This is a genomic window from Thermoleptolyngbya sichuanensis A183 (assembly GCF_013177315.1).
Lineage (GTDB): Bacteria > Cyanobacteriota > Cyanobacteriia > Elainellales > Elainellaceae > Thermoleptolyngbya > Thermoleptolyngbya sichuanensis.
The window spans coordinates 115,344-170,274 of sequence record NZ_CP053661.1 but is presented as its reverse complement, the minus strand read 5'-3'; the positions used below and the strand labels follow the sequence as shown (position 1 = coordinate 170,274).

The window sequence follows — 54,931 nt, the reverse complement described above, 5'->3', positions numbered from 1 at the left end:
TTGCGACGGCGATCGGGCGGCTATAAAGCCCCCAATTTTGACTATCGCGGGGCGCAGGTCTTGCTCAACTACCGCACCGTGCGCCCGCTGTACGACAGTCCATTTAGGCAGGTGAAAATCAGCGATGTGCTGAGTGAGCGCGTGCAGCCGGATCTGTTTCAGGATCGCGTGGTTATCGTTGGATACATTCCGCATGATCCGCAGCAATCGACCGATATCTGGAGAACGCCCATCGCTTCCACAATGGACGGGGTACTGGTGCAGGCTCAGATGACCAGCCAGTTGCTTAGTGCCGCTTTCAACGAGCGGCCGCTGCTGTGGACGTTGCCCCACGGGCTAGAAATGCTGTGGATTGGAGGGTGGGCGGCGCTGGGCGGGCTGCTGGTGCTGCTGTTCAAAGCGCCCTGGCGGTTATTAGGGGCGATCGCCCTGGGGCTGCTGCTGTTGGGGGCGATCGCTCAGGGAATTCTAATTCTCTGGGGCGGCTGGATACCGCTGGTTCCGGCCGTTTTGACCTTTGGCCTCAGCGCCATCCTGGTCACGATCTACCGCTACCGTCTAGTGCAACTGACGCTCCTGTTTTTCGTCAATCTCATCCTGATCATGACTCGCGGTCAGCGGTTCAAATAAAGGGCTGCAAAGTCCAGTCTTCCCAAGACTCCAAACCCAGTGTCAGGAAACTCCAGCCCGCTCTTTTCGTCTTGCTGCGTAAAAGAGCAGAGATTTCCTGAAGTGAATATTGTGGGAAGAATCAGGAGCCTCTAGCGAGGTTGCACATCCCCCAAACCCCTGTATTTGCGTGCCTCCCCACTAGCCCCCTTGAGTTGAGGTCACCGACATGAATGCATCTAAGTTTTGGTTAAAGTCTGCGGCGATTGCTGCTGCGGTTCTGGTTTTGTCCGCTGCTCCGGCCGTGGCGCAGCGCTATGAATCGGCTGGCGACGCACCTGGTGCAGACCGGGCAATCGGGGGCGGTGGTCATCGCTATCGGGCCCCGCTGCCGCCCGAAGCAGGCGCACCCGCTGGGCGACCCTTTGGCGGAGCCAGCCGAGGTGGCGGCGACCTGCCCCTATGCCAGTCCCTAGCGGCCCTGGTTCCGTCCACTCGTGAGGTTGGGCGCAACGGCAGAGAGTACACCAGCGTCTGGGCCCTCACTGCCGCCGCCCATCCCACCTTCTGGTTCTACGTTCCCTACGCCCTGACCAGCGATGAGCCAGCGGAATTTGTGCTGTTTGACGATCAGCGCCGCATTATTTACCGAAAACAAGACATTGTTCTGAGCAATCAACCCGGCATTATCGGAATTTCCCTCCCCGAAACTGCGCCAGCCCTGGAAATCGGGCGCATGTATCGGTGGAACTTCCAGACTCGCTGCGGCGGCGAGGTTGTATTCGTAGAAGGCTGGATTCAGCGGACTGCGCTGGATGCCGAACTCACCAGCGAAATCGACCGCGCCTCGCCGCTCGACCGGGCAGCCCTGTACGCAGAGAACGGCATCTGGTACGACGCGCTGACCCTTTTGGGCAACTTGCGCCGCGAAGATCCCGACAATCTCGACGTGCTAAACGCCTGGATGGAACTGCTGGAGGTGCTGGAACTGGGCGAATCCGAAGAGGAAATCGTCCTCACGCCGATTGCTCCAGCGGAATAGGCGTCAGGGGTCGGTGCAGCGCTGCTCTCCGTCCCCTCCACCGTGCTTGAGTCAACCCAGGGGTAACGCTAGAATGTTTACATTCCTTTACACATGGGTCTCATGCAAACTGCGATCGCCCCTGCGGTGGGAGCCTACTGGAACTGGCGCGGCTATTCCATTTACTACGTCCGCGCAGGAGAACGACGGGGCGATTCCCACAGGGATGGCCTGGCGAATCGCCCGCCCTTGCTGCTGGTGCATGGCTTTGGCGCGTCTACAGACCACTGGCGCAAGAATGTGGCTGGGCTAAGCGCCGACTTTGAAGTGTGGGCGATCGATCTGCTGGGCTTTGGGCGATCGCAAAAGCCGGATATCGTCTACAGCGGCGACCTCTGGCGCGACCAGTTGCACGACTTTATTATCGAGGTAATTCGGCGACCTGTAGTGCTGGCGGGCAACTCGCTGGGCGGCTATGCGTCGCTGTGTGTGGCGGCGCAGCGGTCACAATCCGCCGCCGGGCTGGTGCTGTTGAACTGCGCTGGAGCCTTTACCGAAACAGCGCAAACGACCCAGCCCAACCTGGTACAGCAGTGGTTGGGAGACATCGTGCGATCGCTCTTGTTGCAGCCGCTCCCCAGTTTTCTGCTGTTTCAATACGTCCGGCAAAAATCCGTCATTCGCAAAACCCTGGAAAAGGTCTATCTCGACCGCAGCGCCGTCACCGACCAGTTGGTTGAGGACATCTATCGCCCCTCTTGCGATCCGGGCGCACCCGCCGTATTCGCCGCTGTGTTCAAGTCTCCTCGTGGCGAAAAAAATGACGTGCTGCTAAGCCAAATGCAGTGTCCATTGCTGATGCTATGGGGTGAGGGCGATCCGTGGATGAATGCCCGCAGCCGGGGGGCCCGCTTCCGCCAACATTATCCCAACCTGACAGAGCATTACCTGAATGCGGGGCATTGTCCCCATGACGAAGTGCCGGAACAGGTAAACGCGCTGATCAAAGATTGGGTCTTGGGAATCGGAGAGGATGCGATGATGGGATGAAGGGTGAAGTTGTCTTGACAGGTCGCTCCATCGTCTAGGCACTGCATCCTGGTTTGTGATTCGGTTTCCGTGGTTAACTTCTGATGTCTTCTTCTCGCCCTTCCCTTGAGTCTGAATTGCAACGGCTTCGTCAGCTTCGATTAGCGATTTTGCGGATTCACAAAGCCCTACTGGAATCGGAGCGCGGCATTTATGAGGAATTTCACGGCCCGATTCGCTCAAATACGGAGTTTTTTAAGCTGGTAATCGAGGACGACGGCTGGTTTAGCTGGCTGCGCCCCATTTCGCAATTTGTGGTGCAAATTGATGATGTGGTGCTATCTAAAAAGCCCGTCTCGATGGAGCAAGTGGATGAACTGTTTAACCGGGCACGGGTGCTAATGCAGCCTTCAGAATTTGGCACAGAGCTAGAAAAGGGCTATTTTCGGGCGATTCAGCGAGATCCGGAGATCGCGCTGATGCACGCCGAGGTCTCTCGTTTGATGGCCGCGCCCGACGCTTAGCCCCATCGTTCCGAATCACAAATCCAAAGTTTTGTAAATCACTCCGGAATCTTGCGTATTTTGAGTGAGGTCGCCAGATAAAGAAAGCGTCGGCTATTGGCTTGCCAAAGCAATGCGACTATACTACAACTGTAATATTGGTAATTTTGTCGCCGCTTTTTTCTCTTCTCATAGCACACGCTTCTGCATACCAGCCCCAGTTTCTACCCCTCTGGTTCCTGAGTCCTCTCACTTTATCGTCTTCCTGCTTCGCAGCGCTTTCCAGCTTTCTCGCAGCCCTTTTGCCCGCCTTTGCTACTCCAGTATTTGCAACCCTAGTATTTGCGACTCCAGTATTTGCAACCCCCATGTTAAGCCTCGCTCTGTCCATCCTTTACAGCACGCGGATTGACCCGTTCCAAGACGGACGGGCGCAATTTGTCGGGCTGTTTCTGCTTGAAGGATGGCAGCATTTTGGCGCGGCGCTGCTGGTGGGCTGCGATTTGGGGCGGCGCAAGGGCGATGGAACGGGCTTTGGGGTTCAAGGGATTGATCTCTCCTCTTGTTTCGATCGTTCGGATTGCTTGCTCGTTCGCCCTGGCGCGAAACCCAATCCCGATTTCGATGCAGCCGTTTGCGCCATCGGAATGCGATCGCCCTTGCCCACTGCGCTTCACACCGGATTTCAGTTCGGATCTTTTAATGCTGCCCTGGCTATCTTGGGCCGAATTGCAACACAACTCAATCTGAGCGGGAGGTGCAGGGTCATCCTGTCATCCACCTAAAGGCAAAGCGACTTGGTTTCCCTAGTCCCCCGCTCCTGACTGCCAGAAGCGGGGTTTCTTTTTTGCCACTTTTTTGCCACTTTTTTGCCACTTGCCGCGAACTCGAACCTTCCGCACGCTAACCGCATCTCTTTGAAGGAACAGCGTTTGTCATGCTAAAGCTTACCTATACCGATGCCGAGGTTTATATAGAGGTTCTGTCTACGCCCATCGAAACGGCGATCGCCCAACGGGTGACGCTGGCCCTGCGCTGCGGCGAAACGCTGCACGTCACGCCAAACTCCGCTAGTTTTCTGCTGGCGGCTCACTTGCCCCAGTTGGCGCAACTCCAACAGCTGCTGAAGCAACACTCTGGGGCGATCGCCCTGGCTATGGCCGATGCAGACTGGGTTGAAATTACACTCTACGGAAGCTGGCTGTCGTCCAGTCCCTATGCTCACGAAGGCGTTTTTCTGATTGCATTGCCTGCTGCAATCGAGCGCCTAATTTATCAACTCTGGCAGGCAAGCGTCTGTGTCCAGGGTGTGAGGGGCTGAGAGGACGGGAACGAGAAGGGTTAGGATGCCTCCGGGCAGAGTCGGGTTTCACGCAAACCTGGCCCTGCCCAAAACGTCCTGCCCAGTTTGCAATGCAGATCAATTTCCTAATTTTGCCTCAATCGCTACCCTTCAGGCGGCAACACGTCCGTCTGCCCTAACCGTTAAACCCGTCCAGACAGTCATCCTGTCTCAATCGCTACTCTTCAGGCGGCAACTCAGGCCGGTCTTGAAGCGTGTCAATCAGGGCTGATTTTGAAGCCTTGAGCTGTTTCCAAAGAGCCTTGATCTGGTCATAGGCTTCGTCGGGTGAAATTTTGCCGCCCGTCTCCAGGCTGCAAATGATCCCAATACGCTGGGCAAACTCTTGAAGATTGGCATTGAACGCTAGTTTTTGAGGGGAGAAGTCTCCCCGATAGCGCCCGATCGGGTAAAAAAATTGATCTCTTTCGTTCTCAGATGACTCTGACAAGATGACCAGTACCTCTCAATGGTGGGGATGCACCTAGAGCCAAACTACCGAAACCAGCATAACAACTGCATGACTCCTACTGCATAATTACTGTATCGCTTGATGAATGTTTCTTAGAACACCCTCTAGGAGGATTTTGGGAAAACGTGAGAGTAGATGTCCTAGCAGATGTAGGCAAGGATAAACTGTCAAGTAAATCTTGAACTGGAGCTTTAGTAGGGCGATCGCCCCTGGATTCTGAATCTCAGCACTTGACTGCTCGACACAAAGCACCGTGAAGCCTGTTGTTCTTCCATAGACCAGGGACTAAATATCAAAGTCAACGCTATTGGCCTGAAAAATGACCTGCTGAATTCCGTAGGAAGGCTGAGTCAACAGGGTTTCTCGAATGGCTTCAAACAAGCAATACTGATTGGCGCTGCTGAGGCTTTGAAAGGCTCGCCCGCCACGAGGATTGTTGACTGCGAAGTTGATTTCGGCTTCTTTTGCCGCTTCGTTTACGTTGACTTCGTAGCCCGTGATACCAACATCTTGCCCTTCATAGGACTCGACAATTTGGGTGACAGCACCCGCTACGGGTTCATCGGCTGTCACCAGCACCGATTGCGGCACGAGTTCTTGGGTGTTGGGATCGGGCAAGTAGATGATTGCAGGCATATAGTCCTGCGTGATGGAGGTGTTGATCTCTTCAATATCGTCAGCATCAGTAGCGCTTGGGGCTAGCTCTGGATTGGCGATCGCCCGATTAGCAGCGCCTATCACCAGCGTCAGCACGCTGGCGGCAACCAGAGAGAACCGTACAGGTGACCACAAATCCCGGAAGCTTGTTTTGTTTTGTGGACTCCATCGACAAATAGCATTCATCGCCTTTCCCCCTTCTGAAATATATGGAGTTTCTAAGAACAGATATAAGAACAGATAGGTTTACGAGAATCCCAAAGAAACCTTGTAAAAACAAGTAATTCTTAAACAATTGACCAGAAGTGTTGAATCTTGATGGTAAAACTTTACAAAAAGCACTCTCAAGAGGCGGATTATTGAGAATGGAAGCAATAAGTAGGTCATTACAGGCAGAATTATAGATCTTTTGTACTGGATTCAGCTATGAACTTGCCCTGCTAACATTGCGTTCAACACTTCTGACAATTGACCAATATTTAATGCTCTTAATACTCTAAAGTTTAACGCCAAAAGTTGTCAGAATTTTTAAGCTTTAGTTTTTTTATTGAGTCTGTATTGAACGAAACACAAAGCCTGTGATCTGACTCACAAAGGATTAGGAGTAACCAATGCGCCTCGGCATTCTCTCAGTTTTTAAAGAGAATTCAGTCATAATTTGTGAAATATTCTGACAATCCCTTGCACACCGTATCGTAATACTTTAGACACCTTAAACTTCTGAAAAAAAGTGGAACTTTTGCGGGAGGAGCCATCTTTCGATCAATATCCGCGAGTCGGAGTGGTGATTCCAATCCTGAACGGAGCAGCAGATTTACCTGAGCTATTGTCCTGTCTGTCTCAGCAAACCTACCCACGAGAACGCATTCAATATGTCTTGATCGACAACAGGAGTGGCGATCGCACGCCCGATTTACTCCAAACTGCCGCCATGCAGTTCCAATCGCTCGGCCTGACGCTGCGCCCGCTCACTGTTTCAGACATTCAAAGTGCCTACGCCGCCCGCAATGCGGGTATTGTGGCAGCGCTGTCGGGCGACACCCCCTGCGAGATCATTGCCTTCACCGATGTTGATTGTCGTCCGAACCCAGACTGGCTGCGGAATTTGGTGCAGCCCTTTGCGGAGCCGCAGGTCGGGCTGGTGGCGGGAGAAGTGCTGCCTCTGAAACCTGCCACTTGGCTGGAGCGGTACGCTGCCCGCCGAGAGTTTCTGTCGCAGCGACACACGCTGGCTCACAGATTTCTGCCCTACGGACAGACGGCCAACCTGGCCGTGCGGCGATCGCCCCTCGAAGCCGTTGGGCTGTTTCGCCCCTATCTAACCAGCGGCGGCGATGCAGACTTGTGCTGGCGAATTTTGCAGACAGGGCAGTGGGAACTTCGCCTGGCAGAAGGGGCGATCGCCCGCCATCGGCATCGCGCTACGCTGCCTGCGCTCTGGAAACAGTGGCAGCGCTACGGCCGTTCCGATGCCCACCTGCATGAGCTACATGGCTCAGCCCTGATGCGATCGCTGACCTGGCAAGACGCGGCAACTCGTCTGGCTCGGTGGCTCCTCAAAGAACTTCCAATCGTCGCGCCCCATGCCATAAGAAGACAGGAGCCGTGGGATCGATTGCTCGATACCCTGCTAGATTTGTTTTGCGCGGCGGCCCGGAGTTGGGGACAGCGACGCAGTCCGTTCCCGGAAGCGGCACGGGCGATCGCCTGGTTGCCGGATGGCACGCGGGTCAATTCACCGCACCAGTAGCAGATGTATTCTTCTGAAGGAAGAGACAAGGGAGCAAGCGATCGCCCTAAAATCTAAATCATCTACTCAAGATGAGATGTCTTTGAGATGAGATGTCTTTGAGATGAGATGTCTTTGATGTCTTTGAGATGAGATGTCTTTGATGATGAGATGTCTTTGAGATGAAGTTTCGACGTTTTCTTTATCCATCAAAACTAATATGGCAAATGTTCAAGTGACCGTTTCCGTCGCAGACGATCACCTCGATCGCCTCCTGGAAGTTGCCGAAGACCTGCAAGAACACGGCATGAAGATTGATCAGGTGATGGATCAGGTGGGAATCGTCACGGGTTCCTGCCCCTCTGGCGACCTGCCTGCGCTTCGTCGGGTGCCCGGGGTTGAGCATGTAGAATCTGCCCAGACGTTTCATCTGTCGCCGCCCCACTCTAAAATTCAGTAAAATTCAGTCGCAAGTTCAGTCGCGTCTCGTTGCTCAGCCTTGGTGCCGAAGCATCGTCCTCCGCCGCCACAGAGGGGGCGATCGCACAGTGCTGAATAAAAAACCTGAACGAACGTTGAGCAACTGGACAACAAGCTGATCCAGTTTGGATCACGCTGCTGAACTGAAAATAGGGAACCGGGAGGCTAAAGAGCCTACTGGCGAACCTCCTAGCGCAGAACCCCCAATGACGCTTCCTGAGACATCTGCAGACTTGATGTAGACGTGCTGTGGACGTGCTGTGGACTTGATTGGGAAGTAGACAGTAGACCGCGCCTGCTGGTTTCCAACGCTGGTCTGCTCATCCACGGTTTCCCAGCGCATCCGGGCAATTTGGTTGTATTAGAAAAATATTTGGATGATCCTGTTTTTTCTGTCTGCCCGCGTTTTTGATAAAGAGACTGTGAGGAATTGATTGCAACCGTGGAGACGTTGAATGGGGTTTGTCCTGCGTGTTTTTGCGGCGATCGCTCCATTTTTTTCGACTATTCTTGATGTTTCATCCTCATTTTTAACCTGGTAGTTGATAAAGAAATTGCTAGCACGAGCCTAGTGCAAGTCTCATTTCTGTCAATGTTTGTTGAAATTAAAGTTAGGGAACTCTAGGTGTATTGAAGACTTTTGCATCCTTAAAAGAGACGGCTAACCAGAGGATATGTTAAGGAAGAGGGTCGCGATGCCTAGCCCAGATCAGGATTTGTTCTCCCAGAATGGAGAGCCAGCGCACAGTGTCGAAAAGAGTATTGAAGAGCAGCGCCTTAAGACCCTGAACGACCTTGGGTTAATGGATGCTGAGAGTGTGCCGATTTTTGAAGAAGCGACTCAAACGGCCGCCCATCTTTTGGATGCTCGAATTTGTGTGCTTGGGCTGATGGATCAGCAGCGCCAGTGGTTCAAATCTGCGGTTGGGCTATCGCGGATTGGGCTGATGAACGAACTGGCGACAACCCGCCAACTTCCTCGCGCCGATGCGCTATGTCGTCATGTCGTTGAGAGCCGCCAGGTTCTTGTGCTGAACGATGCTTCGGCCCATCCCGATTTTGCGGACAGCCTGCTCGTGCGGCATTACGGCATTCGCGCCTACCTCAGCGCTCCCCTGATCGCGTCCAATGGTCAGTGCGTCGGCACGCTAGCTGTCTTGAGCTTGCAGCCGCGTGATTTTTCGACTCGCGAGGTGGAGCTGCTGGAGCTAGTCGCCCGGTGGAGTATGAGCGAATACGAGCGCAACCACCTGCTGCGGCGATCGCCCCAGCCCATGATGAAAGCCCCCAGAGGGGCGATCGCCGCGTCGCCCACCACCTCGATCAAGGCAGATCTGATCGCCCAAATGGCTCAGGAACTCCGCACCCCCCTCACGTCAATCCTGGGCATGGCCAGCGTCCTCAACCGTGAAATCTATGGCCCGCTGACAGAAAAGCAGAAAGAGTATCTGGCAATTGTCCACAACAGCGGTCAAACTTTGCTCTCGCTAATCAATGAAATTCTAGAACTGGGCGCACTCAACGACACAAACTGCGTCCTAAACCTGGCACCAATCGACATAGAAATGCTGTGTCAACAGGCGTTTAGCACCCTCCAACAGGTCGCGCAACGGCGAGAACAGCGAATTCGGCTGACGGTCGAACCGGGCAACCGCATTTGGATGCTCGACAAAGAAAAAATGCGTCAGATACTCTATCACCTGGTGTTCAGCGTGATTCAATCTGCCAGCACTGAGAGCATTATTCGGGTTCACATTTCTCGTAAGCAGTCTGCTCTGACCATCACTGTGTGGACTTCGCATCCCTGGCTTGGTGAAGGACTCCCGGCCGCCGACCTCTATACAGGGCAAATGCTGGCCCCAGCCGAGTTGTCTCAAGCCCATGCGTCGTCCTACGGCTGGTCCGCAGGCGACTCCCAAAAGTCTGCGCTCTCTCAAAGCGACACTGCTGATGGCTTGCCCCCGCAGAACATGCTCCGCCAGAGCCTAGGGCTGATGCTCAGCCGCCAGCTTGCAGAACTACACGGGGGCACGATCAACATCCAGGGCTCGGCTGAAACGGGCTATCGATATGTGGTTAGCGTTCCGCAGTCTGCTGAGCTAGGCGAACTGGAGTAGCCAGCGGGCCGGACATCTCTACAAGCTGGGCAGTGGCCAGAATCAGGGGCGATCGCCCCAACTCTCTAGCCCCTTTCTGGAGCAGAGACGCAGATCCATGCACCTGTAGGTCTCTGTTTCAGGGTTGATAATTCTGGCCATTTGGTTATGATTTTATGTAACAGCTTACGATTCCACTTCTGTTGTTCCGGCTCTGTGACCGAGTAGACAGGCGCAGTCTGAGTTTTGGGCTTCTGAACTGAGGCTGTCAGATTTGCACTCTTAGAGTTCACTGCCCTTGTCAACTTCCGCTTGGATGAGTCATAGTAAATATACGTTGTAACTGACGTAACAAACAGTCTGGAATTCTCTCGAGCAAGACTACGATCTAGGTCTGCATCAAGGAGCAGTCTGAGTCAATGGATTATATCGATAAGGTTTTGGAAAAGCTTAAAGAGTGGGCACGCAAGCTAGTGGAAGCGCTGCTGGGTCCAGACGTTCAGCCAGAGCCAGAACCTATTCCCATTCCAGTCGATGACCGCAGCCGTCGCCGCTAAGTTGCTTTCGAGCAGTGTGTTTCGACCCTGAAGATCTGTTGACGTTGGCAATGGTCTTTGGGTCGAGTACAAGCAATGTGAGTAGATAGGTTTGTACTAGACATCTGTTTAGCCTGATGCTTCTAGCAGTCGTGCTGTTTAGGTTCGATTGCCCTAGAAAGCCCTGTGCGTAATTGCGTTTGATTTGTAGTTCTAGCAATTTTTTGTGTCCAATCTGAGCATCCTGGTCTTGCATGGCCCAAATCTGAACCTGCTGGGACACAGAGAGCCGGGGATTTACGGACGGGAGACTCTCGATAGCATTAATCAGTCATTGCAGGATGCAGCAGTTCAGCTTGGTGTTCGGCTAGAGTCGTTTCAGTCTAACCATGAAGGCGCTTTGATCGATGCGATTCATGGGGCGATAGGTGTTCAGGATGGATTGCTGATTAATCCCGGAGCGTATACCCACACCAGCATTGCCATTCGAGACGCGATCGCCGCTGTAGCGCTGCCCACGGTCGAGGTTCATCTAAGCAACGTCTATCGGCGAGAGTCCTTTCGGCATCATTCCTACATTGCACCCGTTGCAGTTGGACAGATCAGCGGGTTTGGCGCGTTTAGCTATGTTCTTGGACTTCGCGCCCTGGTTCACCATCTAACCCACGTTCTTCTGGAGTAGCCTATTTTGAGTAGCGTATCTGTAGTAGTATTCACCCTGATATTTGCGACTTCAGGATAGGTTCCGAGAGTTTTCTATAATTTTGAGCCAGTTTCGCAGTTTTATTCGCGCTATTTGCAGTAATTCACCGTTTGCAGCAATCTGGCTTTCGGCTGCATTTGGGTAAGCCAGATTTGGCTTATGGCTCCGATTCCAGCGGCGCAAGCAGTTCATCTCTCCAGACTTCGATCTGAAGGCGCAGTCGAGCGGCTCCACCGGGCGTGGCCGTATTGGGCAGCAATAGCCGCTCACTTGCTCGCTGATAGTCTGCCAGGGCAGCGTTCCAGTCGCCCCAGAGGTGATGTGTGCGGCCCCGTTCGGCGTAGATGTGGGCTTCCAGACGACCCAGCCGCAGCGCAAAGTCAAAGCATTCTAGAGCGCGATCGTGCATTTCTAGCTCACGCAGCGTAATGCCCTGATTGAGCCAGGCGCGGACGTTAGTTGGGTTCAGATCAAGGGCTGCGTCGTAGTCCAGGATGGCTTCTAGAAACTTGCCCTGAGCGGCGTAGTAGTTGGCACGATTGTTATACACGCTGTCGAGGGTGGAATCTAGCGCGAGCGCTTGATTGTAGTCGGCGATCGCCCGCTCCATGTCCCCGCTTTGAAAGTAAACCAGGCCGCGATTGTTATAGTCACGGGCGCTGCTGGGGTTTTGCTCCAGAATAATGGTGAACAGGGCGATCGCCTCTTGATGATCGCCGCGCTGGGCAGCCTGGAGGGCTTCTTGGCGGAGCGCTGTTTCCAACTCGGTGTGGCTGAGGGGAGCCGCAGCACGAGGGGCGATCGCCGTGTCTACTCGTCGCGCTCTGGGCTGCCAGCGCTTCTGCACTCTAAGGGTTGGCCGGGCAGTCGTGCTAAGACTCTTGCGCGACCGATCTGCATTGTTCGCTTTTTCTTGCCGACCTGTAGAAGAGCGCATGTTCATGACATCCTCGTGGTGTATTTCAGTCAGTGCCAGGGTGTGATGTACCGTTAGAACTGCGTTATCCGCCTTTTCACCTGCTAATGTCTCTCAAAGCTCAAAGTAGTGTCAGGTTGAAAGTACGGAAAATTCTCTTTCACCTGAAATAGCAGCGCACCCCTGATAGCTGACGATACGGAATCCATAAAAGTTCCGCTGCATCAGACATTCAGCAGTTGTCCGTCTACGAGGAAACTACACAGAACCTCCGTATAATTCCTGAAACTTTCTGCAAGGATTCGTGAACTTTTGGTGACATAGGCGTTACATCCTAATTGATTCTCGACAGGATTTACGCAGTTGGACGATTTCTCGCGGGCGCAGCCCGCGATAAATCGTCCAAAACCCAAAGAGCTTATCGCAAGTGCGTAAGTCCTGCTCGATTTTGGATTTTGGATTTTGGATTGCTAGTCAGGCGTTGGTGGGGCTGCCAGAAATGTCATTCGTAGCGTCATCTAGAGAAGTGATGTCAGACGCTATCAGACCAGAAAACCGTCGGTTCAGCAGATCTGCAACCTGTCGATTTTTCCACTCCTTTTCTTACTGATAAAACAAACCCATAAAAAGACTTCCTGAAGATTCTTGCGTTGCAAATCTCCAGGAAGCTGACTGTCAAACCCGTGGAACTAGACGCTAAAACCTAACGAGGCGGATTCAGGAAACGGCTGGCAAATTTCAGTGTTTCGCCGAGGTCGGTCGATTTTTCGTCGCCACCGAGGAAAGCAGCCAGCAGGGGGTTGCCGCCACGGGTGCCAGGTTTGGGTGCGCCCAGGTTCAGCATCCCCATCGCAGCCGTAATCAGCCCTGGCAGCATTCCCTGGACAATGGTGGGGCTAATGCCAGTTGTAGAGGAAATAGTCTGGATGGCCTGTTGCTGTAGTCCGGCAGGAATCAGGGATTGTAGCGCTGCACCGCTAGCGGAACTACCCGCGAGTTGACCGATCATGCTTTCCAAGCCTCCCATCCCTGCGGTGGTTTGCTGCTGCTTCAGCGCAGTACGAGCTAGGTTGCCCACCACAGAGAAGGCACTCTGGGTCGTCGCAGGATTGAGACCCTGGTTCCCTGCAAGTTGAGAGACAGTATTGACAATGGAACCCAGCGAACTAACGCTGGCTTGCTGGTTGGGGTTGTTGATCGCGCTTAAAACGTCAAAGATAAGACTCATCTTTTTGCCTCGGTGTAAAACAAATTCAGCGGGTTGCTGAATGGGGTGCTGAATAGCAGAATGCATCAAACTATTCTGCTGATGCATGTAAACTCTGTTCATATCGAGCGCTTGGCTGCGCCGATTGATTCAGGTAAATTTTGCCACGAGGGATCGGGATTTTGGGTGTTGTGCAACACTTCGATTACCATAAAACAGGCTCTACAGCTTTTATTCAGACTGTAGAGCCTAATTCGATTGCAAGAGCCGACCTGTTCGAGGAGGAGTTTGCCTGCCGAAAGACGCGCGGCGACATCGAGCAACAATGTACGTCCTCAGAGAACTTTTACGCAAAGGGAGTATCGTTTGGCATACAGGATAGCCAGGTCGCTACAGCCCAACGAGTTTGGCGCTGAGCGTCCAGAGGCGATCGCCCAGGGCATCGTTTGTGGCCTTTTCCGACAGCTCTTGAACAAAGGACTCGCGCCCCTGCTTTTGACGGTTGCCCCAGCTCCAGTGAACTCCGGACTGCTTGAACGCCGGATCAGCTACGACCTGCGCCACGCGCTCGCCCGCCAGTTCTTGCGAGACATAGCCGCCTGTGATGTTCTTTTGGAACCAGGGGAAGACTTTTTGGAAAATTGGGTAGCTATTGCGGAACAGCGGCGTGTCGGCGACGCAGCCAGGGTAGAGCGAACTGAAGGTAATGCCCGTGGTGTCGTGATAGCGGCGATGCAACTCGCGCACGGTGATCATGTTGCAGAGCTTGCTGTCTTTGTAGGCTTTGCCGGCCTTGAACTTTTTGCCGTCAATCATGGAAACCGGCGCTTTGAAGCCGGCCTCTAGCCCTTCCAGGTTGCCTAGGTCGGCGGGCGCGGGAATGGGGATCTTGCCACCCAGTTCCTTGGAGTTGGCAGTGACGGTTCCCAAAATGACCAAGCGCTTGTCCGCGGCGGGGGAATCCTTGAGGTCGCCTAATAGCAGATTGCACAGCAGGAAGTGCCCAAAATGGTTGGTAGCAACGCTGAGTTCATACCCCTCTGGGCTACGGAGCGGCTCCTTGAGCAGGGGCATATAAACAGCGGCGTTGCAGACTAGCGCATCGAGCGATCGCCCGGTGGCGTGAAAGTCATCCACAAACTTGCGAACGCTGTCGAGCGATCCCAGATCGATGTGCAGTAGCGTGTAGTGATCTTTGGGAATGCCGACGGACTGTGCAGCGGCTTCGGCTTTGGCTAGATCTCGACAGGCCATGACCACATGCCATCCACGCTGGGCCAGGGCTTTGGTAGCGTATAGCCCCACTCCCGAAGAGGCTCCGGTTATGATTACGGTCGGTTGCTGAGAGTTTTGCATTTTATTAACAACTTACGGTGCGCTGTGATGTGTCTCCATGATTCATGATGATTGCACACCGTTGAGCCACGAAATGTTGAGTTATTACGCGAAATGTTGAGTTATTCAAAGCCTAAACAGAAGGCGAGAACTGGGGGCGATCGCCCCGCGCTCCCTGCCCTATTCTCCAAACCGATACCCCTTCCCATACACCGTATGAATCAGCGTGCTTTCGCCCTTGCCTTCGATCTTGCGGCGGAGCAGGCGAATTTGCGCCGCTAGTACATTGCTGCTGATTTTCTCGGCATCGCCCCACACCTGCTCATGGATTTGGGCATGGGTCAGCAGTTGATTGGGATGCCGCATGAGGTAGTCCAGCAGTTGGCTTTCTTTTTCCGATAGCTCGATGGTGCGTCCCCGACGATAGGCTACCTGATTGTCCAAATCTAGCTCCAGATCCCCAACGGCGAGGCGAGCGGCAGATCGGACTGGCACGCTGGGTTCCAGGCTAGGGGGCCGCCGCAGCAGCGCCCGCACCCGCGCCAGCAACTCTCGTAGCTCAAACGGCTTGACTAGATAGTCGTCTGCGCCTGCATCCAGCCCAGCAACGCGGTCATCGATCGTGTCTTTGGCCGTGAGAAATAAGACGGGCGTGGTGTCGCCCTTGGCGCGGAGCGACTGACAGATTTCTAGCCCGCTCTGGTGGGGCAGCATCCAGTCCAAAATCAGCAGGTCGTAGCTGCCCTGCGTTGCCAGGGTTCCCCCCTCTGCCCCATCGTGCGCCACATCGACCGCGTAGCCTTCGCGCTTGAGGACGTGGGTCAGCGGCTCGGTGAGTTCGATTTCGTCGTCTACTAAGAGAATTTGCATGGAAGTATTTTATGCCAGGGACTAGGGGCTAGCGGAAGCGATCGCGCTCTAGGTCAAAAATCGCCTTCTCCCAGCACCAGGCAGTTGGACGGTCAGGATAGCGCTGCTGGACAGATTCCACCAGGCGATGGGCAGCGGCGCGATCGCCATTCAGCAGTCGCACCAGTCGCTTTTCTAGAACAGGCTTGACACCCCCGGCGGGTTTTCCATGCAACGAGCGGGGCCGCCTCCCCGTCGCCAGCCAGCGCACCAGTTGGGCGATCGCCCATCCCGCCAGCCCAAACAACGCCAGGTAAATAATTGGTTCCAGCATTTCTCAAGTTGCGATATTAAAGCTATGACAGAGACAGCGCCAGATTTGCTGCCGATCGGTCGTGGCACGCCCTCACACCATGCTTACAGAACGTTACATCCAGGTTAACAATTCTGCTGAACTGGCTTCCCTGGCGACTCAGGGCGGTTTTCCGCTATTGGAGGCGCGGATGTTTGAGCTACATCAGCTGGATGCCCACTGGGTTTTGCTGCGGGGCGAGGCGATTGCGGGCTATTGCTCGCTGTGGTGGCGATCGGTGCCAGAGTATCCGGGCGAACGGCTGGGCTTAATTGGGCATTACGCCGTAGCGGATGGGCTTGCCGCAGCAAGCTTGCTGGGACACGCCGCAGGGGAACTGGCGGCCCAGGGCTGCACCTTGGCGATCGCCCCCATCGACGGCAACACCTGGCGGCGCTATCGGCTGCTGAGCGATCGCGGCACGGAGCCGCCGTTTTTCCTAGAGCCAGACAATCCTGATGAATGGTGCGGGCAGTTTGAGGCGGCGGGCTTTGGGGCGATCGCACACTATTCCTCAGCGCTGGCGACGGACTTAACCCAGGTCGATCCGCGACTGACAGCCGTACAGCAGCGGTTGGACGCGGCAGGCGTGAAGATTCGTCCGCTGGCACTCGACCAGTTTGACGCAGAGCTAGAGCGAATTCATGCCCTATCGCTGGTGGCGTTTCAGCGCAACTTTCTCTACAGCCCGATTTCCCAAGCAGAATTTCTGACGCAGTATCGCCAAGTGCGTCCCTACGTGCAGCCAGAACTGGTGCTGCTGGCAGAGCAGGAGTCGCAACTGGTGGGTTTTTTGTTTGCCGTGCCCGATTTGCTCCAGGCGCAGCGCGGCAAAACGGTGGATACGGTGATTATCAAAACCGTAGCAGTGCTACCCGGTCGCCGTTATGCAGGATTGGGCAACGTGCTGGTGGCGCGAGTGCAGGCGATCGCCCATGATCTCGGCTATCGTCGTGCCATTCACGCCCTCATGCATGACGACAACAATTCTCGCAACCTGAGCAGCCGTTATGCCCATTCCATCCGGCGTTACACGCTCTATGCCCGCAAGCTCTAAAGTTGGCTTACGAATTCATTTACGTTCAATTCAAATATCACCTTCTCCCTCGAACAGCGTCTTAAGCGGCATCGCGTCCACATTCTGTTCTTCTTTTAGGTAGCGGGACAATACATCTGTCTGCCCATGAGTCACGTAAACAGTTTTTGCCTTAGTTTGACGCACTGTATTCACAAGTCCATTCCAATCAGCATGATCTGAAAGGACGAATCCACGTTCATAGCCGCGTCTGCGTCGTGCGCCGCGCACCGCCATCCAGCCAGACGCAAAGGCAGTCTGCGGATGCTGAAACCGCTTCATCCAGCTTGAGCGATGGCCCGACGGCGGCGACAGCACCAAGTCACCCTGAAACTTGTAGCTGCGGGGCATCTCGGAGGTGGGAATCGTTTGCACCATTGGAATTCCGAGGCTGCGATAAATCTCCGTCAGTGCGTGAATGGCACCGTGTACATAGACAGGGCGATCGCAGAAATTTCGCAGTTCACTCAGAATTCGCTGTGCTTTGCCAAAGGCATAGCAAAACAGAAGCGAGGGACGTTCCAAGTCGCTTTGCCACCAGTCGTAAACTTGCCTGCACACCTCTGCTCCGCTTTGCCAGTTGTAAATTGGCAACCCAAAGGTTGCTTCGGTAATAAAGCGATCGCACTCCACCACCTCAAACGGCGCACAGGTCGGGTCTGCATCACGCTTATAGTCGCCCGAAACGACCCACACTTCACCCTGATGCTCCACGCGGATCTGCGCTGAACCCAGCACATGCCCCGCCGCATGAAATGACACCCAAGTTTCCCCCAGTTTTAGCGGCTCACCGTAGGCCACGCCCTGAAGCTGAATGCTCTCGCCCAGCCGCTTTTTCAACACGCCTGCGGACACATCGGTTGCAATGTATCGGGCTGACCCCGATCGCGCATGATCGGAATGGGCGTGGGTAATCAGTGCTGTGTCTACTGGTCGCCACGGGTCGATAAAAAAGTCGCCCGCTTCGCAATAGAGTCCTTCAGGGCGAACGGTAATCAGCGTCATAAGCAGGGAGGCTCGGCAGGGATGAAAACAGAAACGAAAAAGAGGCGCACAACTGCACGCCTCTACACCGTAGCGAACGGGAAAAGTTTGTTGAACCCAGACTTGAGCCGAGATATGAAACCCTAGATGTGAATGCCGCACTCGGTTTTGCCCGTACCGCGCCAGCGACCAGCCCGCTCGTCTTCGCCTTCGCCGACGGGGGTGGTGATTGGCTCGTCGCCAATGCTGGGATACCCCTGATCGTGCAGCGGGTTGTAAATCATGCTGTGTTCCGCGACGTAGGCCCAGCTATCTTTGCGTGTCCACGACGCTAGGGGGTTGATCTTGAGGCGGCCCTGCTTATCCAGCTCAAACACGGGCATATCGGCGCGGGTGCTGGCCTGGTCGCGGCGGCGGCCGGTGATCCAGGCGACGGTGTTGAGTTCGCTCAGTCCGCGCTGGAGTGGCTCGATTTTGGTCAGGTCGTGAAACCTGAGGATGTCGCTATCCCACAGCGCCTTGCCGTACTTTGCGGCAAAGGCTTCGCGGGTGTCTACGTCCTGAATTTTGTAGACCTGGAGGTTGAGGGCGTACAAATCTTTGGCTTTGGCAACCAGTTCCAGCGTTTGAGGAAAGTGGTGAAGCGTGTCCAAAAACAGCACAGGAACGGGCTGAGCAGGCTTGATTTGCTTGTAGAGAATATCTGTTAGCACCAGGTCATCTACGTTAAAAGCGCTGGTTTGCACGAGGCCGGTGGGGATGTTTTCCACGCTCCAGGCGAGGATGTCTTTGGGATGAGCGGTGTCAAACTGCTGATTGAGCGCGTCTAGGTCGAACGGCTGCGTCTGCGCCGGAGCGTCTACGGATTGAGTCATAATGCGTGTTTAAGGGTTGAGGTTGCCAGTTGGGAAAATCTCAATGAGTATATTTTACGATAAAAGGCGCATAAGCCGATGGGGAAATGGGGATTGAGAAGAATCAGGGGTTTATGATGAAGCTCATTCTCTACAGCAAGCCCGGATGCCACTTGTGCGAGGGGCTTCAAGAAAAGCTGACGCAGGTGCAAAGCGTTTCTATCGATCTGGAAATTCGCGACATCACCACTCGCGACGACTGGTTTCAGGCCTATCAATATGAGATTCCGGTACTAATTTGGCAGCGCGATCGCCCCGATTCCCCGCCCGCCCTGATTCCGCTGCCCCGCCTCTCGCCCCGGGCCGGCGTGGCGCAACTGGAGGCGCTGCTGCAAAAGGCGCTGGCCGCAGCGTGACGGTCGCCTTATGCCGCAGTGAGAATCAGCAATAGCCCAACTGCCACCATCACACCACCGGCGATCGCATTCAGCCGAGTGCTGAGCCCCCCGCCCAGGAGGAACCGGGTTTGGTCTGCCAGCAGCGCGTAGATGACCTTTACACCCCCGACAGCGGCGATCGCCACCAGCATAATCACGCCTGCATCGACATAGGACACCTGAGACATATCCAGAAACGCAGGGAAAAAGCCGAGGTAAAACAGTGTTGCCTTTTGATCGGCCAGGGTAATCAGCAGCCCGGTTAGAAAACTGGAGACTCTTGATGAGTGAGAGATGGACTGCGCTTCCACAGGTTGCTCTCTGGCGCGAAATAGCCGAAGGCCCAGCCAGATTAGATAGGCTCCGCCCAGGTATTTGATCAGAAACACCAGGCTGCCCAAGGCGCTGGATAGAAATGAGAGTCCCCAAAGGGCGATCGCAATAAACAGGAGATCACCCACCACGATGCCCGCCGCCGTCAACACGCCATGCAGAAACCCAAGGCTGGCCGCCCGCGTGGAGACTGTGAGGACGCTGATGCTGGGAATGGCTGCCAGAACCACCATTGCTGAAAATAGGGCAACGATGTTGCTCAGGGTCAGATTGCTTTGTGTCCATGTTTGTGCCAATGTCGGAAACATCTCGGAAGCATCCAAGTGTTAATTAAGCGGCAATCAAGCATCAATTCTCGATTTTGGATTTCCGGTTTTGGATTGCCCGTCAAGCCTTCGCAGGGCTTCCAGCATGTTTATTCATTGTGCCAATTGGGAGAATTCGGGAAATGGAACGGGTGTATCCCACTTTTGTAGCCCTCACCCTAAATTCCTCTCCCACTTTGGGAGAGGGACTTCCAATCTGGCTCCCCTTCTCCCTTTTTGGGAGAAGGGGCTGGGGGATGAGGGCAAACTTGCAGCACTGGGATGCGCCCAATGAAGCAGGAAGGGCGATCGCCCCGCCTCCCCCCTCCCATCTCAAGCTGCATCGCCGGCCTTGATGACCCAGACGTTCTTGGTACACTGGAGTCAGTAATCGTGCCCACCCAGCCCCTCTAGCGCTCGCTCTACTGTGCAGATGCTCATGGCTCTGGCTTCCCTTTTCGTGCTTCGTGCTTCGTTCTTCTAGCGCTCGCTCTACTGTGCAGATGCTCATGGCTCTCCCTCTAATGACCGCTTCACTAGCAGACCCTCTGTTCACCAAGCTTCTATTTACCCAGCTTTTCTCTCTCTTCCTGGCGATCCCAATCGATGGGCTGTTGTCTACTCAGGGCGTGATGGTGATGCTGCTGGTTGCCTACGCCGGAGCCATGTGGATGTTTCTTTCCAGCGCCCCCAAGGTTTACACCATTATGGTGTCGGATCTAGAGCTAGCGCGGCGTTTCTATGAAGAGGTGCTGGATTTGCCCGCCGCCGATGTGCCGCTGCATTACTACTACAACTACGAGCAGACCATTGGCGGGGCTGGGTTAGACCCGCTCTATCTATCGGGCACCACAGGCTATTCCACCAGCCCTTCGCTCAGCAATCCCGACGGACTGTGGTATCAACTCCGCAAAAAGACCCAACTTCATGTGATTACGGGCGCAAGCCTGGGCGAAAAGAACCGCCAGCGCCATGTCTGCTTTGATCACGACTGTCTGGAGCAAATGCTGTTGCGAATTCAGAGTCGGGGCGCGCAGTACAAAATTCGCAGCGACAAGCCGCTGAACTTTTTGGTGAAAGACTGGGACGGTCGAATTTTTGAGATGTCCGAAGTGGCAAACTAGCAAGTCCGCCAACTGGGTATACACGCTATGACTCCTCCCGATCGCGCTGGAAACACATTAAACGCTGCGCGGCGTATTCGCCTATCAGAAACGCCCAAGTCCTTTCGCGATTTCGTAGGCGGCAAGGATCTGGATTTCTACCGATTTCGAGTGCTGCGAGCCAGCCAGTTTTCGCTGAATCTGTCGGAGCTAACGGCAAATGCAGATGTTGCTCTGCTGGATGACCAGGGCAAAACCCTGCTCCAGTCGGCTCGAAAGGGGAAGCGCCCAGAAGTGATCCGTGACACCCTGACGGCAGGCACCTACTTTATTCGCGTAGTGCCCAATCAGGCAAACCAGCGGACAAACTACAAGCTTACGCTGTCGGCTGCGCCGCTAAAGACCAGCGACTTCAAAATTGAAATCGACTATCGCTTTGACACGAGGGGTTGGTTTACCCCGCTGCGGCGAGCCGTGCTAGAGGCAGCGGCAGAGGTCTGGTCTACGATTATCCGGAGTGAGTTTCCTGATGTGCCCACGGGGAAACGCACGCCGAACGTCCGAAATCCGGCCACGGGGGGAACCGTGCGAACCTTTGTGACCGATCGCCCGATTGATGATTTGACCATCTTTGTCGGGGCGCGGCAACTGGGCGGCACAACCCTGGCGCTGTCGGGGCCGTCGGGCTACTTTGTGGGTGAGAGTCGGTACGAGGGCAGTGTGTTCCAGCCGTGGATTGGCTCGATGGCGTTTAACCTCACCACAGACTGGTATTTTGACCGCACGCTCGACAGCACCAGCGATGTTCCTAAAAATCAGCAGGATTTTTTCTCGACCGCGCTGCATGAAATTGCCCATGTCCTGGGGTTTGGCACCAGTCGCGCCTTCAGTCGGCTCATGACCAGCAGCGGCTTTGGTGGGTCGAATACGAGAGCGCAGAACGGCGGCAATGCCCTGCCGTTGGACAGTTCTGAGCACATTCGCAATGACTACACCTTTGGCGGCGTGGGAGAACCCTTGATGACCCCGTTTGCCCAGCGAGGCCAGCGTAAGCGGGCAACGGTTTTGGATATCGCGGTGCTGAATGATTTGGGCCATACGGTGTCCTATGGCAATGCCAGCGTGAACCCCCTCAGCACGCAGGCAGCCCAGTTTGCGAGACAGGCAACGCGGCGCAGAGGCGCACCCGTGAATAGGGCACTGGGTCAACGGTTGCTATCGTATGGGCGCTGTGGCTGTAGCGGCTGTTTGGTGGATGCGGGTGCGGCCAGGGGACTGGCATAGCGGCATGTTGTCTGCTGGAGCAAGTCTGGTAGATTGGTCTTTTCTTAGTCCTTTTAGGGCTGGGAGATGGCGATCGCCCTTCGAGCTTGTTCGGCTACACGTATGGATCATCGACCAGATCAGTCTGGAACTGGCCTCTTAAAATTCACCTCTTGTATGGCTGATAACACGCTGCCTGTCATGGCAGAGATTGCGGCCTATGCAGAACGAAAACTCGAACTGCCGACCGAGTTTATTGACCAAATTCCCTGGCAACAGCGGGAGGAGCGCTTTGACCGAGGCGAAATTCAGGTCTGCTGGATTTGCGGTCTGCCCTATGTGCAAAAGGTCGATCAGCCAAATCCGCAGATTGAACTGCTGGCCGCGCCTGTGATGCGGGGCGATCGCTACCAAAATCGTCCGATTTATTTTTCAGACGTAGTGGTGCGGCGCGATCGCCCATTTCAGCAGTTTACGGATCTGCGCGGCGCACGCTGGGCCTACAACGAACCGCGATCGCACTCTGGCTATATCCTGACGCGCTACCACCTAGCCATGCTAGAAGAGCGCAGCGGCTTTTTTGGCAGCGTGGTCGAGTCGGGCGCACACCAGAATTCGCTCCAGCAGATCTTGAGCGGTGACGTGGATGCGTCGGCGATCGACAGCACGGTGCTAGAACACGCGCTGCGCGAAGATTCATCTTTGCAGCGTCAGATTCGCGTGATTGACACGCTTGGCCCCAGCCCCAGTCCGCCTTGGCTGGTGTCTACTACGGTTCCTGCTGCGCTCCGTACCCGCCTCCGCAGTCTGCTGGTGCAAATGGCCGACGAGCCAGAAGGAGAAGAGGTTTTAGCACGGGGCGGCCTGGCTCGATTTGTGCTGGTGGGCGATCGCGACTATGACCCCATTCGCCACATGCAGCAGATCGCCGCCGCCGTCTCGCTGTCTGGTTCAGAGGCGTGACTGCTGCTAAGTCCCGGTGCGATGCCGCAGGTCGCCCATATACGTGCGATCGCCCAACACCTCCAGCATCGGCCCGTGGTCGCCAAACTTCACAATGCTGACCGACCCAGCGTAAGCATTGAGGCGATCGCGATAGCGCCCCAGGTCAATGCCCAGCAGTGTGCAGAGCAAAATCCGAATCGTCGCCTTGTGCGACACCAGCAGCACGGTGCCCGTTGGGTGTTTTTCCTCGATCTCGGCCACCACCAGTGAAGCGCGGCTGGCAATTTCCACTGCCGTTTCGCCGCCTGTTGGTGGGTTCCAGGCGGGTTCAGTCATCCAGCGGATGTAATCTTCGAGATAGTGTTCCTTAACGAATTCTGGCGACTGGTCTTCCCATTTGCCATAGCGAATTTCCTTTAGCCCGTCGCGTAGCTGCATCTCTAGCCCCACCGCCTGACACAGCGGCGTAGCCGTCGCAATCGTGCGCTTCATTGGGCTGACGTAAACCGCATCCCAGGGCACACTAGAATAGGCCGCCGCAAAGGCCGCTGCCATTTGATGTCCTTCGGTCGTTAGCTCGGCATCGATCTCGCCGCAGTATCGGCCGGTCTGGCTATAGGGCGTTTCCCCATGCCGCAGGAAGTAAAGCGTGAGTCCCATTACTGCTGCGTCTGCCGCTGCTGCGAAATTCGATATTCTGCCAAATTCCACTCCGCCCGCTGTTCTTCTTCTGTTTCGTGGTGGATCTGATAAATTTCGCTGTCCAGCCCAAGCGCACTCGACATTGTTTTGGAATGCACCACGCGGTCTGCAATCGAGAGCGCGTCATTCAGCACACCAAACAGCGCCATTTCCTGGTCAATTTTTTCCAGGTCTTGCAAAATTGCCTGTTCCTTCTCTCCAGTTGCCGCTTCTAGCTGGCTCAGGCACTGGCTGCGCTTCACCTTACAGCGAGAGTAGGAGTTTTTGAAATACTCATGCAGCTTGGTAACAACGGAAGCAACCGATTGATTTTCGTCCAGAAAGCTGAGTTTGTCGGTATTCATTAGGGCTTATCTTAAGGCGAAACGATTTTTCTAGATCCTAAGGCTTATCCTCAAATCGGCAAGGGAGTTACGGGGTTTCTTTAGATCCAGCCGTGCGATCGCCCTTCAAAGCAGCCGCAGACTAAACAGCCGCAGACTAAGCAGCCGCAAACTAAACAGCCGCAAACTAAACAGCCGCAAACCAAGCAGCCGCAAACCAAGCAGCCGCAAACTAGGACAACACCCCTCAACCCGGCGGCCAGGCCAAAGCGCGACCGCCCAGCAGATGGAGATGCAGGTGATCGACCGTTTGCCCGCCATCGGTTTTGGTGTTGATCACGACACGATAGCCGTTCTCTAGTCCCACCTGCTCTGCGACCCGCTTCACTGTCATCAGCAAATGCCCCAGAATGCGATGATCTTCGGGAATTGCGTCGGCCAGGCAGGGAATTGGCTTTTTGGGCACAACGAGAATGTGGACAGGAGCCTGGGGGTTGATGTCTTTGAAGGCGATCGCCAAGTCATCCTCGTACACAATGTCCGCAGGAATTTCGCGGCGAATAATTTTGAGAAACAGAGTATCTGCTGGCTCGGTCATGGGATCACGCTTGAGATATTGAAAGATAGGTGAAATATAGGTCTGAATAGAATTCTCTAGCGACTGCGCTCAGCGTTTCACATTCAGCGGACTGGTGAAATTCTACGAGTTTCCTAGCAACTTGGCGCAACAGATTTGCCCAACAAGCCCAAACGCTCCGCGCCAACGCGACCAGCCCGGTAACCCAGAGAGCCAAAAAAAGATGGCGATCGAGCAAAACCTCACCTCGCCATCTCTGAAAAAATTGAGAACAAGCTCCGACTAGATGCCTGCGACAGAGCCTTATAACAGATCTAGCGGAACATGCTGCTCACTGAGCTGTCTTCGTGGATGCGCCAAATTGTTTCGCCAATGATGTTTGCCACCGACAGCACCGTGAGTTGTTCAAAGCGGTGATCTTCGGGCACAGGGATGCTGTTCGTAACGATCACCTCTTCAAACAACCCACTGGAGAGGCGCTCAGTGGCAGGCGGCGAGAAGACGGCGTGGGTCGCGCAGGCGTAGACCTGGCGTGCGCCCTGTTCCCGCAAAATCTTCGCCCCTTCGCAAATCGTGCCAGCGGTGTCGATCATATCGTCCACCAGCACAGCCGTTTTGCCGGCCACGTCGCCAATCACGTTCATCACTTCGGCCACGTTGTGGGCCTGGCGGCGCTTGTCGATGATGGCCAGCGGTGCGTCATCTAGCTTTTTGGCGAAGGCGCGGGCGCGGGCCACACCGCCTACGTCGGGCGACACTACCACAATGTCCGACAGTTGCTTGTTGGCGATGTACTCAATCAACACAGGCGAACCGTAGACATGATCAAACGGAATGTCGAAATAGCCTTGAATCTGGGCCGAGTGCAAATCCATCGCCAACACCCTATCCGCGCCTGCCTGAGTAATCAGGTTGGCCACGAGCTTGGCTGTAATCGATTCGCGGCCGGCAGTTTTCCGATCTGCGCGAGCGTAGCCGTAGTAGGGAATCACCGCCGTAATCTGGCGGGCGGACGCCCGATGGCAGGCGTCAATCATAATCAACAGTTCCATCAGGTGGTCGTTCACTGGGCAGCAGGTGGGCTGCATTAGGTAAACGTCGCACCCGCGAATGGACTCTTGAATTTGGACGTATAGCTCACCATCTGCGAACCGCTTACGAACCATCGGCCCCAAGTCCATGCCAAGATAGCGGGCCACCTCTTGGGAGAGGGGGACATTGGCAGAACCCGAAAACAGCCTGAGGCGGCTGTTGTCGGCAATTTGAGGCAGAGGAGGCTGAAGAGACAAAGCTGCCGAGCGGATCACAACAGTTCCTCGGGAAATAGTCACCGCAATCTTATCATTCCAATTTGACAACAGCCGCTCAGATTTCCAGGGAAATTAATAAATACTGGAAAATGTAAAACTGCCAAATATAGCCTTAAAGAAAGAAACGGTCAGAGTGAAAAAGTAGAGAAAACACTGAAACTCGGAGACGTCCGGATGTCTCCGAAACGACAGGTTTCCGAAACGACCCGTACACTCTAAGCTAATCGAAACAAAACCCAGTGAGGCTTTAACCGGGCAAAAACTATGAAAAGCAAATACGCGAAGCAAAAAGTGAGAAAACTGAGGCAATGCACCTAAAGATGGCGATCGCCCTCAGTCTCTCATGATAGCAATTGAATCCGGGCAGTGTGTAAACTCTCGTCAGCGTAAACGCTTGTCAACTACTTCAAGCTACGGAGAGATTACAGGTCGCCGCCGCGAAAAGCCAGCAGAAAAATCACCACTGGCCCGGCAATCATGATCATACCTACCAGAGTCAACTGAACAATGGCTTCCCAGTTAACATTGCCAACCAGATTGCTAATCAAATCCATTGCGCCCTCACGTGCCGCGAAATTTAGGTTAGGTTTAGTTAAGTCAAATGTCTTCGCCCATTTTACCTGTGTGGGGAACCCGATTCTCAGAAAGTTAACAAAAATCCGGTAGTTGTCTGGGATAGTTGGGCAGTGGGGAGTTCTAGCGCGTCATGAAGAGATGGAGCCGGTTCGGCTAAACGCTTTTCCCTTCAGGATTTCCAGAAATTGCCCCGCCCGAATTGGTTTGGCAGAGCCGTGTGGCGATCGCCCCGCGAAGCTGCATCAGAATAATTAAAAAACGTTACAAAACTTTCCCCTGAGTTTTTGGTCTGGGTTTTCCGTCGATGGGGCTGTCTGCGCTGATAGAGCCACGCGGCGCATATCTAGGTATTTCTGGGCACTTTGGAAGGGGCGATCGCACTTGGGAGTTGAAAGGCTATGGCAACCTGGCGTTGCGTGAAACAGTGTGGGGCTTGCTGCCACCTTGACCCAGCAGAGCGTCCTGATCTGGAAGAATATCTGTCGCCGCCAGAACTGGCGGAATACCTGAGCTTGATTGGCCCCGACGGCTGGTGCATTCACTTCGAGCCAGACTCGCGGGAATGCACCATTTACGAGAAGCGCCCCCGCTTTTGCCGAGTAGAGCCAGCCGTGTTCCAGGATTTGTTTGGCATTGAGCCAGAGGAGCTAAATGATTTTGCAATCGACTGTTGCCGCCAGCAGATTGAGGGCGTGTATGGCGATCGCAGTCTAGAGATGCTGCGCTTTGACCGAGAAGTGGGCATATAAGAACTATGAGGCTAGGCATTAAACGGTTTGGGATTCGGCGGCTGGGGGCAACCCTGGCAAACCGACTGGAGACGCGCTGGGTCGCGCCGTCCTATGGTGGCTGGGTCGCCCTTGGGCTGGCTCTATTTTTCTTTGGCGCAGCGACGAATACGATGGCGGGCTGGCTCTATGCTACCAGCGGGCTGATGGGGGCGCTGCTGGTGCTGGGGGCGCTGCTGCCGGGGCGATCGCTGCGGGCGCTGGCGGTTCGCCGAATGCCGATTGAACCCGTCAATGTAGGCGATGCTTTGAACTTAGAACTGGCCGTTGAAAACACTGGACGACAGGCAAAAACGCTGTTGCAGGTGTGCGATCGCCCGCCGCCAGAACTGGGCCCAGCAGAAACGACCGTCATCGAGTCGCTAGCGCCCGGCCAGACCTATCGCTGGGTCTACAGCCGCACCGCAGACCGACGGGGCGTGTATCGCTGGGATGGGGTGGATTTACGGACTGCCACACCGCTGGGCTTGTTTTGGGGACGGCGATCGCACTTAGTCAATGCCTCGGCCGTGGTCTACCCGACCGTGCTGCCCCTCAGCCAGTGCCCCCTGATCGACGAAATGGGGCAAGACCTCAGCCACACCACCGAAAGCCAGCGCCGCGCCCAGATGGCGACCGAAGGCGTGACGCGGACATTGCGTCCCTACCGCTGGGGCGACCCGACTCGGCTGATTCACTGGCGCACCAGCGCCCGCTACGGCGAATTGCGGCTACGAGAACTGGAGCGCTTCACAGGTGGACAGGAAGTTGTAATTGTGCTGGACAGCGCCGCCCTCTGGCAGCCCGATGCTTTTGAACAGGCCGTGATCGCGGCCGCCTCGCTCTATGCCTATGCGCTGCGCCAGAGCATGACCGTCAGCCTGTGGACTGCCGGAACGGGGAGTCTGCGGGGCGATCGCCTCGTGCTAGAAGCCCTTGCCGCCGTGCAGCCCGGTGAACCCTCCCCCAATCACCCGCCTACGCAATCTCCCTGCCTCTGGCTCACCCCGTCCTTCCAGCACTGCAACAGCCTGCCGCCCCAAAGCCGCTGGCTCCTCTGGCAAGATGCAGTCTCCAGCGGAAGTCGCCCAGGCGAATCGACCACTGGCCGAATCATCCAGCCAGACAAACCGCTACTTGTCCAGCTTCAGCAATAGACCGTCAGCACCTCGTGCAACCCAAAATCGCCAATCCAAAATCCCCAATCCAAAATTCAAAATCAGCCTCACTTCTCCTGCGCGGTCCACGCTGGATGTGCCATCAGCGAGGCCATCGTGCGTACGCCCCGGAGTTGATTGGACAGGGGCAGATGACCACGGGGAGCCGTCAAACTCCAGGTAAAGCCGCCCGGATAGCGTGTCCAGTTATTCCCCGACTTCCAGCCAATCAGCGGCCAGAGCCGATCCCAGTTTTTGCCCACGCTAAGCCACAGATCGCGCTGCACCGAAAAGCCAAACTTGCCTTCGGAATAGACGAGCCAGAGCGTGTTGATGGTCTGCAAATCCTCGATGGGAAAGTCATCGACTTCGGTGAAATAAATCCAGCGGCGCTGCACGGCAGCCGGCCCCGCCAGTTCGCACAGTTTCTCTAACGTCAGGCGATCGGCCGCCTGAAAGTCTTGCTGAACTAGCAGCGTTTGCAGCGGGGAATAGTCTATGCCGCGCTGCGATCGCCCAGGCACTAGCCCCTGAGGAAACTGGGTCTGCAAAAACTCCTGCGCTTTGGGAGATTCAGCAGCGGCCAAAATCTGCACGGCCTTGCCTTCCAGCGGCCCCGGTTTGCTGCCCTGGCGGTCTTGCAGCACCCGCATTAGCACCGTCAGCCCGGAGTCGCCTTGGGCGGCAATGTCTTGGAGCAACTGCAACTGGGTCTTCTCGTTTTCAGACTGGAGGCGGGCGAGGAAATCGGGAATGAAGTCAGACGCGCCAGGCTCGGACGAAGCGGTGATATCCAGCGGAGATTGTGACAGATTGGCTTGCACGTTATCCATGATTTGCAGCAGCACCGAGCAAAAGCGCGAGTTTTACGCGATTCCTCATTTTAACCTTTACAGGACTTACGCACTTGCCATCAGCTTTCTGGATTTTGGGCAATTTCTCGCGGCCTGTGCCCATAAGAAATTGCCCAACTGCGTAAGTCCTACTTTAATCTCCACCTCTACTCTTTGCTGGCTGCGCCTGCCAGAATGCGCTGAATGATCGCCGTGGTGGAACTGGGCACTTCTACTTGAATCAGCTCGATTCGCCCGCCGTAGGCCTGGACTGTGGGCGCTTCCGGCAGCGTTGCGACCGTGTAATCGCCGCCTTTAACATAGATATCAGGCTGGAGGGCCGATATCAGGGCGATCGCCGTGGGTTCCTCAAACACCACCACGCCGTCCACAGGTTTCAGCGCTGCCAACACCTCGGCCCGCTGGGCTGTGGGCACGATGGGACGCGGCGGCTGTCCGGGTTTGGCAGGCTTGATGCGCTGCACCGAGGCATCGCTATTTAGCCCCACGACGAGCGACCGCCCCTGAGTTGCCGCCGCCTGCAAGTAGCGCACATGTCCCGCATGAATCAGGTCAAAGCAGCCATTGGTAAACACCAGCGGTCGCCATTGGTCAGGATTTTGGGCGATCGCCTGCTGCAATTCAGCCAGGGTGTAGACGGGCATGGTCAGAGGTTTGGGAGTCAGGAGTTTAGGGAAAAGCGGCTCTCCAAATTATCGCCCCCTATGGCTCATTGCTTTACCTCCTCATTCCCTTGATTCACACAGGACTTACGCACTTGCGATAAGCTCTTTGGGTTTTGGACGATTTCTCGCGGCCTGCGCCCATGAGAAATCGTCCAACTGCCTAAGTCCCATCACACTCTGCCAATCGGCCTTGCTCCAGCACAGGCAGACTGTGACGATAGTCTTGCAGTAGGTCACACCCCAGGTTCAGCAAATGTTCTAGGTCATTCATCTGGGTCAGCGTCCACAGCAAAATCGTGTGGTCGTTGCTGGCGGTGGCGAGGGTCTGCCCATCGGGACTATAGACGGCAGTATTGACCCCGTCGCGGTGGCCGCGCAGCGTGCTGATAAGTTTGCCCTCCAGCGTCCAGAGTTTGATCGTGCCGTCGTAGCTGGCGGTCGTTAGGGTTTGCCCATCGGGGCTAAAGCCGACATGCAGCACGCCATCGCTGTGCCCTTCCAGCGTGACCAGCAGCGTGCCGTCGGGTGTCCAGAGCTTGACCGTGTTGTCGTAGCTGGCGGTGGCGATCGCCCGTCCATCGGGGCTAAAGCTGGCGTGATACACCTTGCCGCTGTGGCCGCGCAGCGTGCGGAGTTTGCGACCCTCTGCCGTCCACAGAATGACCACCTTATCGGTGCCGGCTGTAGCAAGCATCTGCCCGTCGCGGCTATAGTCCACGCTGAGAACGCTGCCGCGATGCCCCTGGAGCGTGTTCACAAGGCGGCCGTCGCGCTGCCAGAGGCGCACCAGGCCATCGTCGCTGGCGGAGGCAAGCTGGTCGCGGCTGGGTGAAAAGGCAACTTCGTTCACGGCGGCGGTGTGGCCAGTCAGGGTTTGCAACAGGTCGCCGTTTCGGTTCCAGAGCTTTACCGTGCGATCGGCGCTGGCCGAAGCCAGGGTTTGATTATCGGCGCTGAAGGCCACGCCGCGCACGGCGGCGGTATGGACGGCCAGAGTCTTTTGCAACTGGCCGTTTCGGTTCCACAGACGCACCGTGCGATCGCCACTGGCGGAGGCAATCAGGTCGCCGTCGGGGGAAAAGTCCACATCATACACCCGCTCGGTGTGGTCATACAGTTGGTTCAGCAGCGTGTGATTTACCCGCCACAGCCGCAGCGTGCGATCGCCACTGCCAGAAATCAGCGTCTTGCCATCGCGGCTGAAGCGGAGGCTGTGAACCTGGGAGGTGTGGCCGCCCAGCGTAGACAGCAGCGTACCGTCCAGTCGCCAGAGCTTGATCGTCTTGTCGGCGCTCGCAGTGGCCAGCAAATCGTCTGTTGGGCTAAATACCAGGCTATAGATTGGCGAAGAATGCCCCTGGAAGGTGTGGACGGGCGTGCCGTCCAGCCGCCACAGCCGCACCTGCCCATCCAGCCGGCTGGCAGCCAGGATTTGCCCGTTGGGACTGAAGGCTAGACTGGTCACTGCCAAATCGCCGCTGGGAATGGTCTTCCAGCGGGTTCCATCCGTCTGCCAGAGGCGGATCATTCCATCGGCGCTGCCCGTTGCCAGGATTTTTCCATCGGGGCTATGAGCGATGATGCGGACGGGTGTGTTCTGGCTGGGCAGCGTGCCCAAGCGCCGACCCGCTTCATCCCACAAGCTCACCGTGCCGTCTTCGCTGGCGGCGGCGATCGCCCCTCCATTGGGCGCGGCGCTCAGCGCATTGACCGCCTGACTGTGGGCAAACTGGCGAATCCCCGTGCCGTTGGGCTTGCGAAACCAGAGGCTACCGTCGTCATGGGCGCTGACAATTCGTTCGTGAGGCAGCACGACAACGCTGAGCGCCTGGGAGGTGTCGCCTGCCAGCGTTTGCACAGGCGTTCCATCCATCTGCCATAGGCGAACCGTGCCGTCGGCGCTGGCAGAGGCGAGCCGCTGTTCATCGGGGCTGAGGGCGGCCTGCCACACGGCTCCGGCGTGTCCCCGCAGTTGGTTGCGCTCATGCACCCAGTAGATCGCCTGCTGCAACGAAGACAACACGCGCGATCGCACGTCTGGATTCTGCGCCTGTTCTCTCCGCTTTAGGGTGTTCAGCGTAAACCCTGCTTCTACGGCCTTCACCAGCGCCTCAAAGGTTTGCCCCGAGCCATACAGCGCCCCCGAAGCCTCCGTCAGCGCCGTCAGTCGCTCCCGTTCCGCAAGGCTGCGGTTGCTTTCCGCCGAGCGATACAGGCTGAAGGACACGATCCCAAGGGCGATCGCCATTGCTCCTGCCGCTGCGATCGTCTGGGTCAGCAATCGCTGCTGCCGGAGGATCTGCTTTTGCTCCGCCAGTTCCTCCTGCTGATGATCCATCTCTTCGTTGTAGGAAGCCCAGATGTATTCCTTCTGCACTTGCAGCGCCTGGGGTTCCTTGTGTTCGCCCTCAGCCAGCCAGCGCCGAGCCTCCTGAATTTCGCTGCCCCGCAGCAGTAGGCTGCGATCCTTGCCGCGTGCGTTCCATTCCGTTGCCCGCACCAGCAGCCGCGTGTGGGTTCGCACATAAGACAAATCGGCATCCAGCGCCGACACCAGGCTGCGAAACCCAACTTCAAAATTGTCCGTATCTCGCAAAAAAATCCAGTTGATTTTGCCCAGTTCGGGATGCACCAGCGCCGGGTCAACGTCTTTGCAAACCACAGGCAGCAGACGCTTCTGATGTTGCAGGGCATGTTCTAGCTCGCGGCCACACACCTCCGAAGCCGCCGACTCTGGGCTGAGGACAAAGATCATGGTGTCGGCGACCTCAATGCCCAGCTTAATTTCTTCCCACCAGTCCGCTCCCGACGGAATGCTGTCCCAATCAACCCAGACCTCGCGCCCTCGCTTTTGGAGCGCCTGCACCAGCGTTTGCACAAAGGGCCTGTTGCGACGGGAATAGGACACAAAGACATTTGCCGTTTCGCTGGACATGTCCAGGATTTTCCAGATGTCCCTGGGCATCCGGCGGTTGGATTTGTGTGCCAGTTTCACCTCATAGGCGATCGCCCCATCCTGCTCCACCTGGCGGACAATGCGCTTTTCCAATAGCGGCAGCAAAAACGCCTGCATCTCAGCTTCGGTCTGCTGAAAGTGAGCAGCCGTTTCGCTCAGAGACACAACATTATGGCGCAGCAGCCACCGCACCACCGACTGCTGTTCGTCAGGCAGCAGCAGCACATCCGCCATGCGAATGCCTGTGATGTTGTCAGGAAGAGAAGGCGCAGAGAATGCAGCAGCAGACCCGGATGCCGAATCGCTCATGGTAGATGCAACTTAAAGAAGCGGTGGGGGAAACCGTTTGGGAAAACCGTAGGGACGCGATGGGCAACCCCAGAATGGTTCTATCCTACCGGGCAGTTTGGGAGATCGAGCGAGTTGTTGGCATTTTTTATATTTGCATGGAAAAACAAGCTACTCCATCAGTACGGGTTGAGACGGCACGAGTTGAGACGGCACGAGTTGAGACGGCACGAGTTGAGACGGGACGGGTTGAGACGGCACGAGTTGAGACGGCACGAGTTGAGACGGCACGAGTTGAGACGGGACGGGTTGAGATCGAGCTAGAACATCGAGCTAGAACAGGGATGTTCCGCTGCTGCCATCGGGGCGCGATATCCTGAGAAATGGAGTTTGCGGGGAATGCTCGATGCAGATTTATCTGGACTACAGCGCCACCACGCCCACCCGCCCAGAGGCGATCGCCCGCTGGCACGCCGTTTTGACTCAGCAGTGGGGCAATCCCTCCAGTCTGCATCAGTGGGGGCAGCGGGCCACCGAAGCCCTGGAACTGGCCCGCGCCCAGGTCGCTGCCCTGATCAACGCACCGCCTGACAGCATTGTGTTTACCTCCGGCGGCACCGAGTCTGATAACCTGGCTCTCTGTGGCATAGCACGTCAATATTCCGCGCCCCAGCATTTGATCGTGTCCAGCGTCGAGCATTCGGCCGTCACGGAACCAGCCCGCCAGTTGGAGCGCCAGGGCTGGCAGGTGACGTGGCTTCCGGTCAACCGCCAAGGGCGGGTCGATCCGGCCGACTTGCAGACAGCCCTGCGACCCAACACAGTTCTGGTTTCGATCATTTACGGACAGAGTGAAATCGGGACGCTCCAGCCGATCGAAGTGCTAGGACAGATCGCCCGCGATCATGGCGCACGGTTTCATACCGACGCGGTGCAGGTGGCGGGGCGGCTGCCGCTAGATGTGCAGCGGTTGCCTGTAGATCTGCTCTCGCTGTCCAGCCACAAGCTCTATGGGCCCCAGGGTGTGGGGGCTTTGTATGTACGGCCCGGCGTGGCGCTGGCTCCGCTTTTGGGCGGCGGCGGCCAAGAGCAGGGACTACGGTCGGGAACCCAGGCTGTGGGCGCGATCGCCGGATTTGGCATGGCCGCAGAACTGGCTGCCCGCGAGCTACCCAGCGAAACGCCCCGGCTGGTCTCCCTGCGCGATCGCCTGGTTGACCAGTTGGCCGATGTGCCAGACCTCATCCCCACGGGCGATCGCCTGCATCGACTGCCCCACCACGTCAGCTTTTGCCTGCGCCATGCCGACGGACAAGCCCTGACGGGTCGAACCCTGGTGCGCCAAATGAACCTGGCGGGTATTGGCATTAGCGCTGGCTCTGCTTGCAACAGCGGCAAGCTCCAGCCCAGCCCTGTGCTGCGGGCGATGGGACTGGGCGATCGCCAGGCCACAGGCGGCATTCGGCTCACCTTGGGACGCTATACGACCGAAGCCGATATCGACTGGACGGCGATCGCCCTCCGGCAAATCCTGGATCGTCTGGCGGACGGACAAGGCTTGCAGCAGTCTGTAGTGTGAGTCTCTTATGGTGTGAGTCCCTTAAACGCCCAGTTCTGCTCTAGCGCAAAGTGCTGTAGGCTCTGCGGGGTAGGCTTTCCCTGATCCCACCTGTAGGGGGATTTGGGTCGAAGATCTGGTTTTGTAATTCAGGATACAGATTTACTTTCTCTTCATTGGTGGAATCTGTATTAATTGATTCACGCCCTGCGCCAAGTTTCCATAGGCTTTTGCCTATGGCTTTGAGTCTGCTGGCATCTTTTGCCACAGATGCAATTGCTTGGAGCGGTGGCGATCATATAATCTGCCAAGCTGACCTGGCTCTTGAAATCTGGGCTGGTCTATTACCCTCCTCTTCGATCTGGGGATGCGGTGTCAGTTTTGAGCCGCGTCATTAGTTTATCTACGTTCAAGGAACGTCCACCAATGTCTAGATTAGTTCTCAGAAAGCGAAACAGACGGCAGCCGCTGATCGATCGGCGCGGTCTGTCTGCGATCGCCAAAATGCTTTTAGAGCGCCCCCGGGCGACCATCAATTCTCTCTCTCCAACCTGGCAAGCCTGCATTCCCTTGGTGGCGCTGATCCTGCTGGTTAGCAGCACGGCTGCGGTCGCCCAGGATGCACCCACGGTCGAGTCTCTGGCTGCAACCACAGACGAACTGCGGGTCGGGCTGGACACCCTCTGGGTGGTGCTGGCAGGGGTGCTCGTGTTCTTTATGAACGCAGGCTTCGGGATGTTAGAAACGGGCTTTTGCCGCCAAAAGAACGCTGTTAATATCCTTTCCAAGAACCTAATCGTGTTCGCTTTGTCTACGATTGCCTACTGGTTCATCGGCTGGGGTCTGATGTTCAGCGATGGCAACCCCTTCTTTGGTACGGCTGCGCCCTTCTTCCTCTCTGGCGCAGACAATAGCCCTGCAACCGGTGATGCCTACGAAGGCGTGTACAGCGCCATTAGCTGGGCGGGCGTGCCGCTGGCTGCCAAGTTTTTCTTCCAGCTGGTGTTCGCTGGAACTGCCGCAACGATCGTATCTGGGGCGGTTGCTGAGCGCATCAAGTTCATTGACTTCATGCTCTTCAGTCTGCTGCTGGTGGGTCTTGCTTACCCCATCACGGGCCACATGGTCTGGGGTGGCGGTTTGCTGGGCAATGCTGGCTTCTGGGATTTTGCCGGTTCGACGGTGGTGCACGCCGTGGGTGGCTGGGCTGCGCTGATGGGTGCTGCTATCCTTGGGCCCCGTCTTGGCAAGTACAACGAGGACGGTACTCCCAATGCCCTGCCGGGTCACAACATGAGCATTGCCACGCTGGGCTGCTTGATCCTGTGGCTGGGCTGGTTTGGCTTCAACCCCGGTTCGACGATGGGGGTTGGCGACGGTTCGGCGATCGCCCACATCGCGCTGACCACGAACATCGCGGCTGCCTTTGGTGGCGTGGCGGCGACCTTCACGGCTTGGTCTCTACTGGGCAAGCCTGATCTGTCTATGACGATCAACGGCATTCTGGCCGGTCTGGTGGCAATCACCGCCCCTTGCGCCTGGGTTACTGCGGGCGCTGCGGCCATCATCGGACTGATCGGCGGCATCCTGGTGGTGCTGGCTGTCGGCTTCTTCGACCGCATCCGAATTGATGACCCGGTGGGCGCAACCTCGGTTCACCTAGTGAACGGTCTGTGGGGTACGCTGGCAGTGGGTCTGTTCGCCAAAGGGCCCGACGGTACGCTGTATGGTGATGGCGAAGGTCCGCTGGCGGGTCTGTTCTATGGCGGCGGCTTGACCCAGTTTGGCATTCAGCTTGGCGGTACGCTGCTCTGTGGATTGATCATCACCGTCCTGTCTACCATCTTCTGGTATGCGCTCAAGGCTCTGATGGGTATTCGAGTGACTGCTGAAGAAGAACTGGTGGGTCTGGACATTGGCGAGCACGGCATGGAAGCCTACGCTGGCTTTGTGAAAGATGCGACGGGCGCTCCTTCGGGTGTCTACACCACCAGCAGCACCTCCACGGGCATTGCGGGTAATCCGAACTAATCGCTGACTTTCTGTCTTGGGTTCCCTCAGAACTAGAAGAGATTCAGTATCATAAGCGGTGAGTCTTGATGCTTGATCAGGCTTGCCGCTTTTTACATCCGGCTTTCAACCCTGAGCAAAAAGGACTGAGAGATAAGACCGATGCGCGATCGCTCTCTTCAGTTTGCAATCTACCTCGCGCCCTATTGGGCCCGGCTGCAAGCTCGGCTGCGGCAACTGCGGGCAAAGTGGCGATCGCAGCCGCCAATTGTGCGGGCTTCCCTGATAGCCAATGCCGTGATGCTGACCCTGCTTACGGGAACCCTGCTGCGGCATCACCACACTCGCCTCGCGCCCAGCGCCCTGTCCCAGGCGTTGCCCCAGACCCCACAAGCTGCGCCCCCACCCGCTACCCAGACCGGAACGCGCCACCTGCTGAACTATCAGCAGTGGGTTGACCTGTTGCAGCAAGAGGCGATCGCCGCCGCCGAAAATCCACCAGAGCGGCTGGCCGTGCTGCTGGGCGATTCCATCAGTCTATGGTTTCCGCCCGACCTGCTGCCGCCAGAGCGCAACTGGATTAATCAGGGCATTTCGGGGGACACTACCGATCGGCTGCGGGCACGCCTCCATCTCCTCGATCCTGTGCAGCCCCAAACTATCGTGGTGATGATCGGCATCAACGATTTAATCTGGGGCGCAGACGATGCAGCCATCCTGTCCCACTATCGAGATATTGTGCGCTATCTGCGCCACACCCACCCTGGAACGCAGGTGTTGGTGCAGTCCATCCTGCCCCATGCCGCAGAGCAGGCGACTTGGGAAGGGCGCGATCGCCTCCTAGCCTTACCCAACAGCCGCATTCGGGCGCTCAATCAACAACTCGCGGCGATCGCCCAGTCTGAAGGAGCCTATTATCTCGATCTGTATCCGCTCTTTGCCAACGCCCAGGGCAACCTTAAGATGTTCCTCAGCACGGACGGTTTGCATCTCAATTCGCAGGGTTACCTGGTGTGGCGGGCAGCGCTGCAACTGTACCTGCGGCAAACACTGCCCACCGGGTAGCGCAATCGATTACGCCCCAAGCGTCTGCTTCAAAAATGCCAGGACTTACGCATTTACGACAAGCTTTCTGGATTTTGGGTGGTTTCTTGTAGACAAAGCCCGCGAGAAACCGCCCTAGTGCGTAATTCCTAAATCTTCAAAAATAAAGCATTGAAGATGGTGCGACTCGGCGCGTCTGTTGAACCGGGCGGTTATCCCGCAAGATGGGCTGGAAGTAAGACATGAGCATCAGAATAATAAGCGTGATCCAAATCCAGGGAAAGTCGTTGTTGGGCGAGGGATCTTTGGGGGTTGAAAGGTCACGCTTGAAGTCACAAGAGAGACACTGGTAGAGATTGGGGCCAGCCAGGACTACCGTCTTTTTGCCGCAGCTTGGGCACTCAACAATTTCAGCCATGAGGAGTCTCCTTAGGGTGGGGGCAGGAGCAGTCAATATTTAAGGAACCAAATTTAAGGAACCAAGTAGGGAGCCAGGGCTTTTAGCTACAGAAACCTACTGGTCGTCCAAACTTAGCTATGCAACTTGAGTCATACACCCTGAGTGATGCAGCCTGAGTGATGCAGCTTGAGTGATGCAAATAAATATCAGCCTGGGATATCAAAATTACGTAAATCCCTTCTAAATCCTTACTAAATAGGTGGACATTAATAAATAAACATAAAACCCAAAGACCCTGCGCCGCCCGCGCAGCGGGCGGCGCAGGGTTCAGGGTCTGTTTTTTAATCTGGTCTATCTACTTATGAAGTTTCTTGGCATCGATTTTGGCTGGACTTCTCAGCCCAGTGGTCTTTGTTGCTTGGTTTTTCAGGACAACGCTCTGTGGCTGAAGGATCTCACCCGTCTTGCCGATATTCCCGACTTGTTGGCCTGGATCGATGCCTGCGTGTCGCCAGAAGAGCCTGCGGGGGTGGCAGTTGATGCGCCCACGCTAATTCCCAATGCCACCGGAATGCGCCTCCCCGATCGCCTGGCCCACAAGCACTTTGGACGCTATCACGCGGGCTGCTATCCGGCCAATCTGGGACTCCCGTTTGCCCAGCGCACAGTGCAGCTTGGCCTCAGCCTGGAGGCTCGCGGCTTTGCCCACGCCCCGACGATTCAGCCCCAGGCTCCCATCCGCTTTCAAATCGAATCTTTCCCGCACCCAGCGATGGTGCATTTGTTTGGGCTGTCGCGCATTTTGAAATATAAAAAGGGCACTGTTGCCGAACGTCGTGCCGAACTCGCTAAACTGCGGCATTATGTCCTGACCGTGCTGCCTGTCCTGACCCCGGCGCTGCATTTTATGCCCGATCAAACCCTGCCCGATATTCCCATGCGCGGTGTGGACTTGAAGGCCGTAGAAGACATGCTCGACAGCATTGTGTGTGCCTACATTGCCGCCCACTGGTGGTATTGGGGCGATGCGAGAAACTGGGTGTTGGGCGATCGCACTCAGGGCTACATTGTCGTTCCTGCCCCCGCTGCTGACCCGTCAAGCCATGCAGGAGCGGCCATGCCAGTGGGATAAGCTCAAGCCCCACATCCAATACCTGACGCAGGTTTAGCCAGTGGTTCTCTTCAGCAATCTCGTTGATCTCGTTGAGGCCCCAAGCGCATTTGTCTGCCCTGTGCCGGGGGTCAGGTTTCAGAGCTTGCAGGTTATGACGAAATCTCAAGAATCATTGCGGTAGGTGCAGGGACATGGGTGGAGGGCGATCGCCACAACATCGACCAGGCAAGAGATTGGGCGATCGCTCTCTGGCTAAACCCCACATTTCCGTCCGTTACAGCCCGCACCCCGGGTTCCCCATCCTCTGCGACAATCGAATATCGTAAACGGAGCCAGTGCCCGCTCTACATCTGGGCTTGCTGCGCCTCCTTGTCCCCAACTCCAAACCCCTATGAAACTTGCCTACTGGATGTACGCTGGCCCAGCCCACATTGGCACATTGCGGGTAGCCAGTTCCTTCAAGAACGTCCACGCCATTATGCACGCGCCGTTGGGGGACGACTATTTCAACGTGATGCGATCGATGCTGGAACGGGAGCGAGACTTCACGCCTGTCACGGCGAGTATTGTGGATCGCAACGTTTTGGCACGCGGTTCGCAGGAAAAAGTAGTAGACAATATCACGCGCAAAGACAAAGAAGAACGCCCCGATCTAATCGTGCTGACACCCACCTGCACGTCCAGCATTTTGCAAGAAGATTTGCAGAACTTTGTCGAGCGGGCGCAGCTAGAGGCGAAAAGCAATGTGCTGCTGGCAGATGTGAATCATTACCGGGTGAATGAACTGCAAGCGGGCGATCGCACGCTGCATCAAATCGTGCAGTTTTACATTGAAAAGGCCCGCAAAAAAGATGATTTGCGGACGGATAAAACGACGGAGCCATCCGTCAATATCATCGGTATTTCCACGCTGGGATTTCACAATCAGCACGACTGTCGCGAACTGAAAAAACTGATGGGTGACCTGGGCATTCAGGTCAACGCGGTCATTCCTGAAGGCGCATCGGTGCATGAGCTAAAGAACCTGCCCCGCGCTTGGTTTAACCTGGTTCCCTATCGCGAACTGGGGCGCATGACTGCGGAGTATTTGCAAGCTGAATTTGAAATGCCCTTTGTAGACATTACGCCAATGGGTGTGGTGGAAACAGCTCGCTGTATTCGAGCAATTCAAATCATTTTGAACCAGCAGGGCGCAAACGTAGACTATGAATCGTTCATTCAAGACCAGACGCTGTTCGTCTCGCAAGCGGCCTGGTTTTCGCGCTCGATTGACTGTCAAAACCTAACGGGTAAAAAGGCGGTCGTGTTTGGCGACAACACTCACGCAGCGGCGATTACCAAGATCCTGGCGCGGGAAATGGGCATTCGTGTGGTGCTGGCGGGAACCTATTGCAAATACGATGCTGAATGGTTTCGTGAACAGGTGCGCGGCTACTGCGATGAGATTTTGATCAGCGATGACAATGGTGCAATTGGAGATGCGATCGCCCGGTTGGAACCCGCTGCCATCTTTGGTACGCAAATGGAGCGCCACGTCGGCAAACGGCTGGATATCCCCTGTGGGGTAATCGCCGCGCCGATTCATATCCAGAATTTCCCCATCGGCTATAAACCATTTATGGGGTACGAAGGGACGAATCAGATCGCGGATTTGATCTACAACTCCTTCACGCTGGGCATGGAAGATCACCTGCTGGAAATCTTTGGCGGGCACGATACCAAAGAGGTCATTACGAAGGGCGTTTCGGCGGATTCTGATCTGGCGTGGAGCAAGGATGGTCTAGCAGAACTGAACCGCATTCCCGGCTTTGTGCGCGGCAAGGTGAAGCGCAACACCGAAAAATTTGCCCGCGATCGCGGGATTGAAACTATCACCGCCGAAGTCCTCTACGCGGCCAAAGAAGCCGTCGGCGCATAGAGCGAGACCGCTGAAATGCGGGTTTGCTAAGATTTGCAGGGACAGTGATGTGCCTGATGTTTCGATAGTTTTCTTCTCAGTGAATTCCAGCAGTTTAGCGAACCGTTTAACGCATGGGCGATCGCCCTACCCGTTCCAGACAGCCGTTCAGCCTGTTGCTTTGGCGTTTTGGGCTGGGCGAGTGCTGGCTGTGGGGGTGCTGCTCAGTGTCGGCATGGCTACGGCTGCCCTTGCCGGAACCCGCCAGCCGCAGGCCACCGCCGCCGCACGTCAGGCATTCCGCCAAGAACAGCAGGACAAAATTCGTCCAGAACACTATGACCTAGCGCAATATCCCCTGACGGAGGAGACGGTCGTCCACTGGCGCGGGCTGCTGTGGGCGACAGCAATCTTGGAACCGGCCGATGAATCGATCGATGCGGCCATCGCGCGGCTGCTAGAGTTTGCCTATTCGCCCGATGAGCTGGGGTTTTCGTCGGCGCAGCGGTCGGTGGTGGAAATGGCGCTTCAGGTGGGGACGCAGCGCTTGCTCGGCGAAACCTCGTCTCCGCAAATTGCAGCACAGTTTCAGCAAGTCCTAGAGCGCAGCGAGAACCCCCGCTGGGTAGCGATCGCCCTCTCGGCTCTGGCGCAGGCTACAGACCATCCGGCAGATCGTCGGCAGTGGGGCGATCGCGTCCGGCAGCGCTTCTCCACCTGGCAGCAGGAGCCGCTTTTGGAAACGACCCTGCGCGACGTGGCAGCACTGGATGCGCCGCCGGCCCTGCCGCCGCTGCAAGATTTGCTGGACTGGCAAATTGCGCCCAACCAGATGCACGCCTATGTCTTGTGTCCGCGCGATCGCACGGCCCTGTGTCAACTGACGGTCAAAGACTGGACAGGAGCGTTTGTGGAACGGGCAGACGGGACGCGATGGTCAGTGCCACTGCTGCGGCGATCGCTCCACGGGCTACGCTGGAACCTGACGCGGGGCGACACACCCCAGGGCATTTATCGGATTGAAGGCGTGCGATCGCCCAGTGCTGACACCTTCCGCGCCTACGGGCAGTTTCCCCGCGTGAATCTGTACGTGCCCCATGAGGCCGGCGTGCGGGAATTCTTGCCAGGACAGCCGGGAACCGTGGGGGCGATCGCCCAATATCGCGCCCTGCTGCCCCCGTCCTGGCGCAATTATTTCCCGATTTACCAAAGCTATTGGGCCGGGCGCATGGGTCGGGGACTCTTTCGCATCCACGGCTCCGGCGAAGACCCCGCCTTTTTTGCCAACAGCGCCCGCTTCCCCCATAGCTATGGCTGGAGTCCTGCGATTGGCTGCCTCTCCGCCCTGGAGCAATACGACGAATCCGGCAATCTGCAACAGGCCGATATGCCTGCTATTTTGCAAGCCCTGACCCAGGCGAGTGGCGCAGCGTCTCCCTCAGACTTGGTGGGCTATTTGGTGCTGGTAGAGAGAGAGTGAGTAGAGGGAGAGTGAGGGCGCGATGTTCTCCGAATCTAGCCCCCCGTCAGGCATGAACCTCTCCATCCGGCATGATTGCCCCACTGAGGTATGCCCCCGTCATCTTCACCATGATCCGATCCTTCACGCCCATGCGGGCCCCGCGCAGGTTTGCGCCGCGCAGGTCTGCCCCGCTGAGGTCTGCGCCAATCAGGTTGGCATCTTGCAGGTTGGCGTGACTGAGATCGGCTTCTAGCAAATTGGCGCGAAACAGGTTAGCCCGCTCCAAGTTGGCATGGTTCAGGTTAACGCGGTGCAAAAAGGCATCGCTAAGGTTGGCATCGCTGAGGTTGGCATTGCTCAGGTTGCGTCCGCTCAGGTCTTTTTCGCGCAGATCGCGCCCGCTCAGGTCACTGCCGCTGAGGTCGGGGTCTTGGCGACGGGGGGGACGGGGCGGCGGTTCCGGCGGAGGCGGGCTGGTGTGGCTGCTGTGGGAATTGCCTGGATGCGTGTGGCTGGTGTGGCTATTGCCGGAGGCGTGGGCGCTGTTGCCATTCCCGCTGGGCGGCCGCGTGGAGTGGTGTCCTGATGGGCCAGCCGTTCCTCTGGCTGTGGAGTGAGAATAGGTGGATTCGGAATAACTGGAGCCAGACGACCCAGCACCGGGATAGCTTGAGTACGCGCTACCGGGATAGCCTGCGCCGCGATAGGAAGAACTGGGGTCGGATGCACCTTTATAAGTGGAGCCTTGGGCGTATCCGGGGCGGGCGGGCGGGCGATAGCGGGCGCGGGAATAGGAGGGGCGGGATGGCTCTGGACGAGCGCTGCTGGTGGATTGAGCCGATGGGCTGGCGGCAGCGCTTGATCCAGCGTCGGATTTCAAAAAGGTGCGGAGGCGATCGCGCGCCTGGTTAATTTCCTTAATCTTTTCCTGCGCCTTCTGATGCAGTCGCTCGTTATCAGTCGGAATTCGATCGGGATGCCATACAAACACCAAGTCTTTGTAAGCCTGGTTCACCTCTTCGAGGGACGCACCAGGCTCCAAATCCAGGACTCGGTAGTAGTGTTCGAGGTCTTTCATCTAGAACACCATATCATTTCCCCAGGGGCGCGAGGATGGCGGAAATCCTCTCTGCATCATAGATTGATCGCCGGTTGATCGCCGACTGATTGCCGATGGCGGCGGCCGAATGGGGGTTGGTCTGCGCTGCGCCCAAAATCGCCGCCTCGATTGCCATGAGTTGGGTTGAGCCGTTTGTTGGGATCAGTTGATCGGGGCGATCGCCCGTCGTCCCCATCCCGCGCCTCTACAGCAACTCTAAGCAAGACCCCGCAAAAACTCATCCGAGCTACGGGAAATCTAAATAATTGACGTGTCCAAAGCTTCATCTGTCTTGCAAACCGGGCCGCTAAACTGTGGGGTGATGAATGCAAAGGGTAAAAACAATGATGGATGCCACTGCACTCTGGCAACGCTATCAAGACTGGCTTTACTTTCATGAAGGGCTGGGTCTGTATCTCGATATTAGCCGGATGCGCTTTGCCGATGACTTTGTGGAGCGCATGAAACCCAAGTTTGAGAAAGCGTTTAAGGACGTGGCGGCGCTGGAAGCAGGGGCGATCGCCAACCCCGACGAAAACCGCATGGTCGGCCACTACTGGCTGCGAAACCCCGACCTCTCGCCCAGTCCGGAGATCAAAGCCGAAATCGTGGATACCCTGGCCAGCATCAAAGAGTTTGTTGCCAAAATTCATGCAGGCGAAATTCGCCCGCCCCAAGCCACGAAATTTACCGACCTGCTATCGGTCGGCATCGGTGGATCTGCCCTCGGTCCGCAGTTTGTCGCCGAAGCGCTCGGCCCAGAACCCGCGCCGCTCAAAATTCACTTCATTGACAACACCGACCCCGCAGGCATGGATCGCGTGCTAAATCGGCTCAAAGACCGGCTGAACAGCACGCTGGTTCTGGTTACCAGCAAATCCGGCGGCACGCCCGAAACCCGCAATGGCATGTTGGAAGTCAAGCAGTTTTACGAAAAGCACGGGCTAAACTTTGGGCAACATGCCGTCGCTGTCACCATGCCCGGTAGCAAGATGGATGGCATTGCCAAGTCCGAGGGCTGGCTGGCCACTTTTCCCATGCAAGACTGGGTGGGCGGTCGCACCTCCGAACTCTCCAGCGTGGGCTTGCTGCCTGCGGCGCTGCAAGGTATTGATATCCAGGCCATGCTGGACGGCGCAAAGGAAATGGACGAAGCCACCCGCGTCCCCGATCTTCGCAACAATCCTGCCGCCCTCCTAGCGCTGTGCTGGTATTACGCGGGCAACGGCAAGGGCGAAAAAGACATGGTGATGCTGCCCTACAAAGACAGCCTGCTGCTGTTTTCACGCTATTTGCAGCAGCTGGTGATGGAGTCGCTGGGCAAAGAAACCGATCTCGACGGCAATAAGGTCTATCAGGGCATTGCGGTCTACGGCAACAAGGGATCTACTGACCAACACGCCTATGTGCAGCAGCTTCGGGAGGGTGTGCCCAATTTCTTTGTCACGTTTATTGAGGTGCTGGGCGATCGCCAGGGCGACTCGATCGAGGTGGAACCCGGAGCCACCAGCGGCGATTTTCTATCGGGGCTGCTACAAGGCACTCGTCAGGCGCTCTACGAAAACCAGCGCGACTCGATCACGGTGACGGTTCCCCAAGTCACGCCGCGCATCGTCGGCGCACTGATCGCGCTATACGAGCGGGCCGTTAGCCTCTATGCCTCGCTGGTGAATATCAACGCCTACCACCAGCCCGGTGTAGAAGCAGGCAAAAAGGCAGCGGCCTCGGTGCTGGAGTTGCAGCGGCAAATCGTCGCTACCCTCAAGGCCACCGGGCAACCCCTCTCGCTGGCAGAACTGGCGGACAAGATCGGCGCATCTGACCAGGTAGAAACGGTTTATCTCATCGTCCGCCATCTCAGCGCCAATAGTCGCGGCATTACGCTGGCCGGAGATCTGGGCAAGCCCAGCAGCCTGACGGTTTCTGGCCGCTAGTCGGGTTTGTGGCTTGAGTCTCCGGCGCGATCGGTGCGACAGATCAACCCGTTTGGCAGGGGTGGGGAGTTTGGCGCTCTGCCCCTGCCTATGCAGGATCACGCCTGGTAAAAAAGAAGAGGTTTTCTATCACGAAACGTGCCAGTTTTGCCATTTCAGTAACAATCTTTTTATAGTGGACGTATAGGCTAAAACTGTACGCTCACAGATGAGGTGCTGATATGGGTCTGAAAGGTCGCGTTGAAATTCGCCCGTTGACCTCGATCAAGGGCGGCATGGCTGAGTTTTATACCCCCCAGTCCAGCAATGAAACGATGCTGGTCAGTATTCCGGCGGGCATGATTGATGATTTATTCGTCCACCACTTCCAGACCGACCAGCTTCTGGTGGTGCGCGGCAGTTTTGTGCTGGTGGTGCTACAAAACCGCGAGTATCAATATATTCCCTTGAGCGATCGCCACCCCACGGTGGTCACGATTCCCCCCGGCATTCCACACGCCGCGATCCATCTGGGTTCCGAGCCGTGCTTTTTGGTGAACGCAGTGCTGAGACATGGCGATGCCCACCCCAAAGACTATCGTCCGATGAAACCGCCGATGCCGTTTGATTTTGTGAAGGCTCGCGCCGCGCTAGCGGAGTTGGAGTATCCCATTGGGATCGCAAGCTAAGGATTCAGGCTGCTGCACGGGGGCAGGAGCTCGGCTGAGCGAGGAATGCACGCGGCTTCCTGCCCCCCTTTTCGCTATGCCGTTGCGGCCGTTTCCTGCTTTTGCGCCGATCCCTGGGTGCCCAGTTGAATCAGCTCCACCTTATAGCCGTCGGGATCTTCCACAAAGGCGATTACCGTCGAGCCGTGCTTCATGGGGCCAGGCTCTCGCGTCACCTTGCCGCCGAGTTCTCGAATACGATCGCACGTCTTGTAAATATCTTCCACGCCCAGCGCAATGTGGCCATAGCCATTGCCCAGGTCATACTTGTCCGTGCCCCAGTTGTAGGTCAACTCCAGCACGGTGTGATCTGCCTCGTCGCCGTAGCCCACAAACGCCAGCGTAAACTCGCCACCGGGATAATCTTTCTGGCGCAGCAGCTTCATTCCCAGCACATTGCAATAAAACGCCAGCGACTTTTCCAGGTTGCCCACGCGCAGCATCGTATGCAGCATTCTCATAGCGTTCGCCTCTTGTGTCTCCGTTGCTGTGTTCCCTCCTAATTCTAGGGCAGGGTTTTGGCGTGACGCGGCTTTGGGAGAACGGGGTCTAGCGCTAATTCTCTGATTCGTCCACTCGCCCCACTCGCACCACCTTGCCCCGCCTTCTATACTCAGGCTACAGTCAGCTAATATTTGACCCATTTCGGTAATGTCTTCTATGACTGACGCGCTCCGCAGAACGCCGCTGTATGATTTGGCGATCGCCCAAAAAGCCCGCATGACTTCGTTTTCGGGCTGGGAGATGCCCGTGCAGTTTGGCGGCATCACACAGGAGCATCAGGCCGTGCGGCAGAGCGTCGGCGTGTTCGACATTTCCCACATGGGCAAGTTTGTGCTGCGTGGCGAGGCAATCTTGACCCAGCTTCAGCGGCTAGTGCCCACAGATCTGGGCGGGCTGCAACCGGGCATGGCGCAATACACCGTGCTGCTGAATCCGCAGGGCGGCATTGTGGACGACTTCATTATTTATGCCCAGGGGACAGACCGGGCAGACCTGATTGTGAACGCGGCGACGACTGAGAAAGACAAGACGTGGCTATTGGCACATCTTTCAGGGGTGGAATTGGAGGATTGGTCGGGCGATCGCGCTTTACTGGCCGTCCAGGGGCCCGATGCCGTCGTCACGCTGCAAAAGTTTGTCGAAGAAGATTTATCGAACGTGCCGAAATTCGGGCATCTCGAAGGCCATGTTTTAGGAAAACCAGGGTTTATGGCGCGGACAGGCTATACGGGCGAAGACGGCTTTGAGGTGATGGTGGAGCCAGAAACAGGACGCGAATTGTGGCGATCGCTCCTCGATGCAGGCGCAGTGCCCTGCGGACTGGGGGCCCGCGATACGCTGCGGCTAGAGGCGGCGATGGCGCTCTACGGCCAGGACATCGACGACACCACCACGCCCCTCGAAGCCGGCCTCGGCTGGCTAGTGCATCTCGACAAAGTGCCAGAGTTCATCGGGCGGGATGTCCTTGTGCAGCAAAAGCAGGACGGCGTTTCTCGCAGGCTCATCGGCTTACAGCTTACAGGTCGCAACATCGCCCGCCACGATTACCCCGTGCTGCACAGCGGCGAACCCATCGGCAAAATTACCAGCGGCACGCTCTCGCCCACGCTGGGCTACCCCATCGCCCTGGCCTCTGTCCTCGCCGACCTTGCCAAAATCGGGCAAATCCTGGAAGTCGAAATTCGCGGCAAGAGCTACCCGGCCACCGTCGTCAAGCGCCCCTTCTATAAACGCTGAAAAGACTCTGAAAACGCTGACTTGCAAAAACGCTGATTTGTGAGCGCTGATCAAGCCCCAGCCCTGTCGGAAATCAGACCGACCAACGCCGAAAATTACGGTAATCTTTTCCTGTACGCTTCATTGCGCCCAAACCTATGAGCCTGGAATATCCCGAAGATCTGAAATACACAGATTCTCACGAGTACATCCGCCTGGATGGAGATACCGCCACGATAGGCATCACGGCTTTTGCGGTTGATCAGCTTGGCGACATCGTGTTTTTAGAACTGCCCGAAGTTGGCGACGCGCTGGAAAGGGGCGAAACCTTTGGCACTGTGGAATCGGTCAAGGCTGTCGAAGACCTAAAAGCGCCCCTCTCTGGCAAGGTGATCGAGCGCAATGACCCCCTGCTTGACGCGCCAGAGCAGCTTGCCGACGACCCCTACGGCACGGCCTGGCTGCTCAAAGTGGAGGTCAGCGATGGAGCCGAGCTAGACGATGCGCTGTCGATGGAAGAGTATGTAGCGCTGGTGGAGGGAGAGGAGGGGTAACCCATCAATCCGGGAATCCCTTTAGAATGAACAAATATGCGTTGTAAACGCGCATTGTAAAGATGCGTCGTAAGCACGCACTGTAAAGTAGTAACTCAGGCTAGCTTATGTCGGTTTTGGCGGCGATCGCAGTTCTTGCACTCCTAATCTTTGTTCACGAGCTGGGGCACTTCCTGGCGGCGCGGCTCCAGGGGATTCATGTCAATCGGTTTTCCCTGGGCTTTGGACCGATTTTGTGGAAGTATCAGGGCCCCGAAACGGAGTATGCGATTCGCGCCATTCCGCTAGGCGGTTTCGTGGGTTTTCCCGACGACGACCCCGACAGCGACATTCCGCCCAACGACCCCAACCTGATGCGGAATCGCGGCGTACTCGATCGGGCGATCGTGATCAGCGCCGGGGTAATTGCGAATCTGCTGTTTGCCTATCTGGTATTCGTTACGCAAGTGGCAGTTGTTGGCGTGCCACAGGCGTTTAACTATGAACCGGGCGTGCTGATCCCGCAGGTAGTGTCCACCGATTCGCCGGCTGCGCTGGCAGGTGTGCAGGATGGCGACATTGTGCTGGCGGTCAATGGGCAAAGCCTGGGCGAAGGCGAAGCCGCTCAGAAAGCGCTGATGGAGGCGATTACTACAAGTCCAAATCGCCCCATTAATCTGACCGTTCAGCGCAATTCGGGTCAGGTCAATCTCAGCGTTACGCCAAAGCCAGATGCCGAAGGCGTAGGCAAGATTGGCGTAGTGCTGAACCCGAATGGCAAGGTTGAGTTTCGCCGTCCAAATGGACTCTTCGAGGTGTTCAGCCTTGCTGCCAGAGAGTTTCAGGATATGTTCTCGCGGACGGTTCAGGGCTTTGTCTCGCTGATTACGAACTTCTCGTCGGTGTCAGGGCAGGTGGCTGGCCCGGTCAAGATTGTGGAGCAGGGCGCAAACCTAGCGGCAAATGACTGGATTAACCTGTTCCCGTTCACGGCCATCATCAGCATCAATCTGGCAATTATTAATATTCTGCCGCTGCCTGCGCTGGATGGCGGACAGTTGGCGTTTCTGCTGATCGAGGCGTTGCGCGGGAAACCACTGCCCACTCGCTTCCAGGAGAGCGTCATGCAGACGGGATTGATGCTGCTGCTGGGGCTGGGCGTGTTTCTGATTGTGCGAGACACTACCCAACTGTCCTTTTTCAGAAATTTGCTTCAGTAATTTGCTTCAGTGACCTGCGTCGGGAACGTGCTTTAGATAAGCTCTAGACAAGGAAGAGATTGCGTGCCAAGACGGGCGGGACAGAAGCAGCGAGCTTTGGAAACTCGGGCGCTGGAGATCTTGGATCGGCTGAGGCGGCTCTACCCGGATGCGACCTGTTCGCTAGATTATGAAACGCCCGTCCAATTGCTCGTGGCTACAATCCTGTCGGCCCAGTGTACGGATGAGCGGGTGAATAAGGTAACACCGGAGCTATTTCGCCGCTTCCCGGATGCAGCATCAATGGCGAGTGCAGACCTGGCAGAGCTTGAAGAGCTGGTGCGCTCTACAGGGTTTTATCGCAATAAGGCAAAAAATATCCAGGGAGCCTGTCGCAAAATCGTCACTGATTTTGGGGGACAGGTGCCGCAGACGATGGAGGAACTGCTGACGCTGCCGGGTGTGGCCCGCAAGACTGGAAACGTGGTGCTGGCTCATGCCTTTGGGATTAATGCGGGCGTGACGGTGGATACTCACGTCAAGCGGCTGAGCCAGCGACTTGGGCTGACGACGCACACGGAACCCGTGCAAATTGAGCGCGACCTGATGAAGCTGTTGCCTCAGCCCGACTGGGAAAACTGGTCGATTCGCCTGATTTATCACGGGCGGGCTGTGTGCAATGCGCGGAACCCGGCGTGCGATCGCTGCCAGTTGGTCGATCTCTGCCCCTCCGCCGACCCGACAAAAGCTGCACTGGCGACAACGCCTGCACCTATATAGGAACCTGCGCTCCTTGAGCCTTGATTTCGTAGCTTCATAGCCCCTGCTCAAGGCTAAACAAAAAGCTGGGAGTTGATTGGTGAATCGCTCCCAGCTTTAGTTACAGGACTTACGCACTTGCGATAAGCTCTTTGGGTTTTGGTAGCAACATCTAGCCGATGCGTTCCACAGCCGTATTGCTGACACCGGGACAGTTCTGATCGCGAGATATCGCTTCAGCGACAGTCTGTTGCTTCAAATCGTTGCTTCAAACATGCGTACCAAAAGGGGCTTTCCAAACTGCGCTTACTTATGCTTATATAGACGCTAGCAAAGCAGTGCTACATCCTTTGGCATTAGCGCGATGCCGTTTGGCTGCGACCGATAACCTCCAGACTGACAGGTGCGATGCCGCTGCCGATCATGCCGATGGCGCGGGCAGCTCCCGCCGATAGGTCAATCACTCGACCCCGTGAGAATGGGCCCCGATCGTTGATGCGAACCACCACCGATTGTCCGGTGTTGAGGTTGGTCACGCGCACCTGGGTTCCAAAGGGCAAATAGCGGTGGGCAGCGGTCATGGCGTTTTGGTTAAACACTTCGCCGCTGGCGCTGCGGTTGCCGTGGAATCCGGGGCCATACCAGGATGCAATGCCTGATGCAACTCGCGTACTGCCTGTTCGGTTCGCAGGAGACACTGACACTCGAACCGCAGGACGGGGACGATCTTGGATATCTTGCAGCGGGGGGGCGCTGCCCAACAAGCGACGAAGACGATTGGTGGCTTGCAGCGCGTCTTCGGCTGGGTTGCGCGTAGTGTCCGGCAAGATGATGTCGGCGTTCATCTCGATTAGCTCTTCACTGCCAACCTGGATGACGTAGCGCTCGCGCTGGGCATCCCAGCGGACAGTAATCGTTTCGGCGCTGGTGCCATCTCGGTGGATCTGGCGCAATCGAGCGGCGATCGCCCCAGCTCGCTGCATCGGGTCGGCCGAGGCATCCGCCGTTGCACTTGAGCCGGAATCGGGCTGCCCAGGCACCACCGCAGACGCATCTGCTTCGGGTGGGGTTGGGCGCTTGACCGTTTCCGATTCGCCAGTCGCCCTACCTTCAGCCGCGTTGTCTAAAGCGCCTGCTGTAGAAACCGATGATGGATCGGGCTGGGTGACGGCACCCAAAAACGTGAAGACAGGAATGCTCTGAATACGGAGCGTGGCTGATGAGCGGTTGTTCACCTCATGCGGAATGATGGTGACCGTCAAGTCTTCAGCGGTATCTGTTTCTTCCTGGTCTTGATACTCGCCCACCTTGCGGACTTCGCCGAGGGCGGCAGCAATCCGACGAGTGGACGGGGTTTCCGAAATAGCTCCGGGCTGGACTGTATCTGTTTCCGAGGCGCTACCCACGGTTGCAGACAGTGGCTCAGGGGAACCTAGCTCGGCTGAGGCATCCAGGGAGGGAACCTTTTCCTGGGAAACCTCGTCACCCTCGCTAGCGAGATCTGTCTGTGCGTCTGCAAAGGCAGCCGAGACAGGTGCTAGAGCAGTGAACAGGAAGGCGGCAGTCGTGAGGCCGCTCCAAAGTTTCTGAGACATACACTCCATAGTGAAGGACATGGTGAGCCGAGACCTTGAACCAGCTTTGGGATGGCGATCGCCGCAAAAATACTCTGACGGCCGTCCATCACGCCAAGCACACTAAGCACAGACGCATTGACCAGTAGTAAGTCAGCGCCGTATCGGGTTCAATCGAAGCAGACCATCCGCAAAGCACCTCAAAAAATCTGCACCAGGCAGAAAATCTTTGAGTCGCCTAACGGCTGACCGCTCAACTCGTACTCATTTCGTGTTCAACTTATGGCTGTGGAACTGACTTAGCCTAGCATAGGAAATTTTGCCTGGGGATCAGGGTTCCCCAACATGCGTGGAAAACTTTACACAAGCTTCATACGGATTTATCGGGTAAATCCTTCGTCCCAAGCGTATTTTAGGTTTTTCTTCCGCAAACTTACTTCACGGAAACTTTATATAATTTTTGTTTTTCTTAGACTTTTCTCCCGTCAATTTCAGCCTTCCAGTTTCGGCCTTTCAACCTCAGCTTTGTTCCGTTGAACCGAGCAATCCAAACTTGCAGTGTCTCTCAGGCAATCTATGGGGTAATGCAAAGTGCAGTGAAGAGGAAGAGAGGATTTTTGCGTTCAGTCTGTTGTCCTCTAGCTGTACCTGATGCCACTTTATTCGATATCAAAAGACTAAAGCTATCATAGTATGGTATCACATTCCTGGGTGTTATGCCAAAACGTACCAAGTTCCTCTCCCGCAACCCCGAAAAACCTTCTCCGCGCGATCGCTTCTGGGCCGTCCTGGCAAATACGCCCCGCCTGGTTCAGTTGGTTTGGCAAGCGGCACCCCGGCTGCTGCTGCTGCAACTGGGGATCACGCTGAGCAACGCCCTCATCCCCGTCGCCCAGCTTTACATCAGCAAGCTCATCGTCGATCAGGTGGTCTTGGAGCTATCGCAGCCCGGAGTCGATTGGACGGTTTTAGGTCGCTTGGTTGGGCTGGGGCTGGGCATTACGCTGGCGCAAGTTGGTCTTAATCAGGCTGAAACCTACACCACCCAGGTTTTGAATGACCGCTTCACGCTGTATGCCAACCAAATCTTGCTAAAACAGGCAATTCGGCTCGATCTGGCCCACTACGAACTGCCAGAGTTTTACGACACGCTCAACCGCGCCCAGCAAAGCGGCAGCGCCTACCCCGTGCGCGTGTTTGAAACGCTGATTGATCTGGCGGGTCAGTCCATCACCTTTGCGGGTTTGCTATCGCTGCTGGTGGCATTTAATCCGCTGCTGCTGTTGCTGCTGCTGCTGACCTCTATGCCTGCGCTCTGGGTCGGCATTCGCTTTTCGGGAGTGCGCTTTTGGCTGAAGCGTCGCCAGACCGAGAGCGGCCGTTTGGCGGAATATTTGCAGCAGGTATTGACCACGCAGGAATTTGTCAAAGAGGTGCGCCTGTTTAACTTGGGCGATTACCTGCTGCGCCAGTGGCAAAGTATTCGTCTCCAGTTCAATCGGGAAATGGCCGAAGTGCTGGCGCGAAATGCGTGGCTCCGCTTTGGCGTGGGGCTGATTGCCAATTCGGGCTTTTACGCCGCCTACGCCTGGGTTATTGTGCGGACGGTTCAGGGTGCGATTTCTCTGGGCGATCTGACCATGTACTCGGGTGCGTTTCAGCAGGCGCAGGGCCTGATCCAGGGCATTTTGTTCCAGATTGCATTGATTTATGAATTCAATCTATACGTGTCCCAATATTTTGAATTTCTGAACTTGCAGCCCCAGGTTGTGAGTCCATCCGACCCGATTGCGTTTCCCAATCCAATGCGTCGGGGGCTGGAATTAAGGGACGTGAGCTTTCGCTATCCCGGCGCGAGTGAACCCACGCTGCACCGCATTAATCTGACCGTGAAGCCAGGGGAGAGCATTGCGCTGGTGGGCATGAACGGCGCTGGCAAGACAACGCTGCTAAAGCTGCTGACTCGCTTTTATGATGTGGAATCGGGGGAAATCACGATTGACGGCATTCCGCTGACTGCCTTCGACCTGGAAGATCTGCGGCGGAATGTGGGTGTGGTGTTTCAGGACTTTTCGCGCTATCACCTGAGCGTGCAAGACAATATCGGCTTTGGCGACCTGCGCCACCGCGATGACCTGGACCAGATCGAGCGAGCTGCCCAAAACGCAGGCGCGACGGGCGTGATTGCTGACCTCGAACGGGGCTATGAAACGATTTTAGGTAAAACCTTTTCCGATAGCGCAGAGCTTTCGGGCGGGCAATGGCAAAAACTGGGACTGGCCAGAGCATTCATGACTCCTGCCCAAGTCCTGATCCTGGATGAGCCGACGGCGGCGCTAGATGCGATCGCCGAATATGATCTTTTCCAGCGCTTCCGCCAGCTGACGCAGGACAAAATGACCTTCCTGGTCAGCCACCGCTTTTCCACCGTCCGCATGGCCGACCGCATTGTGGTGCTAGAGCATGGGCAAATTGCGGAACTGGGCAGCCATGCAGAACTGATGGAGATGGGCGGGAAGTATGCCCAGATGTTTCGGCTGCAAGCCTCGAGCTACGCAGGAGTCGCGGAGTGAGGGTTTGCGATAAGAGGTTGACTGGCTTTCAGGGGGTCT

General features: G+C 56.3%; 57 protein-coding genes (2 of these 57 only partly in view). 31 read left to right on the top strand and 26 right to left on the bottom strand.

Annotated elements, in window-relative coordinates; all coding sequences use genetic code 11:
- The 4 genes from HPC62_RS00765 to HPC62_RS00750 all read left to right on the top strand — a co-directional run.
- Window positions 1-630 carry the 3' end of a CHASE2 domain-containing protein gene (locus HPC62_RS00765; protein WP_172353325.1) on the top strand. It extends 2,010 nt beyond the left edge of the window, so the window shows 630 of its 2,640 coding nt (coding positions 2,011-2,640); its start codon lies off the left edge, out of view; it ends in the stop codon at window positions 628-630.
- Between the two features lie 208 nt (window positions 631-838).
- Window positions 839-1,651 carry a DUF928 domain-containing protein gene (locus HPC62_RS00760; RefSeq protein ID WP_172353324.1) on the top strand — a complete coding sequence of 271 codons (813 nt, stop codon included), beginning with the start codon at window positions 839-841 and terminating at the stop codon, window positions 1,649-1,651.
- A 102-nt stretch (window positions 1,652-1,753) separates the two neighbouring features.
- Window positions 1,754-2,680 (top strand): alpha/beta fold hydrolase, encoded by a 927-nt coding sequence (locus tag HPC62_RS00755; protein WP_172358701.1) that lies wholly within the window; start codon window positions 1,754-1,756, stop codon window positions 2,678-2,680.
- Between the two features lie 83 nt (window positions 2,681-2,763).
- Window positions 2,764-3,183 carry a hypothetical protein gene (locus HPC62_RS00750; RefSeq protein ID WP_172353323.1) on the top strand — a complete coding sequence of 140 codons (420 nt, stop codon included), beginning with the start codon at window positions 2,764-2,766 and terminating at the stop codon, window positions 3,181-3,183.
- Window positions 3,184-3,301: 118 nt separating this feature from the next.
- Here HPC62_RS00750 and HPC62_RS22960 read toward each other — a convergent pair whose 3' ends face one another.
- The gene (locus HPC62_RS22960; RefSeq protein ID WP_216655311.1) at window positions 3,302-3,532 is read right to left on the bottom strand and encodes a hypothetical protein; all 231 of its coding nucleotides are present in this window, start codon (window positions 3,530-3,532) and stop codon (window positions 3,302-3,304) included.
- Between HPC62_RS22960 and HPC62_RS00745 the strand changes: the two genes are divergently transcribed.
- Both HPC62_RS00745 and HPC62_RS00740 read left to right on the top strand, forming a co-directional pair.
- Complete coding sequence (locus tag HPC62_RS00745; RefSeq protein WP_172353322.1) at window positions 3,531-3,947, top strand: hypothetical protein; 417 nt, start codon at window positions 3,531-3,533, stop codon at window positions 3,945-3,947. The genes HPC62_RS22960 and HPC62_RS00745 overlap by 2 nt on opposite strands.
- 152 nt (window positions 3,948-4,099) lie before the next feature.
- Window positions 4,100-4,483 (top strand): alr0857 family protein, encoded by a 384-nt coding sequence (locus HPC62_RS00740; protein WP_172353321.1) that lies wholly within the window; start codon window positions 4,100-4,102, stop codon window positions 4,481-4,483.
- Between the two features lie 199 nt (window positions 4,484-4,682).
- Here HPC62_RS00740 and HPC62_RS00735 read toward each other — a convergent pair whose 3' ends face one another.
- Both HPC62_RS00735 and HPC62_RS00730 read right to left on the bottom strand, forming a co-directional pair.
- Window positions 4,683-4,955, bottom strand: coding sequence for a DUF7219 family protein (locus HPC62_RS00735; RefSeq protein ID WP_172353320.1), 273 nt, complete (start codon window positions 4,953-4,955; stop codon window positions 4,683-4,685).
- Window positions 4,956-5,261: 306 nt separating this feature from the next.
- Window positions 5,262-5,819 (bottom strand): hypothetical protein, encoded by a 558-nt coding sequence (locus HPC62_RS00730; RefSeq protein ID WP_172353319.1) that lies wholly within the window; start codon window positions 5,817-5,819, stop codon window positions 5,262-5,264.
- Between the two features lie 595 nt (window positions 5,820-6,414).
- Between HPC62_RS00730 and HPC62_RS00725 the strand changes: the two genes are divergently transcribed.
- The 5 genes from HPC62_RS00725 to aroQ all read left to right on the top strand — a co-directional run bounded on the left by HPC62_RS00725 (window position 6,415) and on the right by aroQ (window position 11,156).
- Entirely contained in the window at window positions 6,415-7,383 is a 969-nt protein-coding gene (locus HPC62_RS00725) for a glycosyltransferase (protein WP_255548885.1), read from the top strand.
- A 199-nt stretch (window positions 7,384-7,582) separates the two neighbouring features.
- Window positions 7,583-7,822 carry a ketohydroxyglutarate aldolase gene (locus HPC62_RS00720; protein WP_172353317.1) on the top strand — a complete coding sequence of 80 codons (240 nt, stop codon included), beginning with the start codon at window positions 7,583-7,585 and terminating at the stop codon, window positions 7,820-7,822.
- A gap of 823 nt (window positions 7,823-8,645) precedes the next feature.
- Window positions 8,646-9,959, top strand: a complete 1,314-nt coding sequence (locus tag HPC62_RS00715; protein WP_228721681.1) for a GAF domain-containing sensor histidine kinase — start codon at window positions 8,646-8,648, stop codon at window positions 9,957-9,959.
- Between the two features lie 398 nt (window positions 9,960-10,357).
- Window positions 10,358-10,495, top strand: a complete 138-nt coding sequence (locus HPC62_RS00710; RefSeq protein ID WP_172353315.1) for a hypothetical protein — start codon at window positions 10,358-10,360, stop codon at window positions 10,493-10,495.
- 205 nt (window positions 10,496-10,700) lie between these two features.
- Entirely contained in the window at window positions 10,701-11,156 is a 456-nt protein-coding gene (aroQ, locus tag HPC62_RS00705; RefSeq protein WP_172353314.1) for a type II 3-dehydroquinate dehydratase, read from the top strand.
- 178 nt (window positions 11,157-11,334) lie between these two features.
- Here aroQ and HPC62_RS00700 read toward each other — a convergent pair whose 3' ends face one another.
- From HPC62_RS00700 to HPC62_RS00680, 5 genes are all read right to left on the bottom strand, one after another.
- Window positions 11,335-12,114 (bottom strand): tetratricopeptide repeat protein, encoded by a 780-nt coding sequence (locus HPC62_RS00700; RefSeq protein WP_172353313.1) that lies wholly within the window; start codon window positions 12,112-12,114, stop codon window positions 11,335-11,337.
- A 682-nt stretch (window positions 12,115-12,796) separates the two neighbouring features.
- Complete coding sequence (locus HPC62_RS00695) at window positions 12,797-13,321, bottom strand: DUF937 domain-containing protein (RefSeq protein WP_172353312.1); 525 nt, start codon at window positions 13,319-13,321, stop codon at window positions 12,797-12,799.
- A gap of 369 nt (window positions 13,322-13,690) precedes the next feature.
- Window positions 13,691-14,656, bottom strand: a complete 966-nt coding sequence (locus HPC62_RS00690; RefSeq protein ID WP_172353311.1) for a protochlorophyllide reductase — start codon at window positions 14,654-14,656, stop codon at window positions 13,691-13,693.
- Between the two features lie 159 nt (window positions 14,657-14,815).
- The gene (rppA, locus tag HPC62_RS00685) at window positions 14,816-15,505 is read right to left on the bottom strand and encodes a two-component system response regulator RppA (RefSeq protein WP_172353310.1); all 690 of its coding nucleotides are present in this window, start codon (window positions 15,503-15,505) and stop codon (window positions 14,816-14,818) included.
- A 28-nt stretch (window positions 15,506-15,533) separates the two neighbouring features.
- Entirely contained in the window at window positions 15,534-15,818 is a 285-nt protein-coding gene (locus tag HPC62_RS00680) for a hypothetical protein (RefSeq protein WP_172353309.1), read from the bottom strand.
- Between the two features lie 79 nt (window positions 15,819-15,897).
- On the opposite strand from HPC62_RS00680, the gene HPC62_RS00675 reads away from it, so the two are divergent.
- Window positions 15,898-16,893 carry a GNAT family N-acetyltransferase gene (locus tag HPC62_RS00675; protein WP_172353308.1) on the top strand — a complete coding sequence of 332 codons (996 nt, stop codon included), beginning with the start codon at window positions 15,898-15,900 and terminating at the stop codon, window positions 16,891-16,893.
- A 30-nt stretch (window positions 16,894-16,923) separates the two neighbouring features.
- On the opposite strand, the gene HPC62_RS00670 is transcribed toward HPC62_RS00675, so the two are convergent.
- Entirely contained in the window at window positions 16,924-17,916 is a 993-nt protein-coding gene (locus HPC62_RS00670; protein ID WP_172353307.1) for a ligase-associated DNA damage response exonuclease, read from the bottom strand.
- Between the two features lie 122 nt (window positions 17,917-18,038).
- Window positions 18,039-18,770: a phosphoadenosine phosphosulfate reductase gene (gene cysH / locus HPC62_RS00665; RefSeq protein WP_172353306.1), complete on the bottom strand. Its 732-nt coding sequence runs from the start codon at window positions 18,768-18,770 to the stop codon at window positions 18,039-18,041.
- A gap of 116 nt (window positions 18,771-18,886) precedes the next feature.
- Between cysH and HPC62_RS00660 the strand changes: the two genes are divergently transcribed.
- Window positions 18,887-19,165: a glutaredoxin family protein gene (locus tag HPC62_RS00660; protein WP_172358700.1), complete on the top strand. Its 279-nt coding sequence runs from the start codon at window positions 18,887-18,889 to the stop codon at window positions 19,163-19,165.
- Between the two features lie 8 nt (window positions 19,166-19,173).
- On the opposite strand, the gene HPC62_RS00655 is transcribed toward HPC62_RS00660, so the two are convergent.
- Window positions 19,174-19,827 (bottom strand): LysE family translocator, encoded by a 654-nt coding sequence (locus tag HPC62_RS00655; RefSeq protein WP_205370821.1) that lies wholly within the window; start codon window positions 19,825-19,827, stop codon window positions 19,174-19,176.
- A 521-nt stretch (window positions 19,828-20,348) separates the two neighbouring features.
- On the opposite strand from HPC62_RS00655, the gene HPC62_RS00650 reads away from it, so the two are divergent.
- The 3 genes from HPC62_RS00650 to HPC62_RS00640 all read left to right on the top strand — a co-directional run bounded on the left by HPC62_RS00650 (window position 20,349) and on the right by HPC62_RS00640 (window position 23,153).
- The gene (locus tag HPC62_RS00650; protein ID WP_084782239.1) at window positions 20,349-20,948 is read left to right on the top strand and encodes a VOC family protein; all 600 of its coding nucleotides are present in this window, start codon (window positions 20,349-20,351) and stop codon (window positions 20,946-20,948) included.
- Between the two features lie 27 nt (window positions 20,949-20,975).
- Entirely contained in the window at window positions 20,976-22,211 is a 1,236-nt protein-coding gene (locus HPC62_RS00645; RefSeq protein WP_172353305.1) for a pre-peptidase C-terminal domain-containing protein, read from the top strand.
- A 156-nt stretch (window positions 22,212-22,367) separates the two neighbouring features.
- Window positions 22,368-23,153, top strand: coding sequence for a phosphate/phosphite/phosphonate ABC transporter substrate-binding protein (locus HPC62_RS00640; protein ID WP_205370822.1), 786 nt, complete (start codon window positions 22,368-22,370; stop codon window positions 23,151-23,153).
- Window positions 23,154-23,159: 6 nt separating this feature from the next.
- Here the strand turns inward: HPC62_RS00640 and HPC62_RS00635 are convergent, their stop codons facing one another.
- From HPC62_RS00635 to psb30, 5 genes are all read right to left on the bottom strand, one after another.
- Window positions 23,160-23,795: a histidine phosphatase family protein gene (locus tag HPC62_RS00635; protein ID WP_172353303.1), complete on the bottom strand. Its 636-nt coding sequence runs from the start codon at window positions 23,793-23,795 to the stop codon at window positions 23,160-23,162.
- Window positions 23,795-24,181, bottom strand: coding sequence for a hypothetical protein (locus HPC62_RS00630; protein WP_172353302.1), 387 nt, complete (start codon window positions 24,179-24,181; stop codon window positions 23,795-23,797). The genes HPC62_RS00635 and HPC62_RS00630 overlap by 1 nt, the downstream gene beginning before the upstream one ends.
- Window positions 24,182-24,407: 226 nt before the next feature.
- Window positions 24,408-24,758, bottom strand: a complete 351-nt coding sequence (locus HPC62_RS00625) for a histidine triad nucleotide-binding protein (protein WP_172353301.1) — start codon at window positions 24,756-24,758, stop codon at window positions 24,408-24,410.
- A 293-nt stretch (window positions 24,759-25,051) separates the two neighbouring features.
- Window positions 25,052-26,068: a ribose-phosphate pyrophosphokinase gene (locus HPC62_RS00620; protein WP_315872758.1), complete on the bottom strand. Its 1,017-nt coding sequence runs from the start codon at window positions 26,066-26,068 to the stop codon at window positions 25,052-25,054.
- 401 nt (window positions 26,069-26,469) lie between these two features.
- Window positions 26,470-26,601: a photosystem II reaction center protein Ycf12/Psb30 gene (gene psb30, locus HPC62_RS00615; protein ID WP_068508718.1), complete on the bottom strand. Its 132-nt coding sequence runs from the start codon at window positions 26,599-26,601 to the stop codon at window positions 26,470-26,472.
- 420 nt (window positions 26,602-27,021) lie between these two features.
- On the opposite strand from psb30, the gene HPC62_RS00610 reads away from it, so the two are divergent.
- Both HPC62_RS00610 and HPC62_RS00605 read left to right on the top strand, forming a co-directional pair.
- On the top strand, window positions 27,022-27,372 hold the full coding sequence (locus tag HPC62_RS00610; RefSeq protein WP_172353300.1) for a YkgJ family cysteine cluster protein: 351 nt from the start codon (window positions 27,022-27,024) through the stop codon (window positions 27,370-27,372).
- 5 nt (window positions 27,373-27,377) lie between these two features.
- Window positions 27,378-28,547, top strand: a complete 1,170-nt coding sequence (locus tag HPC62_RS00605) for a DUF58 domain-containing protein (protein ID WP_172353299.1) — start codon at window positions 27,378-27,380, stop codon at window positions 28,545-28,547.
- Window positions 28,548-28,615: 68 nt separating this feature from the next.
- On the opposite strand, the gene HPC62_RS00600 is transcribed toward HPC62_RS00605, so the two are convergent.
- The 3 genes from HPC62_RS00600 to HPC62_RS00590 form a co-directional block, all read right to left on the bottom strand.
- Entirely contained in the window at window positions 28,616-29,380 is a 765-nt protein-coding gene (locus HPC62_RS00600) for a GUN4 domain-containing protein (RefSeq protein WP_172353298.1), read from the bottom strand.
- 167 nt (window positions 29,381-29,547) lie between these two features.
- Entirely contained in the window at window positions 29,548-30,045 is a 498-nt protein-coding gene (rfaE2, locus tag HPC62_RS00595) for a D-glycero-beta-D-manno-heptose 1-phosphate adenylyltransferase (RefSeq protein ID WP_172353297.1), read from the bottom strand.
- 181 nt (window positions 30,046-30,226) lie between these two features.
- Window positions 30,227-33,331 (bottom strand): WD40 domain-containing protein, encoded by a 3,105-nt coding sequence (locus tag HPC62_RS00590; RefSeq protein ID WP_172353296.1) that lies wholly within the window; start codon window positions 33,329-33,331, stop codon window positions 30,227-30,229.
- Between the two features lie 385 nt (window positions 33,332-33,716).
- On the opposite strand from HPC62_RS00590, the gene HPC62_RS00585 reads away from it, so the two are divergent.
- The 3 genes from HPC62_RS00585 to HPC62_RS00575 all read left to right on the top strand — a co-directional run bounded on the left by HPC62_RS00585 (window position 33,717) and on the right by HPC62_RS00575 (window position 37,943).
- On the top strand, window positions 33,717-34,889 hold the full coding sequence (locus tag HPC62_RS00585; protein WP_172353295.1) for a cysteine desulfurase family protein: 1,173 nt from the start codon (window positions 33,717-33,719) through the stop codon (window positions 34,887-34,889).
- 405 nt (window positions 34,890-35,294) lie between these two features.
- A complete protein-coding gene (locus HPC62_RS00580; protein WP_172353294.1) occupies window positions 35,295-36,899 on the top strand; it encodes an ammonium transporter in 1,605 nt (534 codons plus the stop codon).
- 141 nt (window positions 36,900-37,040) lie between these two features.
- The gene (locus HPC62_RS00575; RefSeq protein ID WP_205370828.1) at window positions 37,041-37,943 is read left to right on the top strand and encodes an SGNH/GDSL hydrolase family protein; all 903 of its coding nucleotides are present in this window, start codon (window positions 37,041-37,043) and stop codon (window positions 37,941-37,943) included.
- A gap of 136 nt (window positions 37,944-38,079) precedes the next feature.
- On the opposite strand, the gene HPC62_RS00570 is transcribed toward HPC62_RS00575, so the two are convergent.
- Window positions 38,080-38,340, bottom strand: coding sequence for a hypothetical protein (locus HPC62_RS00570; RefSeq protein WP_068508703.1), 261 nt, complete (start codon window positions 38,338-38,340; stop codon window positions 38,080-38,082).
- Window positions 38,341-38,683: 343 nt separating this feature from the next.
- Between HPC62_RS00570 and HPC62_RS00565 the strand changes: the two genes are divergently transcribed.
- Window positions 38,684-39,454: a DUF429 domain-containing protein gene (locus HPC62_RS00565; RefSeq protein WP_172353293.1), complete on the top strand. Its 771-nt coding sequence runs from the start codon at window positions 38,684-38,686 to the stop codon at window positions 39,452-39,454.
- Window positions 39,455-39,585: 131 nt separating this feature from the next.
- Here HPC62_RS00565 and HPC62_RS00560 read toward each other — a convergent pair whose 3' ends face one another.
- A complete protein-coding gene (locus tag HPC62_RS00560; protein WP_172353292.1) occupies window positions 39,586-39,723 on the bottom strand; it encodes a hypothetical protein in 138 nt (45 codons plus the stop codon).
- A gap of 104 nt (window positions 39,724-39,827) precedes the next feature.
- On the opposite strand from HPC62_RS00560, the gene bchB reads away from it, so the two are divergent.
- Together bchB and HPC62_RS00550 are read left to right on the top strand one after the other, a co-directional pair.
- The gene (gene bchB / locus HPC62_RS00555; protein ID WP_172353291.1) at window positions 39,828-41,354 is read left to right on the top strand and encodes a ferredoxin:protochlorophyllide reductase (ATP-dependent) subunit B; all 1,527 of its coding nucleotides are present in this window, start codon (window positions 39,828-39,830) and stop codon (window positions 41,352-41,354) included.
- Between the two features lie 79 nt (window positions 41,355-41,433).
- A complete protein-coding gene (locus HPC62_RS00550) occupies window positions 41,434-42,813 on the top strand; it encodes a hypothetical protein (protein WP_172353290.1) in 1,380 nt (459 codons plus the stop codon).
- A gap of 46 nt (window positions 42,814-42,859) precedes the next feature.
- Here HPC62_RS00550 and HPC62_RS00545 read toward each other — a convergent pair whose 3' ends face one another.
- Entirely contained in the window at window positions 42,860-43,873 is a 1,014-nt protein-coding gene (locus HPC62_RS00545; protein WP_172353289.1) for a pentapeptide repeat-containing protein, read from the bottom strand.
- A gap of 13 nt (window positions 43,874-43,886) precedes the next feature.
- Complete coding sequence (locus tag HPC62_RS00540; RefSeq protein WP_172353288.1) at window positions 43,887-44,090, bottom strand: hypothetical protein; 204 nt, start codon at window positions 44,088-44,090, stop codon at window positions 43,887-43,889.
- Window positions 44,091-44,241: 151 nt separating this feature from the next.
- Between HPC62_RS00540 and HPC62_RS00535 the strand changes: the two genes are divergently transcribed.
- Window positions 44,242-45,828: a glucose-6-phosphate isomerase gene (locus HPC62_RS00535; protein ID WP_172358696.1), complete on the top strand. Its 1,587-nt coding sequence runs from the start codon at window positions 44,242-44,244 to the stop codon at window positions 45,826-45,828.
- Window positions 45,829-46,049: 221 nt separating this feature from the next.
- Window positions 46,050-46,496, top strand: a complete 447-nt coding sequence (locus HPC62_RS00530) for a cupin domain-containing protein (protein ID WP_172353287.1) — start codon at window positions 46,050-46,052, stop codon at window positions 46,494-46,496.
- Between the two features lie 74 nt (window positions 46,497-46,570).
- Here the strand turns inward: HPC62_RS00530 and gloA are convergent, their stop codons facing one another.
- Entirely contained in the window at window positions 46,571-46,996 is a 426-nt protein-coding gene (gloA, locus tag HPC62_RS00525; RefSeq protein ID WP_068508689.1) for a lactoylglutathione lyase, read from the bottom strand.
- Between the two features lie 190 nt (window positions 46,997-47,186).
- Here gloA and gcvT point away from each other — a divergent pair, with 190 nt between their 5' ends.
- The 4 genes from gcvT (at window position 47,187) to nth (ending at window position 50,766) form a co-directional block, all read left to right on the top strand.
- The gene (gene gcvT, locus HPC62_RS00520) at window positions 47,187-48,275 is read left to right on the top strand and encodes a glycine cleavage system aminomethyltransferase GcvT (RefSeq protein WP_172353286.1); all 1,089 of its coding nucleotides are present in this window, start codon (window positions 47,187-47,189) and stop codon (window positions 48,273-48,275) included.
- 137 nt (window positions 48,276-48,412) lie between these two features.
- Complete coding sequence (gcvH, locus tag HPC62_RS00515) at window positions 48,413-48,808, top strand: glycine cleavage system protein GcvH (RefSeq protein WP_172353285.1); 396 nt, start codon at window positions 48,413-48,415, stop codon at window positions 48,806-48,808.
- Window positions 48,809-48,915: 107 nt separating this feature from the next.
- Window positions 48,916-50,007 (top strand): RIP metalloprotease RseP, encoded by a 1,092-nt coding sequence (gene rseP, locus HPC62_RS00510; protein ID WP_172353284.1) that lies wholly within the window; start codon window positions 48,916-48,918, stop codon window positions 50,005-50,007.
- 96 nt (window positions 50,008-50,103) lie between these two features.
- Entirely contained in the window at window positions 50,104-50,766 is a 663-nt protein-coding gene (nth, locus tag HPC62_RS00505) for an endonuclease III (protein WP_225910591.1), read from the top strand.
- Between the two features lie 335 nt (window positions 50,767-51,101).
- Here the strand turns inward: nth and HPC62_RS00500 are convergent, their stop codons facing one another.
- The gene (locus tag HPC62_RS00500) at window positions 51,102-52,340 is read right to left on the bottom strand and encodes a septal ring lytic transglycosylase RlpA family protein (protein WP_172353282.1); all 1,239 of its coding nucleotides are present in this window, start codon (window positions 52,338-52,340) and stop codon (window positions 51,102-51,104) included.
- Window positions 52,341-53,035: 695 nt separating this feature from the next.
- On the opposite strand from HPC62_RS00500, the gene HPC62_RS00495 reads away from it, so the two are divergent.
- Entirely contained in the window at window positions 53,036-54,892 is a 1,857-nt protein-coding gene (locus tag HPC62_RS00495) for an ABC transporter ATP-binding protein (RefSeq protein WP_172353281.1), read from the top strand.
- Between the two features lie 37 nt (window positions 54,893-54,929).
- On the opposite strand, the gene HPC62_RS00490 is transcribed toward HPC62_RS00495, so the two are convergent.
- On the bottom strand, window positions 54,930-54,931 hold a 2-nt sliver of the coding sequence (locus tag HPC62_RS00490) for a YcjF family protein (RefSeq protein WP_172353280.1). 1,507 nt of this gene lie beyond the right edge of the window; a 2-nt sliver of its 1,509-nt coding sequence is all that appears in the window; its start codon lies off the right edge, out of view; the stop codon is cut by the window's right edge — 2 of its three bases fall inside, at window positions 54,930-54,931.

What these genes read in the sequence shown, in the direction of transcription:
- HPC62_RS00600 (WP_172353298.1), bottom strand. Translation starts at nt 29,380, where the DNA reads ATGGATAACGTGCAAGCCAATCTGTCACAATCTCCGCTGGATATCACC.
- HPC62_RS00695 (WP_172353312.1), bottom strand. Translation starts at nt 13,321, where the DNA reads ATGAGTCTTATCTTTGACGTTTTAAGCGCGATCAACAACCCCAACCAG.
- HPC62_RS00610 (WP_172353300.1), top strand. Translation starts at nt 27,022, where the DNA reads ATGGCAACCTGGCGTTGCGTGAAACAGTGTGGGGCTTGCTGCCACCTT.
- HPC62_RS00635 (WP_172353303.1), bottom strand. Translation starts at nt 23,795, where the DNA reads ATGGGACTCACGCTTTACTTCCTGCGGCATGGGGAAACGCCCTATAGC.
- HPC62_RS00715 (WP_228721681.1), top strand. Translation starts at nt 8,646, where the DNA reads ATGGATGCTGAGAGTGTGCCGATTTTTGAAGAAGCGACTCAAACGGCC.
- rppA (WP_172353310.1), bottom strand. Translation starts at nt 15,505, where the DNA reads ATGCAAATTCTCTTAGTAGACGACGAAATCGAACTCACCGAGCCGCTG.
- HPC62_RS00670 (WP_172353307.1), bottom strand. Translation starts at nt 17,916, where the DNA reads ATGACGCTGATTACCGTTCGCCCTGAAGGACTCTATTGCGAAGCGGGC.
- HPC62_RS00500 (WP_172353282.1), bottom strand. Translation starts at nt 52,340, where the DNA reads ATGTCTCAGAAACTTTGGAGCGGCCTCACGACTGCCGCCTTCCTGTTC.
- HPC62_RS00565 (WP_172353293.1), top strand. Translation starts at nt 38,684, where the DNA reads ATGAAGTTTCTTGGCATCGATTTTGGCTGGACTTCTCAGCCCAGTGGT.
- HPC62_RS00655 (WP_205370821.1), bottom strand. Translation starts at nt 19,827, where the DNA reads ATGTTTCCGACATTGGCACAAACATGGACACAAAGCAATCTGACCCTG.
- HPC62_RS00755 (WP_172358701.1), top strand. Translation starts at nt 1,754, where the DNA reads ATGCAAACTGCGATCGCCCCTGCGGTGGGAGCCTACTGGAACTGGCGC.
- HPC62_RS00640 (WP_205370822.1), top strand. Translation starts at nt 22,368, where the DNA reads ATGGCTGATAACACGCTGCCTGTCATGGCAGAGATTGCGGCCTATGCA.
- HPC62_RS00750 (WP_172353323.1), top strand. Translation starts at nt 2,764, where the DNA reads ATGTCTTCTTCTCGCCCTTCCCTTGAGTCTGAATTGCAACGGCTTCGT.
- HPC62_RS00570 (WP_068508703.1), bottom strand. Translation starts at nt 38,340, where the DNA reads ATGGCTGAAATTGTTGAGTGCCCAAGCTGCGGCAAAAAGACGGTAGTC.
- gcvT (WP_172353286.1), top strand. Translation starts at nt 47,187, where the DNA reads ATGTCTTCTATGACTGACGCGCTCCGCAGAACGCCGCTGTATGATTTG.
- HPC62_RS00680 (WP_172353309.1), bottom strand. Translation starts at nt 15,818, where the DNA reads ATGCTGGAACCAATTATTTACCTGGCGTTGTTTGGGCTGGCGGGATGG.
- HPC62_RS00625 (WP_172353301.1), bottom strand. Translation starts at nt 24,758, where the DNA reads ATGACCGAGCCAGCAGATACTCTGTTTCTCAAAATTATTCGCCGCGAA.
- gloA (WP_068508689.1), bottom strand. Translation starts at nt 46,996, where the DNA reads ATGAGAATGCTGCATACGATGCTGCGCGTGGGCAACCTGGAAAAGTCG.
- HPC62_RS00730 (WP_172353319.1), bottom strand. Translation starts at nt 5,819, where the DNA reads ATGAATGCTATTTGTCGATGGAGTCCACAAAACAAAACAAGCTTCCGG.
- HPC62_RS00690 (WP_172353311.1), bottom strand. Translation starts at nt 14,656, where the DNA reads ATGCAAAACTCTCAGCAACCGACCGTAATCATAACCGGAGCCTCTTCG.
- rfaE2 (WP_172353297.1), bottom strand. Translation starts at nt 30,045, where the DNA reads ATGCCCGTCTACACCCTGGCTGAATTGCAGCAGGCGATCGCCCAAAAT.
- HPC62_RS00585 (WP_172353295.1), top strand. Translation starts at nt 33,717, where the DNA reads ATGCAGATTTATCTGGACTACAGCGCCACCACGCCCACCCGCCCAGAG.
- HPC62_RS00710 (WP_172353315.1), top strand. Translation starts at nt 10,358, where the DNA reads ATGGATTATATCGATAAGGTTTTGGAAAAGCTTAAAGAGTGGGCACGC.
- HPC62_RS00660 (WP_172358700.1), top strand. Translation starts at nt 18,887, where the DNA reads ATGAAGCTCATTCTCTACAGCAAGCCCGGATGCCACTTGTGCGAGGGG.
- HPC62_RS00495 (WP_172353281.1), top strand. Translation starts at nt 53,036, where the DNA reads ATGCCAAAACGTACCAAGTTCCTCTCCCGCAACCCCGAAAAACCTTCT.
- HPC62_RS00630 (WP_172353302.1), bottom strand. Translation starts at nt 24,181, where the DNA reads ATGAATACCGACAAACTCAGCTTTCTGGACGAAAATCAATCGGTTGCT.
- HPC62_RS00720 (WP_172353317.1), top strand. Translation starts at nt 7,583, where the DNA reads ATGGCAAATGTTCAAGTGACCGTTTCCGTCGCAGACGATCACCTCGAT.
- HPC62_RS00700 (WP_172353313.1), bottom strand. Translation starts at nt 12,114, where the DNA reads ATGCGCTCTTCTACAGGTCGGCAAGAAAAAGCGAACAATGCAGATCGG.
- bchB (WP_172353291.1), top strand. Translation starts at nt 39,828, where the DNA reads ATGAAACTTGCCTACTGGATGTACGCTGGCCCAGCCCACATTGGCACA.
- HPC62_RS00540 (WP_172353288.1), bottom strand. Translation starts at nt 44,090, where the DNA reads ATGGGGACGACGGGCGATCGCCCCGATCAACTGATCCCAACAAACGGC.
- HPC62_RS00740 (WP_172353321.1), top strand. Translation starts at nt 4,100, where the DNA reads ATGCTAAAGCTTACCTATACCGATGCCGAGGTTTATATAGAGGTTCTG.
- HPC62_RS00675 (WP_172353308.1), top strand. Translation starts at nt 15,898, where the DNA reads ATGCTTACAGAACGTTACATCCAGGTTAACAATTCTGCTGAACTGGCT.
- psb30 (WP_068508718.1), bottom strand. Translation starts at nt 26,601, where the DNA reads ATGGATTTGATTAGCAATCTGGTTGGCAATGTTAACTGGGAAGCCATT.
- rseP (WP_172353284.1), top strand. Translation starts at nt 48,916, where the DNA reads ATGTCGGTTTTGGCGGCGATCGCAGTTCTTGCACTCCTAATCTTTGTT.
- HPC62_RS00650 (WP_084782239.1), top strand. Translation starts at nt 20,349, where the DNA reads ATGACCGCTTCACTAGCAGACCCTCTGTTCACCAAGCTTCTATTTACC.
- HPC62_RS00760 (WP_172353324.1), top strand. Translation starts at nt 839, where the DNA reads ATGAATGCATCTAAGTTTTGGTTAAAGTCTGCGGCGATTGCTGCTGCG.
- HPC62_RS00535 (WP_172358696.1), top strand. Translation starts at nt 44,242, where the DNA reads ATGGATGCCACTGCACTCTGGCAACGCTATCAAGACTGGCTTTACTTT.
- HPC62_RS00545 (WP_172353289.1), bottom strand. Translation starts at nt 43,873, where the DNA reads ATGAAAGACCTCGAACACTACTACCGAGTCCTGGATTTGGAGCCTGGT.
- HPC62_RS00530 (WP_172353287.1), top strand. Translation starts at nt 46,050, where the DNA reads ATGGGTCTGAAAGGTCGCGTTGAAATTCGCCCGTTGACCTCGATCAAG.
- HPC62_RS00580 (WP_172353294.1), top strand. Translation starts at nt 35,295, where the DNA reads ATGTCTAGATTAGTTCTCAGAAAGCGAAACAGACGGCAGCCGCTGATC.
- HPC62_RS22960 (WP_216655311.1), bottom strand. Translation starts at nt 3,532, where the DNA reads ATGGGGGTTGCAAATACTGGAGTCGCAAATACTAGGGTTGCAAATACT.
- cysH (WP_172353306.1), bottom strand. Translation starts at nt 18,770, where the DNA reads ATGACTCAATCCGTAGACGCTCCGGCGCAGACGCAGCCGTTCGACCTA.
- HPC62_RS00575 (WP_205370828.1), top strand. Translation starts at nt 37,041, where the DNA reads ATGCGCGATCGCTCTCTTCAGTTTGCAATCTACCTCGCGCCCTATTGG.
- HPC62_RS00645 (WP_172353305.1), top strand. Translation starts at nt 20,976, where the DNA reads ATGACTCCTCCCGATCGCGCTGGAAACACATTAAACGCTGCGCGGCGT.
- gcvH (WP_172353285.1), top strand. Translation starts at nt 48,413, where the DNA reads ATGAGCCTGGAATATCCCGAAGATCTGAAATACACAGATTCTCACGAG.
- HPC62_RS00745 (WP_172353322.1), top strand. Translation starts at nt 3,531, where the DNA reads ATGTTAAGCCTCGCTCTGTCCATCCTTTACAGCACGCGGATTGACCCG.
- HPC62_RS00605 (WP_172353299.1), top strand. Translation starts at nt 27,378, where the DNA reads ATGAGGCTAGGCATTAAACGGTTTGGGATTCGGCGGCTGGGGGCAACC.
- HPC62_RS00590 (WP_172353296.1), bottom strand. Translation starts at nt 33,331, where the DNA reads ATGAGCGATTCGGCATCCGGGTCTGCTGCTGCATTCTCTGCGCCTTCT.